At 38.5% G+C, this 57,671-nt stretch carries 54 protein-coding genes, 2 tRNA genes, 1 rRNA gene and 2 riboswitches (1 of these 59 running past the window's edge); of the genes, 42 read left to right on the forward strand and 15 right to left on the reverse strand.

The window, feature by feature from the left end; all coding sequences use genetic code 11:
* The 8 genes from rrf to tsaD all read left to right on the forward strand — a co-directional run.
* Nucleotides 1–82: ribosomal RNA gene (rrf, locus tag HWQ49_RS14940) — 5S ribosomal RNA — on the forward strand; the annotation flags it as partial.
* A gap of 15 nt (nt 83–97) precedes the next feature.
* Nucleotides 98–174: transfer RNA gene (locus HWQ49_RS08300), tRNA-Met, on the forward strand.
* Between the two features lie 34 nt (nt 175–208).
* Nucleotides 209–285, forward strand: a tRNA-Asp gene (locus tag HWQ49_RS08305).
* A gap of 231 nt (nt 286–516) precedes the next feature.
* Nucleotides 517–1,482, forward strand: coding sequence for a thiamine-phosphate kinase (gene thiL / locus HWQ49_RS08310; protein ID WP_188207150.1), 966 nt, complete (start codon nt 517–519; stop codon nt 1,480–1,482).
* A gap of 18 nt (nt 1,483–1,500) precedes the next feature.
* Nucleotides 1,501–1,950 (forward strand): tRNA (adenosine(37)-N6)-threonylcarbamoyltransferase complex ATPase subunit type 1 TsaE, encoded by a 450-nt coding sequence (gene tsaE / locus HWQ49_RS08315; RefSeq protein ID WP_188207151.1) that lies wholly within the window; start codon nt 1,501–1,503, stop codon nt 1,948–1,950.
* Nucleotides 1,947–2,645, forward strand: coding sequence for a tRNA (adenosine(37)-N6)-threonylcarbamoyltransferase complex dimerization subunit type 1 TsaB (gene tsaB, locus HWQ49_RS08320; RefSeq protein WP_188207152.1), 699 nt, complete (start codon nt 1,947–1,949; stop codon nt 2,643–2,645). Before tsaE ends, tsaB begins: the two co-directional genes overlap by 4 nt.
* 1 nt (nt 2,646) lies before the next feature.
* Nucleotides 2,647–3,090 carry a ribosomal protein S18-alanine N-acetyltransferase gene (gene rimI / locus HWQ49_RS08325; protein ID WP_188207153.1) on the forward strand — a complete coding sequence of 148 codons (444 nt, stop codon included), beginning with the start codon at nt 2,647–2,649 and terminating at the stop codon, nt 3,088–3,090.
* Nucleotides 3,087–4,103, forward strand: a complete 1,017-nt coding sequence (tsaD, locus tag HWQ49_RS08330) for a tRNA (adenosine(37)-N6)-threonylcarbamoyltransferase complex transferase subunit TsaD (protein WP_188207154.1) — start codon at nt 3,087–3,089, stop codon at nt 4,101–4,103. The genes rimI and tsaD overlap by 4 nt, the downstream gene beginning before the upstream one ends.
* 211 nt (nt 4,104–4,314) lie before the next feature.
* Here tsaD and HWQ49_RS08335 read toward each other — a convergent pair whose 3' ends face one another.
* Nucleotides 4,315–6,267 carry an ABC-F family ATP-binding cassette domain-containing protein gene (locus HWQ49_RS08335; protein WP_188207155.1) on the reverse strand — a complete coding sequence of 651 codons (1,953 nt, stop codon included), beginning with the start codon at nt 6,265–6,267 and terminating at the stop codon, nt 4,315–4,317.
* A gap of 101 nt (nt 6,268–6,368) precedes the next feature.
* On the opposite strand from HWQ49_RS08335, the gene HWQ49_RS08340 reads away from it, so the two are divergent.
* The 3 genes from HWQ49_RS08340 (at nt 6,369) to HWQ49_RS08350 (ending at nt 9,192) form a co-directional block, all read left to right on the forward strand.
* The gene (locus HWQ49_RS08340; RefSeq protein WP_188207156.1) at nt 6,369–6,992 is read left to right on the forward strand and encodes a redox-sensing transcriptional repressor Rex; all 624 of its coding nucleotides are present in this window, start codon (nt 6,369–6,371) and stop codon (nt 6,990–6,992) included.
* A gap of 117 nt (nt 6,993–7,109) precedes the next feature.
* Nucleotides 7,110–8,513, forward strand: coding sequence for a DHA2 family efflux MFS transporter permease subunit (locus HWQ49_RS08345; RefSeq protein ID WP_188207157.1), 1,404 nt, complete (start codon nt 7,110–7,112; stop codon nt 8,511–8,513).
* A 16-nt stretch (nt 8,514–8,529) separates the two neighbouring features.
* Complete coding sequence (locus HWQ49_RS08350) at nt 8,530–9,192, forward strand: SOS response-associated peptidase (RefSeq protein ID WP_188207158.1); 663 nt, start codon at nt 8,530–8,532, stop codon at nt 9,190–9,192.
* Nucleotides 9,193–9,501: 309 nt separating this feature from the next.
* On the opposite strand, the gene HWQ49_RS08355 is transcribed toward HWQ49_RS08350, so the two are convergent.
* From HWQ49_RS08355 to HWQ49_RS08365, 3 genes are all read right to left on the reverse strand, one after another.
* Complete coding sequence (locus tag HWQ49_RS08355) at nt 9,502–10,878, reverse strand: alanine/glycine:cation symporter family protein (protein WP_188207159.1); 1,377 nt, start codon at nt 10,876–10,878, stop codon at nt 9,502–9,504.
* A gap of 309 nt (nt 10,879–11,187) precedes the next feature.
* Nucleotides 11,188–11,382: a YdiK family protein gene (locus HWQ49_RS08360; protein ID WP_188207160.1), complete on the reverse strand. Its 195-nt coding sequence runs from the start codon at nt 11,380–11,382 to the stop codon at nt 11,188–11,190.
* Nucleotides 11,383–11,386: 4 nt separating this feature from the next.
* Nucleotides 11,387–12,103 carry a CPBP family intramembrane glutamic endopeptidase gene (locus tag HWQ49_RS08365; RefSeq protein ID WP_188207161.1) on the reverse strand — a complete coding sequence of 239 codons (717 nt, stop codon included), beginning with the start codon at nt 12,101–12,103 and terminating at the stop codon, nt 11,387–11,389.
* A 211-nt stretch (nt 12,104–12,314) separates the two neighbouring features.
* Here HWQ49_RS08365 and groES point away from each other — a divergent pair, with 211 nt between their 5' ends.
* A complete protein-coding gene (gene groES / locus HWQ49_RS08370) occupies nt 12,315–12,599 on the forward strand; it encodes a co-chaperone GroES (protein WP_188207162.1) in 285 nt (94 codons plus the stop codon).
* Between the two features lie 44 nt (nt 12,600–12,643).
* Entirely contained in the window at nt 12,644–14,278 is a 1,635-nt protein-coding gene (gene groL / locus HWQ49_RS08375) for a chaperonin GroEL (protein WP_188207163.1), read from the forward strand.
* 113 nt (nt 14,279–14,391) lie between these two features.
* Here groL and HWQ49_RS08380 read toward each other — a convergent pair whose 3' ends face one another.
* Both HWQ49_RS08380 and HWQ49_RS08385 read right to left on the reverse strand, forming a co-directional pair.
* A complete protein-coding gene (locus HWQ49_RS08380) occupies nt 14,392–15,138 on the reverse strand; it encodes a polyphosphate polymerase domain-containing protein (protein WP_188207164.1) in 747 nt (248 codons plus the stop codon).
* A 189-nt stretch (nt 15,139–15,327) separates the two neighbouring features.
* A complete protein-coding gene (locus HWQ49_RS08385; RefSeq protein ID WP_188207165.1) occupies nt 15,328–16,197 on the reverse strand; it encodes a DMT family transporter in 870 nt (289 codons plus the stop codon).
* 394 nt (nt 16,198–16,591) lie between these two features.
* Between HWQ49_RS08385 and HWQ49_RS08390 the strand changes: the two genes are divergently transcribed.
* From HWQ49_RS08390 to HWQ49_RS08425, 8 genes are all read left to right on the forward strand, one after another.
* Complete coding sequence (locus HWQ49_RS08390) at nt 16,592–18,241, forward strand: catalase (RefSeq protein ID WP_188207166.1); 1,650 nt, start codon at nt 16,592–16,594, stop codon at nt 18,239–18,241.
* 442 nt (nt 18,242–18,683) lie between these two features.
* Entirely contained in the window at nt 18,684–19,088 is a 405-nt protein-coding gene (locus HWQ49_RS08395) for a hypothetical protein (RefSeq protein ID WP_188207167.1), read from the forward strand.
* A 170-nt stretch (nt 19,089–19,258) separates the two neighbouring features.
* A complete protein-coding gene (locus HWQ49_RS08400; RefSeq protein WP_188207168.1) occupies nt 19,259–19,744 on the forward strand; it encodes a hypothetical protein in 486 nt (161 codons plus the stop codon).
* Between the two features lie 235 nt (nt 19,745–19,979).
* Nucleotides 19,980–20,135, forward strand: coding sequence for a hypothetical protein (locus HWQ49_RS08405; RefSeq protein WP_188207169.1), 156 nt, complete (start codon nt 19,980–19,982; stop codon nt 20,133–20,135).
* A 105-nt stretch (nt 20,136–20,240) separates the two neighbouring features.
* Nucleotides 20,241–21,197, forward strand: coding sequence for an AAA family ATPase (locus HWQ49_RS08410; RefSeq protein ID WP_188207170.1), 957 nt, complete (start codon nt 20,241–20,243; stop codon nt 21,195–21,197).
* A gap of 3 nt (nt 21,198–21,200) precedes the next feature.
* The gene (locus HWQ49_RS08415) at nt 21,201–22,466 is read left to right on the forward strand and encodes a DUF58 domain-containing protein (RefSeq protein ID WP_188207171.1); all 1,266 of its coding nucleotides are present in this window, start codon (nt 21,201–21,203) and stop codon (nt 22,464–22,466) included.
* Entirely contained in the window at nt 22,466–24,733 is a 2,268-nt protein-coding gene (locus HWQ49_RS08420) for a transglutaminaseTgpA domain-containing protein (RefSeq protein ID WP_188207172.1), read from the forward strand. The genes HWQ49_RS08415 and HWQ49_RS08420 overlap by 1 nt, the downstream gene beginning before the upstream one ends.
* 38 nt (nt 24,734–24,771) lie before the next feature.
* A riboswitch (purine riboswitch) is annotated at nt 24,772–24,874 on the forward strand.
* 451 nt (nt 24,875–25,325) lie between these two features.
* Nucleotides 25,326–26,663: an NCS2 family permease gene (locus HWQ49_RS08425; protein ID WP_188207173.1), complete on the forward strand. Its 1,338-nt coding sequence runs from the start codon at nt 25,326–25,328 to the stop codon at nt 26,661–26,663.
* 3 nt (nt 26,664–26,666) lie between these two features.
* On the opposite strand, the gene HWQ49_RS08430 is transcribed toward HWQ49_RS08425, so the two are convergent.
* Nucleotides 26,667–27,098, reverse strand: a complete 432-nt coding sequence (locus HWQ49_RS08430) for an Hsp20/alpha crystallin family protein (RefSeq protein ID WP_188207174.1) — start codon at nt 27,096–27,098, stop codon at nt 26,667–26,669.
* Nucleotides 27,099–27,198: 100 nt separating this feature from the next.
* Between HWQ49_RS08430 and HWQ49_RS08435 the strand changes: the two genes are divergently transcribed.
* Both HWQ49_RS08435 and HWQ49_RS14835 read left to right on the forward strand, forming a co-directional pair.
* Complete coding sequence (locus HWQ49_RS08435; RefSeq protein WP_188207175.1) at nt 27,199–27,765, forward strand: DUF2179 domain-containing protein; 567 nt, start codon at nt 27,199–27,201, stop codon at nt 27,763–27,765.
* On the forward strand, nt 27,737–27,919 hold the full coding sequence (locus HWQ49_RS14835) for an NETI motif-containing protein (RefSeq protein WP_188207176.1): 183 nt from the start codon (nt 27,737–27,739) through the stop codon (nt 27,917–27,919). The genes HWQ49_RS08435 and HWQ49_RS14835 overlap by 29 nt, the downstream gene beginning before the upstream one ends.
* Before the next feature lie 67 nt (nt 27,920–27,986).
* On the opposite strand, the gene HWQ49_RS08445 is transcribed toward HWQ49_RS14835, so the two are convergent.
* Nucleotides 27,987–28,337, reverse strand: coding sequence for a YgaP family membrane protein (locus tag HWQ49_RS08445; protein ID WP_188207177.1), 351 nt, complete (start codon nt 28,335–28,337; stop codon nt 27,987–27,989).
* A 114-nt stretch (nt 28,338–28,451) separates the two neighbouring features.
* Between HWQ49_RS08445 and HWQ49_RS08450 the strand changes: the two genes are divergently transcribed.
* From HWQ49_RS08450 to HWQ49_RS08470, 5 genes are all read left to right on the forward strand, one after another.
* Nucleotides 28,452–30,203: an adenine deaminase C-terminal domain-containing protein gene (locus tag HWQ49_RS08450; RefSeq protein WP_188207178.1), complete on the forward strand. Its 1,752-nt coding sequence runs from the start codon at nt 28,452–28,454 to the stop codon at nt 30,201–30,203.
* A 34-nt stretch (nt 30,204–30,237) separates the two neighbouring features.
* Nucleotides 30,238–31,317: a DUF3048 domain-containing protein gene (locus HWQ49_RS08455; protein WP_188207179.1), complete on the forward strand. Its 1,080-nt coding sequence runs from the start codon at nt 30,238–30,240 to the stop codon at nt 31,315–31,317.
* 19 nt (nt 31,318–31,336) lie between these two features.
* Nucleotides 31,337–31,636: a YerC/YecD family TrpR-related protein gene (locus HWQ49_RS08460; protein ID WP_188207330.1), complete on the forward strand. Its 300-nt coding sequence runs from the start codon at nt 31,337–31,339 to the stop codon at nt 31,634–31,636.
* Nucleotides 31,637–31,827: 191 nt separating this feature from the next.
* Nucleotides 31,828–32,340, forward strand: a complete 513-nt coding sequence (locus HWQ49_RS08465) for a sigma-70 family RNA polymerase sigma factor (protein WP_188207180.1) — start codon at nt 31,828–31,830, stop codon at nt 32,338–32,340.
* Nucleotides 32,327–33,613: a DUF4179 domain-containing protein gene (locus tag HWQ49_RS08470; RefSeq protein WP_188207181.1), complete on the forward strand. Its 1,287-nt coding sequence runs from the start codon at nt 32,327–32,329 to the stop codon at nt 33,611–33,613. The genes HWQ49_RS08465 and HWQ49_RS08470 overlap by 14 nt, the downstream gene beginning before the upstream one ends.
* Before the next feature lie 40 nt (nt 33,614–33,653).
* Here HWQ49_RS08470 and crcB read toward each other — a convergent pair whose 3' ends face one another.
* Nucleotides 33,654–34,022, reverse strand: a complete 369-nt coding sequence (gene crcB / locus HWQ49_RS08475) for a fluoride efflux transporter CrcB (RefSeq protein WP_188207182.1) — start codon at nt 34,020–34,022, stop codon at nt 33,654–33,656.
* A gap of 1 nt (nt 34,023) precedes the next feature.
* Complete coding sequence (locus tag HWQ49_RS08480; protein WP_188207183.1) at nt 34,024–34,422, reverse strand: fluoride efflux transporter FluC; 399 nt, start codon at nt 34,420–34,422, stop codon at nt 34,024–34,026.
* Between the two features lie 256 nt (nt 34,423–34,678).
* Nucleotides 34,679–34,844, forward strand: a riboswitch (M-box (ykoK) riboswitch).
* Nucleotides 34,845–35,057: 213 nt separating this feature from the next.
* Here HWQ49_RS08480 and mgtE point away from each other — a divergent pair.
* On the forward strand, nt 35,058–36,422 hold the full coding sequence (gene mgtE / locus HWQ49_RS08485) for a magnesium transporter (protein WP_188207184.1): 1,365 nt from the start codon (nt 35,058–35,060) through the stop codon (nt 36,420–36,422).
* Nucleotides 36,423–37,148: 726 nt separating this feature from the next.
* On the opposite strand, the gene HWQ49_RS08490 is transcribed toward mgtE, so the two are convergent.
* Nucleotides 37,149–38,531 carry a glycine--tRNA ligase gene (locus tag HWQ49_RS08490; protein WP_188207185.1) on the reverse strand — a complete coding sequence of 461 codons (1,383 nt, stop codon included), beginning with the start codon at nt 38,529–38,531 and terminating at the stop codon, nt 37,149–37,151.
* Nucleotides 38,532–38,919: 388 nt separating this feature from the next.
* Here HWQ49_RS08490 and HWQ49_RS08495 point away from each other — a divergent pair, with 388 nt between their 5' ends.
* The 5 genes from HWQ49_RS08495 (at nt 38,920) to pruA (ending at nt 46,837) form a co-directional block, all read left to right on the forward strand.
* Nucleotides 38,920–39,651 (forward strand): heptaprenylglyceryl phosphate synthase, encoded by a 732-nt coding sequence (locus HWQ49_RS08495; RefSeq protein WP_188207331.1) that lies wholly within the window; start codon nt 38,920–38,922, stop codon nt 39,649–39,651.
* Between the two features lie 14 nt (nt 39,652–39,665).
* The gene (pcrA, locus tag HWQ49_RS08500; protein WP_188207186.1) at nt 39,666–41,909 is read left to right on the forward strand and encodes a DNA helicase PcrA; all 2,244 of its coding nucleotides are present in this window, start codon (nt 39,666–39,668) and stop codon (nt 41,907–41,909) included.
* Between the two features lie 18 nt (nt 41,910–41,927).
* Nucleotides 41,928–43,928 (forward strand): NAD-dependent DNA ligase LigA, encoded by a 2,001-nt coding sequence (gene ligA / locus HWQ49_RS08505; protein WP_188207187.1) that lies wholly within the window; start codon nt 41,928–41,930, stop codon nt 43,926–43,928.
* 12 nt (nt 43,929–43,940) lie between these two features.
* The gene (locus HWQ49_RS08510; protein ID WP_188207188.1) at nt 43,941–45,122 is read left to right on the forward strand and encodes a CamS family sex pheromone protein; all 1,182 of its coding nucleotides are present in this window, start codon (nt 43,941–43,943) and stop codon (nt 45,120–45,122) included.
* Nucleotides 45,123–45,289: 167 nt separating this feature from the next.
* Nucleotides 45,290–46,837: an L-glutamate gamma-semialdehyde dehydrogenase gene (gene pruA, locus HWQ49_RS08515; RefSeq protein ID WP_188207189.1), complete on the forward strand. Its 1,548-nt coding sequence runs from the start codon at nt 45,290–45,292 to the stop codon at nt 46,835–46,837.
* 836 nt (nt 46,838–47,673) lie between these two features.
* On the opposite strand, the gene HWQ49_RS08520 is transcribed toward pruA, so the two are convergent.
* Nucleotides 47,674–48,024: an SLAP domain-containing protein gene (locus HWQ49_RS08520; RefSeq protein WP_188207190.1), complete on the reverse strand. Its 351-nt coding sequence runs from the start codon at nt 48,022–48,024 to the stop codon at nt 47,674–47,676.
* A 100-nt stretch (nt 48,025–48,124) separates the two neighbouring features.
* Here HWQ49_RS08520 and HWQ49_RS08525 point away from each other — a divergent pair, with 100 nt between their 5' ends.
* Both HWQ49_RS08525 and HWQ49_RS08530 read left to right on the forward strand, forming a co-directional pair.
* Nucleotides 48,125–48,577 (forward strand): DUF2269 family protein, encoded by a 453-nt coding sequence (locus HWQ49_RS08525; protein ID WP_188207191.1) that lies wholly within the window; start codon nt 48,125–48,127, stop codon nt 48,575–48,577.
* Nucleotides 48,578–48,592: 15 nt separating this feature from the next.
* Nucleotides 48,593–49,705: an NAD(P)/FAD-dependent oxidoreductase gene (locus HWQ49_RS08530; protein WP_188207192.1), complete on the forward strand. Its 1,113-nt coding sequence runs from the start codon at nt 48,593–48,595 to the stop codon at nt 49,703–49,705.
* A gap of 574 nt (nt 49,706–50,279) precedes the next feature.
* Here HWQ49_RS08530 and HWQ49_RS08535 read toward each other — a convergent pair.
* The gene (locus HWQ49_RS08535; protein ID WP_188207193.1) at nt 50,280–50,951 is read right to left on the reverse strand and encodes a Dph6-related ATP pyrophosphatase; all 672 of its coding nucleotides are present in this window, start codon (nt 50,949–50,951) and stop codon (nt 50,280–50,282) included.
* 167 nt (nt 50,952–51,118) lie between these two features.
* Between HWQ49_RS08535 and HWQ49_RS08540 the strand changes: the two genes are divergently transcribed.
* The gene (locus HWQ49_RS08540) at nt 51,119–51,451 is read left to right on the forward strand and encodes a hypothetical protein (protein ID WP_188207194.1); all 333 of its coding nucleotides are present in this window, start codon (nt 51,119–51,121) and stop codon (nt 51,449–51,451) included.
* A gap of 133 nt (nt 51,452–51,584) precedes the next feature.
* Nucleotides 51,585–52,523 carry a TraB/GumN family protein gene (locus tag HWQ49_RS08545; RefSeq protein ID WP_188207195.1) on the forward strand — a complete coding sequence of 313 codons (939 nt, stop codon included), beginning with the start codon at nt 51,585–51,587 and terminating at the stop codon, nt 52,521–52,523.
* Between the two features lie 72 nt (nt 52,524–52,595).
* Here the strand turns inward: HWQ49_RS08545 and HWQ49_RS08550 are convergent, their stop codons facing one another.
* The gene (locus HWQ49_RS08550; protein WP_188207196.1) at nt 52,596–53,477 is read right to left on the reverse strand and encodes a helix-turn-helix domain-containing protein; all 882 of its coding nucleotides are present in this window, start codon (nt 53,475–53,477) and stop codon (nt 52,596–52,598) included.
* A gap of 175 nt (nt 53,478–53,652) precedes the next feature.
* Between HWQ49_RS08550 and HWQ49_RS14770 the strand changes: the two genes are divergently transcribed.
* From HWQ49_RS14770 to HWQ49_RS08560, 3 genes are all read left to right on the forward strand, one after another.
* Complete coding sequence (locus HWQ49_RS14770; RefSeq protein ID WP_262926660.1) at nt 53,653–53,778, forward strand: hypothetical protein; 126 nt, start codon at nt 53,653–53,655, stop codon at nt 53,776–53,778.
* Nucleotides 53,779–54,041: 263 nt separating this feature from the next.
* On the forward strand, nt 54,042–54,410 hold the full coding sequence (locus HWQ49_RS08555; protein ID WP_188207197.1) for a hypothetical protein: 369 nt from the start codon (nt 54,042–54,044) through the stop codon (nt 54,408–54,410).
* A gap of 48 nt (nt 54,411–54,458) precedes the next feature.
* Nucleotides 54,459–54,758 (forward strand): hypothetical protein, encoded by a 300-nt coding sequence (locus HWQ49_RS08560; RefSeq protein ID WP_188207198.1) that lies wholly within the window; start codon nt 54,459–54,461, stop codon nt 54,756–54,758.
* Between the two features lie 95 nt (nt 54,759–54,853).
* Here HWQ49_RS08560 and pepF read toward each other — a convergent pair whose 3' ends face one another.
* Nucleotides 54,854–56,656 (reverse strand): oligoendopeptidase F, encoded by a 1,803-nt coding sequence (pepF, locus tag HWQ49_RS08565; protein WP_188207199.1) that lies wholly within the window; start codon nt 56,654–56,656, stop codon nt 54,854–54,856.
* Nucleotides 56,657–56,848: 192 nt separating this feature from the next.
* On the opposite strand from pepF, the gene HWQ49_RS08570 reads away from it, so the two are divergent.
* Nucleotides 56,849–57,671 carry the 5' portion of a TldD/PmbA family protein gene (locus HWQ49_RS08570; protein WP_188207200.1) on the forward strand. Its footprint extends 569 nt past the window's final position, so only the first 823 of its 1,392 coding nucleotides appear in the window; it begins with the start codon at nt 56,849–56,851; its stop codon lies beyond the right edge, outside the window.

Genomic DNA, 57,671 nt, shown 5'->3' on the forward strand with positions numbered 1-57,671 from the left:
CCATGCCGAACACAGCAGTTAAGCTCTCTAGCGCCGATGGTAGTTGGGGTTTTTCCCCTGCGAGAGTAGGATGCTGCCGGGCTTATGATTTTAATATCGCGGGGTGGAGCAGTCTGGTAGCTCGTCGGGCTCATAACCCGGAGGTCGTAGGTTCAAATCCTGCCCCCGCAACCAAATTATTTTAAAAATAAAGTTTCAAATATATGTTGGTCCGGTAGTTCAGTTGGTTAGAATGCCTGCCTGTCACGCAGGAGGTCGCGGGTTCGAGTCCCGTCCGGACCGCCATTTTTATTTCAGACCATTCAGTACCTTGTGAATAATATTCGCAAGGTTTTTTTAGTACTTTTAAAATGTAAATCGTAATTGAGGTGTTGAACGGAAGAATCGTAAGTATACATAAAAGGTGTATTCTGTATCAATCATCGTTTGTTATTTTCATTTTATATGATTGTTTGCTATGATAAGCTTGACCTATTATTCATCAGAACTTAAAGAAAATCTATAAGAGGTATTTGTATGGATGAGTTTGAGTTAATTAATAAAATTAAACCTACATTTTATCAACAGCCCTCAGTTATGAAGGGGATTGGTGATGATGGTGCTGTTATCAGACCTGCTGATGGCCACGAATTGGTTGTTGTTTCCGATACGATGGTTGAGGATGTTCATTTTTCGTTAGACTATATGAGTTTTGAGGATATTGGACATAGGGTATTAGCAGCTAACATTAGTGACCTCGTGGCCATGGGCAGTACTCCTTTGTATTTCCTAGTAAATATAGCTGTATCAGGGTCTATTCAAAATGAACAAATTTATGCAATTTATAATGGTATGAGTAGTTTGGCAACAACCTACCGTATGGATTTAATTGGTGGTGACACTGTCTCGGCAAAGCAGTTAATGATATCTATAACCGCTTTTGGTTCAGTTCTACCTTGGAAGAAAAGACTGCGTTCACAGGCTGAACCCAATGATGTTGTATTTGTGACGGGAAATTTGGGTGAGGCAGGTTATGGATTCTATGTGTTGAAGGAAAATAGTGTTTCTGTTAATAGTACTTATTTTGCTAATCGTCATAAACGTCCGATACCTAGAGTTGATTTTATTTCTGCGAGTAGACATATCAGACGGTTAAGTTTAAATGATCTTAGTGATGGTTTATCTAGTGAGTTGAATGAGATTGCAGAAGCTTCAAATGTTAACATTGAAGTGGACTTCTCTCATATCCCGATTCATGAACAAATGCGCTATTTGGGACGAGATAAACTAAAGAAGTTAACGCTCTCAGCCGGGGAAGATTTTGAGCTTGTGGGGACTTGTTCACCAGAAGAATGGAAAGTACTAAAGAGTGAATGTGAAAAAGTGAATATTCCTATCAAAGCTATTGGACATGTCACTTCTAAAGGTGAACAGGCTCAAGTTTGGTTAAAAGAAGATAATCTATCTTTCCCTTTGAAAAGAAATGGCTATAAGCACAGTTGAAGATACGGGTGATTATATATGTTGATTTTTAAAACCATTAATGAAAACGAGACTAAATCTTTAGCAAAACAGATTGCTGAGAAACTTCAACCTAATGATGTTGTTACTTTAGACGGTGATTTAGGTGCAGGTAAAACGACTTTTACTAAGGGTCTTGCAGAAGGTTTGGGGGTAAAACGGACGGTAAATAGCCCCACGTTTACGATCGTCAAGGAGTATAAAGGACGGTTGCCTCTATATCATATGGATGTTTACCGTTTAGAGGATAACGATGAGGATATTGGATTTGACGAGTACTTTAACGGTGAAGGAGTAACTATTATTGAGTGGTCACTTTTTATCGAAGAGTTTTTACCTAATAAGCGTTTAGCAATTAGTATTGAGAAAATTAATGATCATGAGCGTCATATTACATTAAAGCCTTATGGCGATCATTTTGAAGAAGTTTGTAAGGAGATTACATTATGAATGTGTTAGCAATTGATACATCCAATCAGCCAATGAGTGTTAGCATCATTAAGGAGTCTACACTTGCAGCTGAATTAACAGTTAATGTTAAGCGCAACCACTCGCTTCAGCTGATGCCAGCCATTGATCATTTATTTAACCAAACAGGCTTACAACCTAATCAGTTAGATAAGATTGCGATTGCAGCTGGTCCGGGCTCTTATACAGGGTTACGAATCGGCATGACGACTGCCAAAACAATGGCTTGGGGATTAAATATTCCCATCGTTAGTTTATCGAGCCTAGAATTATTAGCTTCTAATTTACTTTATGATTCTTGTTTGGTTTCTCCATTTTTTGATGCAAGGCGTGGCAATGTGTATACAGGGTTATACCGTGTTCATCATGGTGACATAGACCAAGTGGAACCAGATCAAAATATTGATATGACTAGTTGGTTGGAGTATCTAAAATCCCTAGGTGAATATGTGAAATTGATAAGCTCCACAGAACATGGATTTCAGTCTATGGTTTCAGAAAAGCTTGGAGACCAAGGTATATTAGTTGGTCATTCGCTACAGCTACCACGCGCTGGTTTGTTAGGTTCTTTGGCTATAAATAAAGAGGATGAGGATGTTCATGGCTTGAAGCCTAACTATCACCGATTGGTCGAAGCAGAGGCTAAGTGGATGGAACAGCAACAAAAGGATTCTTAAGATGAGTGAGATTAAAGTTCGTCCTATGGTTATTGGGGATATTGAAGATGTTATGGTCGTCGAGCTTACCTCTTTTAAATCACCATGGCAAAAGCAAGACTTTATATTTGATTTACTGAAAAATAAATTTTCTTATTATCTAGTGTTGGAAAACAATCAAAAGGTGGTAGGTTATTGTGGGGTTTGGATTGTTGTGGATTCAGCACAAATCACGAATATCGCAATCCATCCTGACGAACGTGGCCATAAATATGGAGAGTATTTATTTAAGGAAACTCTTAAGTTAGCTAAATTTGAAGGTGCTCAAGAATTGACTTTAGAAGTGCGTGAGTCGAACCAGGTTGCACAGAAAATGTATCAAAAGTTTGGTTTAGAAGTTGTAGGCCGAAGAGAAAAATATTATAAAGATCAAGAGGACGCGTTAGTAATGTGGGTGAAATTATGAGTAGTGAACAGAATGAAATAATATTGGCTATTGAAACAAGTTGTGATGAAACAGCAGCAGCTGTTGTAAAAGGTGGTAAAAAACTGCTTTCTAATGTGGTTGCAACTCAAATGGATATCCACAAGAAGTTCGGTGGTGTCGTTCCAGAAGTTGCCTCAAGACATCATATTGAGCAAATTACAATGGTTATTGAACAAGCGTTAGATGAAGCAGGTATGACGATTAACGAAGTGGATGCCGTCGCAGTTACTGAAGGTCCAGGCTTAGTGGGCGCCTTGCTAGTAGGCGTTAACGCTGCTAAAGCGTTAGCCTATGCACACCATAAGCCTGTAATTGGGGTTCACCATATTGCAGGACATATTTATGCCAATCGCTTAGAGAAGGATTTTGAATTCCCATTAATGTCGTTAGTTGTATCAGGTGGGCATACGGAATTAATTTACATGGAGCAACACGGTGAGTACGAAGTGATTGGAGAAACACGTGATGATGCAGCAGGTGAGGCTTATGATAAAGTTGCTAAAGCATTAGGCTTGCCATATCCAGGTGGTCCAGAAATTGATCGCTTAGCACAGATTGGTAAAGATACTTACCAATTTCCACGTTCCTATTTGGAGGAAGGGTCTTATGATTTTAGTTTTAGCGGTTTAAAGACAGCAGTAATCAACAAGCTTCATCATTTAAAACAAAAAGGAGCAGAGGTTGATACTGAGAATATAGCTACTTCATTTCAAGCCAGTGTCATTGACGTGCTTGTAGATAAAACGTATCAGGCTGCTATAGATTATGGAGTTAAACAACTGATTATTGCTGGTGGAGTATCTGCTAATCGCACATTGAGAGACCGAATGAGTGAACGTTTTAAAGACACAAATATAGATCTGATGATCCCTCCACTATATTTATGTACGGATAATGCAGCAATGATCGGCGCTGCTGCCTCGGTTGAATATCATAAACAAAATTTTGCGAGTTTAAATTTAAACGCTAATCCTGGTTTAACCATTGAGTAAAATGTTCCACAGCTTTTCCACAAAGCTGTGGAACATTTTTTTAGATAGTTGTAGTTATGGGCTTGTGTGTATGTTGATAAAAATGTGGATAAGTTATCGAAAATCTGTGGATTTTGTGAGTAAGTTAATTAAAACTTGTGAATATGGGGATTGTTGTTGTGGATAGAATGTCGAGAAATTAACCTAAAAAAAACATAACCACACATAGTGGTTATGAATCGGATTCAAGCCCTTCAATTTTTTCTTGTAATTCTGTCCATTCTTCCATTAGCTGATCTAAGGATTGTTGAGCATCTTTAATTGTTTGATTGATTTCCTGTAAGGTAGAGTAGTCACCAGTGATTTCTGGATCATTCATTTTTTCCTCTTGCTCTTCAATCAATAACTCATACTCAGATATTTGCTCTTCGATAGAACTGATCCGTCTTTCAATCTTGCGTCGTTCTCGTTTAGCCACTTTATCTTGTTGAAATTGTTGTTTTGAAGATGGATCATCCTCTTGCTTCTCTGATTGTGCTTCTTGAATCGCTAGAAGTTCTTCTTCTTCTTTAATCTTCTCTAGATAATAATCATAATTGCCGAGGAAGGTGCGAATCCCGTCTTGTTTCATTTCAAAGACTTGTGTCGCGATCCGGTTAATAAAGTAACGGTCGTGTGACACGAAGATAATCGTACCTGGAAAGTCAGCTAAAGCAGCTTCGAGAACTTCCTTACTATCTAAATCTAAGTGGTTAGTTGGCTCGTCCATGATTAGGACGTTAGCCTTTTGGAGCATTAATTTAGCAAGCAGTAATCGTGCTTTTTCGCCACCACTTAACATGCCAACTGTTTTTAGAACATCATCTCCGGTAAATAAAAAGTTGCCTAAAACCGTACGTATATCCTTTTCTGGCATTAACGGGTAGTCATCCCAGAGCTCATTTAACGCCGTTTTTGAACGTGTTAATGTTGATTGTTCTTGGTCATAGTAACCGAACTCAACATTAGTCCCTACTTGAACTTTTCCTTCCACAAAAGGCATTCTTTTAAGCAAAGCTTTTAACAAAGTAGTTTTTCCGACTCCGTTTGGACCTACTATAGCTATGCGATCTCCACGGTTGACGCTAAAAGAGACATTACGAAAAATCGGCTGATCAATCGCACCATACTTCGCTTCTAGATTTTCTACTTTTAAGACATCATTTCCACTTTTTTGTTGTATATTAAAGGAAAATTTAGCAGAGGCATCATCCAGATCAGGTCGGTCCAATCGCTCCATCTTTTCTAATTGTTTACGTCTAGCCTTTGCTCGATTACTAGTTGAATCGCGAGCAATATTTTTTTGAACAAACTCTTCAAGTTTTTTTATTTCGCTTTGTTGTTTTTCAAAACGCTTCATTTGTAATTCGTAATCTTCAGCACGCTTTTGTAAGAAGTAACTATAGTTACCGTGGTACTTTTTAGAAGATTGAAAGGCAATCTCATAGACGACATTTACAGTCTGATCGAGAAAGTACCTATCGTGTGAAACGATCACAACTGCTCCACTATAATTACTTAAATAGTTCTCTAACCAATTCAGTGTGCGAATATCTAAGTGGTTAGTGGGTTCATCCAAAATAAGAATATCGGGTTTAGCGAGAAGAAGTTTCCCTAATGCTAATCTAGTTTTTTGACCGCCACTTAAACCATTGATAGACGTATTGAAATCAAATGTACCAAAATCAAGGCCGTGAAGAACGGATTCTATTTCAGCCTCATATTGAAACCCATCCATGGCTTGGAATTGGTTCTGTTTGTGGTCGTAACTATTTAAAATTTGTTCGTAAACCTGTTCATTACTGATGACTTCAGGATCTGACATTTGTTCTTCTAGTTCTCTTAGTTCAGCTTCAAGTTTTCTCGTTTCTTTAAATACTTCAAGCATTTCATCCCAAATGGAGTTACTTGAATTAAGACCAGAATGTTGTGCTAGGTAGCCAATCGTGACATCCTTAGGCTTAAACAAATCACCTTCATCGTGTGAAAGTTGGCCAGCCATAATCTGCAATAGTGTCGATTTACCTGCACCGTTTCTACCAACTATAGCAATTCGGTCTTGGTGATGTACTTCTAATTTAATTTTCGATAAAATGGTATCAGCACCAAATGATTTACCTATATCATTTAATTGCATTACAATCATAAAATTTCACCTCAACGTGAACTAGTTTATCTTATATTAGCTAGATAAAGCAATTATTAGTGACATGATCTAAGGAAAAATATAAAGGGTGGCAAAAACACATGGAAGAAAATAAAATACCACAAGCAACAGCAAGACGATTACCACTTTACTATAGACATTTAAATAATTTACATCACCAAGGAAAACAACGAATTTCGTCAAAAGAGTTAAGTGAGGCTGTTAAAGTTGACCCGACGACGATTCGTAAAGATTTTTCTTACTTTGGTGAGTTAGGTAGAAAGGGTTACGGGTATGATATTCAGCATTTGATTCATTTCTTTCGTAAGACCCTTGATCAAGATGAATTAGCTAAAGTGGCTTTAGTAGGTGTTGGTAATTTAGGCACCGCTTTACTTCATTATAATTTTATTAAAAATAACAATACCAAAATAGAAATAGCCTTTGATACAAACAAAGGGAAAATTGGAACTAAAATTGGTGGTATACCTGTTCATGATATCAAGGAGTTAGAGACCGAACTTAAACGAACTGGAATCAATGTTGCCATTCTCACAGTCCCGGCAACTGTTGCTCAGCAAGTAGCTGAACAACTCGTCGAAGCTGGTATAGAGGGAATTCTAAACTTTACACCCGCTCGGTTAACCGTACCTGATTCAGTTCGAGTACATCATATTGATTTATCAGTAGAGTTACAGTCGTTGATATATTTTCTTAAAAATTAAAGAGAGGAGATCCTCTCTTTTTTATTATATCATCCAATCTAAATAAACCCTTCCCATCATCCTATAAAAGGAGTACAATAGTTCGTGAGACGAATTAATTTAAGGAGAAACGATAACATGAGTAACGTCGCACACAAATGGCTAGTAGTATTATCTGTTTTATTCGGTACGTTTACCGTTATTTTAAATAATAGTATGTTGAATCCTGTTTTACCTGAGTTTATGTACATATTTGATTCCGATGCTGTTGGTGTAAGTTGGATCCTCACGATCTTTATGATTGCGATGGGGATGACGATGCCACTAACAGGCTATCTTGGTGATCGTTTTGGTAAGAAGTCGGTATACATCATAGGTTTATGCCTATTTATGACGGGATCTATACTGGGAGCATTGTCACAGACTTTAAGTATGGTCATCATCGCGCGGGCGATTCAAGGTATTGCAGGTGGTTTAATGATGCCCAATGCAATGGCTTTAATATTTAACGCATTTCCTAAAAATGAACGAGGTTTTGCTGTTGGGATTTACGGGATCTCTGTGATGATTGCACCTGCAATTGGTCCAACCATTGGTGGGATCATAGCAGAAGGGTTTAATTGGGTTTTCCTATTCCTTGTTAACATCCCGTTTGCCTTATTGAGCTTGATGTTCTCTATTAAATATTTAAAACCGACTCAAGCAAACCCTGATCTTAAATTTGATTTTATAGGATTTATTATGGTGACGATTGGCGTGGGATCGGTATTGTATGTCCTAGGTCAAGGACGAGAAATTGATGCATTTATGAATTTTAATAACGCTGTAATTTTCTTAGTCGGCTTCACAATGATCTTAGTATTTATTAGATATGAGCTGAAGAAAGAGCAACCCCTATTAAATTTAAGAATCTTTAAAATCAAAACCTATCGCTATTCGATTTTAGTGACATCTGCTGCTTCTATTGGGTTATTTTCTGCATTGTTTTTGTTACCTTACCTTATTCAAGAGGCATTTGAAATGGGAATGGTAGCGACTGGATTAGTATTCCTTCCTAGTGCATTAGCTAGTGGCTTATTTATGAGTATTGGTGGTAAGTTACTAGATAAGAAGGGACCTAAAGTCGTTATTCCAACTGGGTTAGCTCTTCTATCGGCTGCTAGTTTAGCTTTTGGATTTGTGGAATTAACAACAGCTTTTTGGGTGATTATAGTGATTAATATTGTTCACGGTCTAGGGTTAGGGTTTGGTAATATGCCAGCAACAACGGCAGGTATGAATTCGATACCAGATCATTTGGTTGCTCAAGGTTCAGCTATGAACAATTTAATTAGACAATTTGCCTCATCACTAGGAATTGTCTTTTTCTCAGTTTATTATGAAATAAGAAGAGGAAATATGATGCTACTAAATGAGATGTCAACACAAGAAGCTACCCTACAAGCACTTAATGAAGCATTTATCATAGCTGCGATTATAATTGCTTTAGCCATTCCAGCTGCACTGAGGATGAAAGGGGTTCAAGATGAGCCTTCTAACTAATAGAGGTGATTAAACGATGTGTGGGCGTTTTACCTTAACGATCGGTGAATCATTTTTAAAGGAACGTTTTGCAGTAACTTCTGATGTTAATTGGGACCCAAGTTATAACATTGCTCCAACGCAAAATGTATTAGCTGTCGTAAATGATGGTGAAAATAATCGTTTAGGTCAAATGAGTTGGGGGCTGATTCCTGCTTGGGCCAAAGATACCAGTATGCGATCTAAAATGATCAATGCACGTCTAGAAACAGCAGATGAGAAACCAAGTTTTAAAAGGTTGTTATCACGAAGACGCTGTTTAATCCTAGCAGATAGCTTTTATGAATGGAAAAAGGAAGATGGTAAAAAGCAACCAGTGCGAATCTTTTCAGCAGATCAGGACTTATTTTCATTTGCAGGATTATGGGATCGTTGGCAAGGTCCAGAAGGTGAATTAGTTACTTGCACGATCTTGACGAAAGAAGCGAATCAAGATATGGCCTCGGTTCATCATAGGATGCCAGTTATTCTTCCTAAAGATTATGAACAAGAATGGATGGTTCAAGAATCTAAAGAACCTGCTGAAATAAAAAGTTGGGTACAAGGATTACCTGATCTTAAATTAAACCATTATGAGGTCAGTACGTATGTTAACAGTCCGAGAAATAATGATGAGAAGTGTATTGAAAACGTATTTTAATTAAATGCTCTGTTAAAGTCCGTTGTTGTTATGGTGCTTCGCTTTCGGTGGACGCTTCCCGCGGGCACGGCTTCAGCTAACTTGGGAAGAAAAGCACTTCCCAAGTGGATCTTCAGCTCGCGCTTTTCCCGCGACGCACAGGACGTGCTAGTGTCGGTGATGCCACAGGACGTGGCGTTTTCACCGACCTGGAGTCGCCACCTTCGCTTTTCACCATACAACAACTAAGAACTATTCCTTAGATTATCAACACTAAACTTTAACAGAGCCTAATTAAAAAGTGGCTGTCTTTAAGACAGCCACTTTTCTTTAGGACTCAGTTGGTGGAGTACCATTCGCTTCCGCTTGCTTTTCTTCCTCTCGTACTTTGAGGAATTTCCGTGTTTCATTGACAACTACACCAGAGAGTAAGAGGAGTCCGATTAAGTTTGGTACAGCCATTAAGCCGTTAAAGACATCAGCAAATGCCCAAACCATTTCTAATTCAACTACAGCACCTGTTAAGACGAACAGAAGGAATAAAACTTTGTAGTAATTTAAACCACGGTGCTTAGTTAAGTAGCCGAAACATTTCTCTCCGTAGTAAGACCAACCCAGAATAGTTGAGAAAGCAAAGAAGACTAGACCAATTGAGACGATGTATGAACCAGTTGGTCCTAAGAAGAATTCAAATGACTGAGAGGTTAAGCTAGCACCTTCCTCACCGGAAGTATACATATCAGCCATGACAATGGTAATACCCGTGATGGAACAGACGACAATTGTGTCAATAAATACTTGTGTCATCGAAACAAGCGCCTGGCGCCCAGGGTAGTCGGTACGAGCAGCAGCAGCGGCAATAGGAGCAGAACCTAAACCAGCCTCGTTCGAGAATACTCCTCGAGCGACACCCCATCGGATCACTGCACCGATCGCACCACCGGCAACTGCTTGACCAGTAAAGGCATCCGTAAAGATTAAGCCAACAGCTGCACCTACCATATCAAGGTTGGTAAGTAAAATGATTAGACCACCGACAACATAGAATAAGGCCATAAATGGTACGATGTATGCGGTAACCTTACCAATACTCTTAATCCCACCTAAAATAACTAGGCCTGCTAAGACCATTAGAATGACCCCTGTAATCCAAAAAGGAACACCAAAAGTATCATCCATAACGTCTGATACAGAGTTTGACTGAACCATGTTACCAATACCAAAGGCAGCTACAGCACCGAAGATTGCAAATAGGACCGCTAACCACTTAAGCTTTAGACCTTTCTCTATGTAGTACATCGGTCCACCAGCCATACGGCCACTAGGTTCTTGGACACGGTATTTAACAGCTAGGATCGCCTCTGCGTACTTAGTTGCCATACCGAATAATGCAGAAATCCACATCCATAACACAGCTCCAGGACCACCAAGAACAACGGCTGTTGCGACACCAGCAATGTTACCAGTACCAATCGTTGCAGCTAGGGCTGTCGTTAAAGCCTGGAAGTGTGAAATATCACCTTTTGACTTTTCATCTTGTCTTTTAGGACTAAATGATAGTTTAAGTGCATAAGGTAATGTTTTAAATTGTAAAAAGGTTAAACGAAGTGTTAAGAATATACCTGTACCAACAAGTAAGATTAAAAGCCAAGGACCCCAGACAATGTCACTGACATCCCATAGAAAATCTGTAATCTGATCTAACATTCTCATATTCCTCCTTTGTCAAAATTTGTTCAAATTCCCCACAATTTCATGATAATGCAGAATGAAGCATAACACAATATTAATTCTGAAAATTACAACTACTTTTACTAGGAAACGGTTGTATAAAATTAATATTCTTCTAGTGACTCAGATATTCTTGTACAACTAAATTTAAACCGTATTATTTTGGAAGATGGTAACTAAAGAAAATGCATTCGTCTTTTATATGAACACATTTTCATTTAAAACTAATAAAACCAACCGAGACACATATCTCAATTGGTTTTATTAAATATATAGGTCTTTAATTTATTTCGATTTTTTCATTGCTTGATGGACACCGACTAGACGAATCGCCACGCCAAAGTCAAAAGTTGCGATTAAGGCAAAGATGATCGTAGCAAAGTTCCAAATAGTTTCATCGGCACTCTGGATTGCCAAATACATGAAAAGAATGCCCATAAGAATGTAAATCCAAGCTAAAAACATAGGTGATACTTTCATAAAATTATCCTCCAAAGAAAATCGTCATTGAGTTTTCAAGATCTTGTAGTTGCCTTTCTAATTCTTCAATATCGACATTTAATTGTATTAGAACGGCAATGGTGTTAATACTCATGTGTGCAATGATTGGAACAATGATTCTTTTCGTTCTAACATATAGATAAGCAAAGACGATCCCCATTGCTGTATAAGTCAGAATAAACGTGAAATCCCAATGTAATGCAGCAAACACAAATGCAGATATAATCGCAGCCAATAAAAAGTTCATCCGTTTATAGAGTTCACCGAATATCACTTTTCGAAACACAACTTCCTCTAAAATCGGTGCAAATAAAATAGGATAGATAATAAACCAAATATTTTCATCTATAACGCCCATGATCTCAGCGGTATTTTCTGAGCCTTCCTCAATTCCGATCAGTTCAATATTAATTAAATTGACAAAGATTTGGGTAGCATAAGCAATTGGTATTCCTAAAAGCGACCATTTCACAACCTCTCCAGTTGATGGCTCGTTTCTTAGGTTAATGTTTTCAATGTCAGGCCTCAATAAAAATAAAACGATTAATGTTGCGACCCCCATACTAAAAATAATCCAATAAACAAATTGATCAATAGGTGAAAGATTAGGAAATAGAATCTGTAATATTGGAAATCCTAGAGCAGGTGATAGTTGGGCTGCAATAAATACAATCAAAATTCCCCAATATCTATTAGGCAATGCAATCGTCCTTTCTCTTTATATAGTTGATGTCTAAGTCGAAACTCCCTTAGAAGCTATTCTATACTATTTATAAGACGGAAACAAAATTTTTATGGTTAATACTTGCAAAAAAAAATGATTTTAATTATTATAATAATTGGAATTAGCACTCACCGATATTGAGTGCTAATAATTCAGCTTCAACATATATTTGAAGGAGGTTTCTATCGTGTTAAAACCACTAGGAGATCGTGTAATTGTAGAGGTTGTAGAACAAGAAGAAACAACATCAAGTGGAATTGTCCTACCTGATTCTGCAAAGGAAAAACCACAAGAAGGTCAGGTGGTCGCTGTCGGTTCAGGACGCGTGACTGAAAATGGCGAGAAGGTGACACTAGAAGTAAACGAAGGAGATCGTGTCATCTATTCTAAATTTGCAGGTACAGAGGTAGAAAAAGACGGAAAAGAATACTTAGTACTACGTGAGAACGACATTTTAGCTGTTGTTCAATAAGTTAACTGATTAAACATACGAAAATAATCGAGGAGGGTATCTAAATGGCTAAAGAAATTAAGTTTAGTGAAGACGCACGTGGGTCAATGCTAAGCGGTGTTGATGCACTAGCTGATGCAGTAAAAGTGACATTAGGACCAAAAGGAAGAAACGTTGTCCTTGATAAAAAGTTCGGTTCACCATTAATTACAAATGATGGTGTGACAATTGCTAAGGAAATTGAATTAGAAGATCATTTTGAAAATATGGGTGCACAATTAGTATCTGAGGTTGCATCAAAAACAAACGAAATCGCTGGTGATGGTACAACAACAGCGACAGTATTAGCGCAAGCGATGATTCGTGAAGGGCTTAAGAACGTTACTTCCGGTGCGAATCCAGTTGGAATCCGTCGTGGTATTGAGAAAGCAACTGAGGTAGCAACTGAAGAGTTACGTTCAATCTCAAAGCCAATCGAAGGTAGAGATTCTATTTCACAAGTAGCGGCAATCTCTTCTGCTGATGATGAAGTTGGTTCTCTAATCGCTGAGGCAATGGAGCGTGTTGGTAACGACGGTGTTATTACGATTGAAGAGTCTAAAGGCTTCAACACTGAGCTAGAAGTAGTTGAAGGTATGCAGTTTGACCGTGGATACGCTTCTCCATATATGGTGACTGACCAAGATAAAATGGAAGCAGTCTTAGAAGATCCATACATCTTAATCACGGATAAGAAGATCTCAAACATCCAAGAAGTACTACCTGTCCTAGAGCAAGTCGTTCAACAAAGTAAACCAGTTCTAATTATTGCTGATGATGTTGAAGGTGAAGCACTTGCAACATTAGTGGTGAATAAGCTTCGCGGAACATTTAACGCAGTTGCTGTTAAAGCACCTGGCTTTGGTGACCGTCGTAAAGCGATGCTTGAAGACATTGCAACACTAACGGGTGCTGAAGTCATTACTGAAGACTTAGGATTAGACCTTAAGAGTGCAACGATCGATCAATTAGGTCGCGCATCTAAAGTTGTTGTGACTAAAGAAAACACAACAGTTGTTGAAGGTGCTGGAGATGCTGACAAACTAGCAGCTCGTGTTAACCAAATCCGTGCACAATTAGAAGAAACAACGTCTGACTTTGATAAAGAAAAACTACAAGAGCGCCTAGCAAAATTAGCTGGTGGAGTTGCTGTCATCAAAGTTGGTGCAGCTACTGAAACTGAATTAAAAGAGCGTAAACTACGTATCGAAGACGCGCTAAACTCCACTCGTGCAGCAGTTGAAGAAGGTATTGTAGCTGGTGGTGGTACTGCACTAGTTAACATTTACAATAAAGTAGCGGGTCTATCACTAGAAGGTGACGAAGCCACAGGTGCAAGCATTGTCCTACGTGCACTTGAAGAGCCAGTCCGTCAAATCGCACACAACGCAGGCCTTGAAGGTTCAATTATCGTAGAACGCCTAAAAGGTGAAGAAGTTGGCACTGGATTCAATGCTGCATCTGGTGAGTGGGTGAACATGATCGATAGTGGTATCGTTGACCCAACAAAAGTAACACGCTCAGCTCTACAAAACGCAGCATCTGTAGCAGCAATGTTCCTAACTACAGAAGCGGTTGTAGCTGACCACCCAGATGAAAATGAAGGCGGTGGCGCCCCTGACATGGGCGGCATGGGCGGCGGCATGCCGGGCATGATGTAATAATCTGCTTTTTTAGCCCTTATCAACTAGAAATCAAGGAGTCTTCTCAATTGATGAGAAGACTTCTTTTTAATAGAACATAGAATATTACCTTTCTTTATTTTCCATTCATCTTACAAAATTTTATGATGATTGGAGATTCCTCTTATGACATCTACACTTGTACAATATTTTGAAACACCCTGTCTTTTGCACTTAAATTCACTTAATGATTTTGTTAACCAAAACGGAGTGGCTCCAGATACTTTCACTTCTAAAATAATTAAGTCATGATGAACCAACGGGGTGCCCTTAAGGTCGTTTTCTATTCTCAAGTCATCGTTACGACACTTAAGGTTATAATCAAAAGTTACTCTTAGGGTGGGGTTGTCAATACTTAAAAATGCTTGTCGGTCATAGCTAACAATAACGGTTGGTTTTAACCCATATACTGATTGAAAACAATGAATTTCATTTAAGACCTTTTGATCCGATGCTTCGTATTGGGAGTAGTCTAATTCCCTCCTTCCTCTCATATGGTCTACAAAATCGTAAGCTTTTGTAAGGGGAAGATTGGTTCGTCGTTTATTTATCACATTTTTGTATTTTTGCTTAAGCTCAAAAAAAGAAAGACTTTCTAACTCTCCATGGTTATAGATGCGTAAGCGAAGCTTTTGCCGACGCCGAACGTTTTGGCGTGTTTCTTGATAGAGCTTATAATCGTCAGAGTCAAAATAAAGGCTCGAGATATGATAGCGACCTAATTCATCTCCATATGGATCGTATGTCAATTTGGATTTAATCTCTTCCCGAAATTGGTGGTATTGTTCTGATGTGATTAAGTACTTGAACTCGTAACGATTAAATAATGTATGGTCCATATTCTCACCCTAATAATCAATAATTTTCTTCCAGCAAATATATTATGTGAATTTAACGAAAATCAATGTAAGAATAATGTTGCAAGGGTGATTCTTTATTACTAATTAGACCAAAGAAAAAGGAACGCGTTCTCAATAAACTGCCTCCCTTTTCTATTTGGTGTCTATATTTCATTAAGAAAATGCCGTTTAGTCGGACTGCTTCACACTAAGTACAGTAATTGTAACTAGGATGAGTACCATTCCAAGAAGTTGAGTGATGGTCAGATGATCTCCGATAAGCAGGACACCAAATAATGAAGCTGTCACCGGCTCTACCATAGCAACCATAGAAGCGGTTGTTGGGGTAGTCAACCGAATGCCAATCACATAAAATATAAATGAAATTCCTGCCCCCAAGATCCCTAATAAAAGAAACCATCCTATGTCGCTTGACATCACCACACTAGATACCTCTTTATTGTCTGTTAAAAGAAAAAGAATGAGACAAAATGAAAAAAAGGCGATCGTCAAAGTAGTCTGCGGATTACCGATAGAAGAGGCATTTTTAAACCCAAAAATAAACAATGCATAGGAAAGGCCGGCAGCAAGCCCCGTGGCAGCTCCTAGAAAACTTACTGAAATGGAATCAGTATTGTAGGCACCTGTTAGAAGGAAAATCCCCAAAAGCACACCGGAAATGCATCCCCATTTAAACCAAGTCGAACGTTCTATTCGTAATAAAAAGGAAATTAAAAGGACGAACACAGGAGCCGTGTACATTAAAGTAGCGGCAACAGCAATGCTTGATGCTTGGATACTGAGGAAATAAAAAGTGAAATTTCCGGCAACACCAACACCTGCCAATAGCGACCATATGTATAAACGTAGAGAGGAGATCCAATTTTGTCTAAGGCGAAAGAGAAACCAAGCAGAAAAACATATCAATCCGACAGCTCCTCGGTAAAGTGAAATGACAACAGGATCCCAGCCTTTGGTCATTAATATATCGGCAATTCCTCCACTAATGCCCCAACATATAGCGGCTAGCATAACTAATCCTACACCGGTGAACCTCATCGTTCCCCTCCTTAAAATAAGTACCATAAGAATTTTATATTATAGATCATAGACATCTGACGTGAACTTGTATTATTTGCTTGCTAGATTAATTCTAAAGGGTCATTACACTCGGTTCAATACGGAGCTGAGGAATTATTATGACACGACGTCAGAGAAGAACTTATTTGATAAATAAAAATAGGACAGTTTTTGGTCAATGTTATAACTATTCATAGTATGATGGTATTCGCCATCTATCAATATAGGACACTAAAAAATAATACATATTTATGCGATAACTTAATGAGCTGAAAAGCTAGTTATGAGAACCTTATTACCACCTAATTATATAGAATAAATACAAAAATTAGGTGGTAAAGTAAGGGAGACTAATCCTTAGGAGGTTTTCTAGATGGCAGATAACAAAGATAACAATGCCTCAAATGAACAAGATGTTAAACGAGATACGTTGACGACACGCCAAGGTCGACCAGTAACTGATAATCAAAATATCCGTACAATTGGTAATCGTGGTCCAGCCACCCTTGAGAATTATCATTTTATTGAAAAGATATCCCATTTCGATCGTGAAGAGGTCCCTGAGCGAGTTGTACATGCGCGAGGTGCTGGGGCGTTTGGGTATTTTGAAACTTATGGAAAAGTAGGAGATGAGCCAGTAGAGAAATATACGCGTGCTAAAGTGTTTTCAGGAGCAGGTAAGAAAACTCCACTAATGGTTCGGTTCTCTACGGTAGCAGGAGCTAAAGATGCTCCAGAGACAGATCGTGATCCTCGAGGGTTTGCGGTGAAAATGTACACTGAAGACGGAAACTGGGATTTAGTAGGGAACAATTTAAAGATTTTCTTTATTCGTGATGCGATGAAGTTTCCTGATATGATTCATGCTTTTAAAGCAGATCCTGCGTCGAATATTAAAAATCCTGAGCGGATGTTTGACTTTGTTTCTCGCACTCCAGAAGCTACCCATATGATTACCTTTCTCTTCTCGCCATGGGGTATTCCAGCTACATACCGCCATATGCAGGGGTCTGGGGTAAACACGTATAAGTGGGTCAATGACAAAGGGGAAGCAGTATTGGTTAAATACCACTGGGAACCGAAACAAGGGATCCGTAACTTAACTCAAGAAGAAGCGAACGAAATTCAAGCAAAGAATGTGAGTCATGCTACTCAGGACTTATATGAGGCGATTGAGCGTGGTGATTATCCAGAATGGGAATTGTTTGTACAAATTATGGATGACGATTATCACCCTGATCTTGATTTCGATCCACTTGATGATACAAAACTTTGGCCGGAAGATAAGTTTCCTTGGCTTCCAGTTGGACGGATGGTGCTTGACCGAAATCCTGAGGACTTCCACGCGGAGATTGAGCAAGCTGCTTTTGGAACAGGAGTGCTTGTCGATGGAATGGACTTTTCTGATGATAAAATGTTACAGGGACGTACTTTCTCCTACTCCGACACGCAGCGCTACCGTGTGGGTGCAAATTATTTAAAGTTACCTGTTAATGCTCCAAAGACGGGAATCCGGACCAATCAACAACGTGGCCAAATGGATACACGTGATCCACGAGAGTCCGGGGATAACCCACATATCAACTATGAACCTTCAATGAAGGGTGGTTTTCAGGAAGCAGATGGGTCGGAAACTCCACAACATGAACCTACTTATAACGCTGCTGCTATGAGCGCACCCATTGATCGCCCTAATAATTATGGTCAAGCAGGTGACACTTATCGTAGCTTTAAGGATTGGGAGCGAGACGAGTTAATCAAGAACCTTTCAGATGCACTTGCGATCTGTGATAAACGAATTCAAGATGCGATGGTAGAGCATTTTACTAAAGCCGATGAAGACTACGGTCGTCGAGTAAAAGAAGGAATTGAGGCGAAAATGAAAGAGATGCAAGAAATGGAAGATGACAATAAAGTCCCAGGCCGTGAAGCCGCAAAATCTAAATTTGATCAAGGGTCAACAGCTCAAAACGAAGCGACTGAAGATGCAGTGAAGAAAAGCCACGAAGCAGACCCATATTAAATTTAAAATTCATTATTCAAAGAAAGGCTGTCCAGTATTTCAGTTTTAAACTGACTGGCAGCTTTTTTTACTCTTTTTAAAAGATAGGCTCTGTTAAAGTTTAATGTTGATAAATATAAGTTTTCCTCTTAGTTGTTGTATGGTGACAAGCGAAGGTGGTGACTCCAGGTCGGTGAAAACGCCACGTCCTGTGGCATCACCGACACTAGCACGTCCTGTGCGTCGTGGGAATAGCGCGAGCTGAAGATCCACTTGGGAAACGCTTTTCTTCCCAAGTTAGCTGAAGCCGTGCCCCACGGAAAGCGTCCACCGAAAGCAGATCACCATAACAACAACGGACTTTAACAGAGCGTAAAAGATAAAGAAGAACTTGGTTTAAAATATTGAAACTTATGATAAGGTAAAGTTATGAATAACATGATGAATTCAAGGGGGGGATCCATTGAGGTTATTACTTTTGAGTTTTGTTTCAGTGATCATCTTGGCAGCATGTAATCAAACCATATCAAAAGATGAAATGATTAGTGACATGACAGCACCAGAACCACCTAAGTACTTCACTCTGTATGCAGTTTCTGAAGGTGAGAACTTTACAGATTATTATGATGTAGACGCAATTAATCGGTCATTAAGCGAAGAAAGTAGAGAGTATCTTTATGATGGAGGGATTATTTGGACTTGGGATCGACTTGCTGATAATACGACCTGGGATTATACAGGAAACTTTGGTATAGAAAGCTTTCCTACCTTTTTAGTATTTGATACGGATGAATTAATTCTTAAAACAACTGATATTAATGAAGTTGATACATTTTTAACGACAAATAAACCTGACTGGAGAGAGTGAACCAGGTGAGCTGAAGTCATTTCATAATTGTAGGTGAAAACAAAAAACACGATCATTCTACAAACTTCCAGTGGGATTGATAATATTCCTGAGTTATAATAGTAGTACCTAGTTTTCGACAACTTGATTCATAGCGTCAAGGTAAAATATCGAAAAAGGGAGATTATGAGATGACTGAAGATCAAATGAGTATCATTATGCAGGCCCTTCGCGAACTATCTGTTGGTCAAAAAGAACTCTCTTCACAGCAAAAGCAACTTGCATCAAAGCAAGAAGAGCTTGCATCAAAGCAGGAAGAGCTTGGATCAAAGCAAGAAGAGCTTGCATCAAACCAGGAAATACTTGCATCAAAGCAAGAAGAGCTTGCATCAAAGCAGGAAGAGCTTGGATCAAAGCAAGAAGAGCTTGCATCAAACCAGGAAATACTTGCATCAAAGCAAGAAGAACTTGCATCAAGGCAGGATGAGTTTGGGGCAAAGCAAAATGAGCTTGGTGCAAGACAGGATGAGTTTTCGTCACGTTTGGATGAGCTTTTCGCTAATCAGAAGGAAACGAATGAACGTTTAGAACGAGTAGAAGAGAAAATGGATTACGTCATCCACAAAGTGAACGAACATGATCAAGAGATTTATCAGTTGAAGAAAAAGGCATGGTAACAAGAATTAAATAAATTTTGATGGTGGGTTAACGTTTAGGCAGTTGCTATTAGTAAGCAATTGTCTTTTTTATATTAAAGGAAAGAGAAACCATTAGGAGGATACGGAGTCATTCACATTAAGCAGCTTTTTCTGAACCAATTGTCCTTTAACAGGTGATGACTTAAAAATTTGGAAATATACTAATAGTGTAGTATTCAGTTTAAATCTCTTATAAAATGGGAGGGGTAGGATCATGTTTAAACGGCGTTGTTTTTGTTATGAAAACTTAAGAAGTCAGCTGCCAAAGGATTTTGAGTATAAATGCAATGGAGCTGAGTGTCGTAGTTATCGTGAAAACATGCAGGTTTTAGAGAAGGAACATAAGGATTCGCCAAATATAGACGAGTAGAATCGTATTTTGTAAATAATGTATAAATTCGTTTACTTTTAGCTAGAATTTTATAGTATGATAATGTTAACGAAAATTTCCGGCAATTTAGGAGGTAATCCATTAATGACCCAACAGATCACTAATCATCAAACTAAAATCAATCTATTATTTGATAATATGGAAAAAGTAATGGTAGGAAAGCGAGAAGCGATCGAGTTAACCATCGTTGCCTTATTAGCACAAGGTCATGTCTTATTAGAAGACGTTCCTGGTGTCGGTAAGACGATGCTTGTTAGAGCACTAGCTAGATCAGTAGACTTAGACTTTAAACGTGTTCAGTTCACACCAGACTTATTGCCATCAGATGTCACAGGTGTTTCTGTATATAACCAAAAGGAAATGAACTTTGAATTTCGTCCTGGTCCAATTATGGGGAACATTGTTTTGGCTGATGAAATTAACCGTACCTCACCTAAAACGCAGTCAGCTCTTTTGGAAAGTATGGAGGAAAGCCATATAACAGTGGATGGTGTGACCATGGAACTGAAGAACCCTTTCTTTGTTATGGCCACACAGAATCCAATTGAATATGAAGGAACATATCCTTTACCAGAAGCACAATTGGACCGTTTTCTTATTAAGTTGAACATGGGATACCCAGCCAAACAAGAAGAGATGATGATGTTAGATCGAACCGTCAATGAACACCCAATTGACTCAATCACCCCTGTGATGACAAGAGAAGAATTAATTGAACAACAACAATTAACTCAAAACCTTTACGTCAGTGAATCGGTTAAAAAGTACATTGTTGAACTTGTGTCTAATACGAGAAAGAATCCGTTAATCGAATTAGGCGCTAGTCCACGTGCTTCAATTGCATTGATGAAAGCCGCTCAAGCTTATGCATTTATCCAAGAACGTGATTATGTCATTCCTGATGATGTTAAATATATGGCGCCGCATGTATTGTCACACCGTCTATTATTGACTTCAGAAGCGAAGTTCGAAGGTAAAACGCCTAAATATGTATTAGATGATTTAATTAAAAAGACGATGATACCGATTGATCGAGGTTAATCTATGTTGAAGTCATTTTTCTCTATCTTTAGGTTGATCTTTGTCATCGTTTTACTTGCGGCGTTATTTGCTTATGGGATGTTCCAAGGAGGATTTGTCAGTTGGTTCTTATTCTTTAGTTTTCTCCCTGTTTTAATGTACTCATTAATGATGATCTTATATCCGATGAAATGGGTTAGAATTGAACGTCATATAGCTAAGAGGTATTTAAAGGCTGGTCAAACACTAACGGTTACTCTTAAAGTTAAACGACACTTACCCATTCCAGTCTTTTATATGATCATAGAGGACCAACTTCCTACATTATTATCGTGGAAAGATACGAGACATTTAAAATATCAATTTCTTTCAAAACCTAGTAAGCTATTAAATCGTGAAGGGAATAAGACGATTGTTTTTCCGTGGTTAAAAAGAGAGATCACCTATCAGTATGAGCTCCCTTCTGTACCTAGAGGTAGGCATGAGTTTAATCAGGTGAAACTAGCAACGGGTGATTTTCTAGGATTGGTGAGAAAGGAACAGGAATTTAATGTTGAAACAATTATTTTTGTCGAACCAGGAGAAATTTCGCTACAGTTGGACCATGAACGTTCAACATTTGAAGAAGGTCAGCAAACTGCCTATTCAATTAAGGCTAATCATACCAATTTAGTCGCTGGTATAAGAGATTATGAACCTGGTGATCAAGTAACGAGAATTGATTGGAAAACGACGGCTAGAACTCAAAACTTGGTGACAAAAGAATTTGAAGAAGAAAAGCATAAGGACTTAACGATTATTTTAAATGGTATGAGCCAAGACCGACAGCAATGGCTTGCATTTGAAGCGTGTGTCGAGTTAACTCATGCGATTGCTAATCATTCCATTCATGATCATGGTAACGTATCCGTTGTGGCACTAGGTCATGGACGTGAAGCGATAAATTTATCTCATGGGAAGCAATCTTTTGAGCAACTGACACGTCTTTTAGGAAATATTAACTTAGTAGATGACCATTCTTTTCATTTTCAGTTGAAAAAAGAAGGATGGCAGCTATCTAAGGATCGTAATTTGGTTATTATCACTCATGAACTCAGTAGTTCGATCAATCAAACTATCTTTCATTTAAGTCAACAAAATATTGATATTGACGTTTTTTATGTGAAAAGTAAACATTTGATTTCAACTGAGGAACGAAACGGAATCAATCAATTACATCATGCTGGAATTAATGTCACATGGTTCAATGAAGATAATCTAGTAAGAAGGCATATTGAGGTGAACGCATAATGCGTTTAAAAGAACAAGATCATCATTATTTTATAAATATATTGTTGTATGTGGGTAGTATGCTGTTGTTGATGGAATGGATCTATCCTTTAGATCAGGTTACAGACACCGGTCAGACATATGCGTTTTTCACCTATGTCTTGTTGTGCTTTATGATTACAAGCATGCATAAACTTCCTACTTGGTTAGCCTCAGCGTTTAAGTTTTTAGGGTTAATGTTTTTGGTTCACTATCTATTCTATGAGACAAGATTCTTTTCATTCGAGTGGATTCAAAGTTTGTTGATAGATTTACAGATGAATTTATCAGCGATAGTCTCACAAAATTGGATGAATTTAACTCCTGTATTTAGAACGCTACTATTTTTAATCTTATTGTGGATGATGAGTTATTTGTTATATTACTGGTTTGTTGTAGCTAAACGGCCATTTGCTTTTATTCTATTTACATTTATTTATATCACTGTTTTGGATACTTTTACTGTCTATGACTCAGAAGTTGCTATCGTCCGAGTTTTTGTAATTAGTTTGGCAATCCTAGGATTAGCGAACTTAAACCGGGTGTTAAGTCGTGAGCAACTCAAACTGCCTCATGCCAGAACCATGTTTAAATGGGTAAGCCCGATCGTTTTCGTTATTTTATTTAGTGCTGTTATGGGTTATGCAGCACCTAAGCTAGAACCTCAGTGGCCAGATCCTGTACCGTTTTTACAGGGGGCTGCAGAAAATGGGTTTGGAAACGGAAATGGAAGTGGTGTTGGTGTTAACCGAGTTGGTTATGGGGAAAATGATGAGCGACTAGGTGGCGGCTTTATTATGGATAATTCGACTGTCTTCTATGCCACGACAAATACTAGCCAATACTGGAAGGTTGAGACTAAGGATATCTATACGGGACATGGATGGGTGAATTCAGACAACGACCAAATGATTAGCCAACCAAATGGTTCAATTCCTGATATGTCACAGTATGGTGACGTGGTTGAACGAGTCGACATCTCATCTGAATTGCGATTTGTCGAACCAGGGAATTTAAATAAAATCCCATATTTATATGGGACAGAAAACATTAGTGCTAACGAGGTAGTTGATGATTTGAATTATCGCTTTAATTTGGATAATGGAGTATTAGAATCATTAGTTGATCATGAAGCTACGTTGTTGGATAGTGGCTATGAAATTGCGGGAAGAAAACCAGATTTCCCGATTAATTCAATGAAAGAAGTTCCTTCAAGTAGTGAAGAGGTCCCTAAAGAAACCTATCTTCAGTTACCTGAAAGTTTGCCAGATCGGGTTGGTGAATTAGCTGAAGACATCATAGCCGATGTTGATGATAATCGGTACGATCAGGCTAAAGCGATTGAAGAGTACTTTTCAGACGAAGGTTTCGTCTATGAAACCTCAGATGTAGCTGTACCAAGTGATGATGAAGATTATGTTGACCAATTTTTATTTGATACGCAGCGTGGTTATTGTGATAACTTCTCAACAGCGATGGTTGTCATGCTTCGTTCATTGGATATTCCAGCGCGCTGGGCGAAAGGTTTCACAGGTGGTGACCGAGCTTACAATCAGGATGTATTTCCGGATGCTGGTGCTAATGTGTATGAAATCCAAAATAATAACGCTCACTCATGGGTAGAGGTTTATTTTGACGATATTGGCTGGGTGCCGTTTGAGCCGACCGTCGGGTTCCAAAACCAGGCGGACTTTGCGACCGGTGAATCGATTGAAGATATTTTAGACCGTAACGAAGAGGATTATCTTGAAGCACCTGATGCTAATGTACCTGATGAAGAGTCAAATGATTCTCAAAGCAATGATGAAGAGACCGAAGATGATGAAGTTGCAGGTACTGGCTCCAATTTTTGGACCAACTTAAGTAATCAGATGACGTGGTTTAATTGGTTGATTGTAACAGTGATTGTCGGTTTATCTATTTGGTTAATAAATAGTTATCGTGATCAAATCATTGCTCATTTGAAGAAGCAAAAGTTAAAAAGGAAACATGACGCCGATACGATTTCGGGTTCCTATCAATATATCCTTAAACTATTAGCTAAGGAAGGATATGTCTTACAAGAAGGTCAGACTTTACGAGAGTTCGCTGATGATATTGATCGTTTCTTAGGTAGTCGCGAGATGAGTAAACTAACCAATATTTATGAGAGGTTTGTTTACCGGGGAGAGGATCTTGAAACTAAGCATGATGAAGTGTATGGATTGTGGAATCAATTAATTCAGCGATTATTGTCGAATCGTACTTGACTAATAGATTCATAGTGTGTAAAGTTATTGTATAAAATAAAAATATAATATGAAACACTTCGTATAATGTTGGGGATATGGCCCAAGAGTTTCTACCGGACTACCGTAAATAGTCTGACTACGAGTGATTGCATGATTAATATATATAGAGGACCTAACTATCTGCTTAGTTAGGTGTCCTTTATGTTTTGCAATTGTCCTCGTATGCACTCTTGGTTAAAGCCAAGGGTGCTTTTTTAGTTTTATGATGTTGTTTTTATCGCAAAGGATAGGATGTGCAGTACCTTTTGATGTTGGTCAGTGTGCTTCTAATTGACGGTAAAAGCTTCGAGAGGTGGTTAAACGTGAATTAGACTGCTTCTAATTGACGGTAAAAGCTTCGAGAGGTGGTGGAACGTGAATTAGACTACTTCTAATTGACGGTAAAAGCTTCGAGAGGTGGTTAAACGTGAATTAGACTGCTTCTAATTAACAGAAAAATCCTCATGGAGCGATTAAATGTTAATTATAGTGTCATCCATCAACCGCAAAGTACAAAAACAACATTAACAGCGAAAAACTAGTGTTTCATTTAAAAAGGGGAGGACAAATCATGAAGAACTTCTTTCAGTTTGAAGAACTCGGAACTAATTACCGCCGTGAAATTATTGGTGGTGTGACGACGTTCTTAGCAATGGCTTATATTTTATTTGTAAACCCGTCTGTACTATCTTTAGAAAGTGTAGAGCAGTTACCTGATGGTGTAACGAGAATGGATGCGGATGCAATCTTCGTAGCCACTGCATTAGCTGCTGCTGTTGGTACTTTAATAATGGGGCTGGTTGCTAGATATCCGATCGCATTAGCTCCGGGAATGGGCTTAAATGCTTTCTTTGCTTATACGGTTGTTTTACAATGGGGAATCCCTTGGGAAACTGCTCTTGCAGGGGTTTTAGCTTCAGGTTTAATTTTTATTGTTCTAACTTTAACAGGAGTCAGAGAGAAAGTTATTAATGCGATTCCGAATAACTTAAAGTTAGCGGTTGGTGCAGGTATTGGTTTGTTTATTGCATTTATTGGTTTTACGAATGTTGGAATCATTGAATCTGACCCTGATACATTTTTAACGCTAGGTGATGTATCTAATCCATATACGTTATTAGCTATTTTTGGTGTTGTGGCAACAGTTATCTTATTAACGCTTGGTTTAAGAGGTGGCGTCTTTTACGGTATGATCGTCACAGCTGTTGCGGGTATGTTAGTTGGTTTAATCGACCCACCAACTGGAATGGGGGATGTGGTCAGCTCTGTACCAAGTATGGAACCGACTTTTGGTGCAGCATTCCAAGACTTCGGTGAAATCTTTACCTTACAGATGTTAATTGTTATTATGACATTCTTGTTTGTCGACTTCTTTGATACAGGAGGTACGCTAGTTGCTGTTGCAACACAGGGTGGAATGATGAAGGATGGTAAGTTACCACGTGCGAATCGCGCATTGTTCTCTGACTCAGCTGCAACGGTTGCTGGTTCAGTGTTTGGTACTTCCACAACAACATCATTTATTGAATCTACAACAGGGGTAAGTGCTGGTGCGAGAACAGGTTTTGCTTCAATTATTACGGCAATCTTATTCCTATTAGCCTTATTCTTCTCACCATTATTAGGGATTGTTACAGCAGAAGTGACGGCACCAGCATTAATTATAGTTGGTATTTTAATGGCTGCTAATTTAAGACATGTTGAATGGGATAAATTTGAAATCGCAGTTCCAGCATTCATGACCTTAATCTCTATGCCATTAACATATAGTATTGCAACAGGTATTGCAGTTGGCTTTATTTTCTATCCAATTACGATGCTGGTTAAAGGGCGAGGAAAAGAAATTCACCCAGTGATGTATGTTCTATTTGTGATCTTTATTTTATATTTCATTTTTATTCCTGAATAAGGTTTACTTCTCACCTTGTTGGATATCGATTGCGTGACCTTGTTCATCATGTTGAACATCTTTATACAATTTAACCCAAACAAGTCCATGTTCGTAGCGAGCACTGACTTTATCTTTTCTAACCTTACAGGGGAGCTCAATGACACGATCAAAGCTCCCTTGTGCTATTTCCTCTTGTATGGTTTCATAGCCCTTCACACCTAAATTTATATTTCCTTTTATGACAAGCGAATAATCTTTAACTTGCAGGTCAATCTGTTTAATATTACTGATTCCGGGAATATTGATGACGCATAGAATATCATATTCTTTGCGAAAGATATTCACTTGAGGTATGTTCGGTTTTAAAACACCTTCAAATTCATCCCAAAAAGATTGACCAAAAAAACGATCCATATTTTCTTTCCAATCATGCATGTGAGTAAATGGGTTCATAGACAACACCTTTCTTTTCACGTTAAGATATGCATAATTGCGTTAAAATGTGCCTATTATGGTGAGGATAAGTAGTGTGTGTGATTAAGGGGGCTAAATGATGTTAGAGTCAGGAATCGTCATGTTACTAATTATTTTATGTGTTAATATTGTTTACGTTTCATTACTAACTGTTCGTATGATCTTTACATTAAAAGGTAAACGGTATATTGCAGCGTCAGTTGGTGTTTTTGAAATTACGGTATATACGCTTGGTTTAGGGCTAGTATTAGATAACCTTGAGCAGATTCAAAACTTAATTGCTTATGCATTAGGCTTTGGAATAGGGGTTATAAGTGGGATGAAGATTGAAGAGAAGTTAGCGATCGGCTACATTACCGTTAATGTTATTTCTTCAGACCCAAGTATTCCTTTTACTGAGAGGTTAAGGGAGAAAGGTTATGGTGTCACAAGCTGGTATGCATATGGGATGGAAGGTGATCGCCTGGCAATTCAAGTATTAACACCTCGAAAATATGAATTACTATTATATGAAACGATTAAGGAGATTGATCCGAAAGCCTTTATCATTGCTTACGAACCTAGACAAATATTTGGTGGCTTTTGGGTTAAAAAGGTTAAAGGGAGTCGGTTAAGACGTGAAGAAAAGAAAGTACAGAGTCAGTGATTACGCTTCTATAAGTGAATGTTTAGACCAAATTGACCAAGATGGTTTTAAACCGGTCAAACGTTTTGAGAAACCTATTTTTCAAGAATCAGAAGATCATCAAGAACCGGTACCCATTAAGCAAGAAATTATCTTTGAAGCAGTAGAAAAATAATGATAAACAAGATCAACCCCGTCTGATGGCGGGGTTGATTGTCATCTGCATAAAGTTATTTATTAAGTTATTGTTCATTACCACGAGTGGCTTCTTCAAGGAAGTCAGCTGTTGTTGTTTGTTTTGAATCTGAATTTGAACTTGAACTTGTTTTTGAATTGGAGTTTGATCCCGAATTTGTATTGGTATCAAACAAGTTAAATGGGATGCGTGCATCAATCTGTTGTTTAACCATATCGGTTACAGGGCAGTAACGTACAATTCCCTCAGCAATTTTCATAGCAGAAGCCATGATGATGAGCCAATATCTTTGACTCCATGGTCTTCTAGTCGCGCGTACAGATCCATAAGCTAAAAAGAAAAAGCCTAAAGTGATTCTTACGAGAGCATTTATGGTACCAATGTTTTGTTTTCCCATTTTACCCTTCCCTTCAGAAATTTAATGTATTAAAATTTAGATTAAAGCAATTTTTCTAGAATAGAGGCGAATTAATCTGATGAGCCTATTTCTTTCAAAATGGAGGCAATTTTAATGAAAGAGCATTTGTATAGATGGCGTAACAAACAGTTAAGAGAGCACACGGCTGTAATTGACGGTGAAGTGAGCCCTACTATGGTTTTAACAAATGCCACATATTTGAACGTTTTTCTAAAAAGGTGGATGACAGCTAATATTTGGATTTATGATGACCGTATTGTCTATGTGGGACAAGATTTACCAAATATGAGTGGTCAAGCAGAAATAATTGATTGTAAAAATCAATATTTAGTACCAGGTTATATTGAGCCACATGCACATCCATTTCAGTTATATAATCCCCACTCATTAGCTGAATATTCATCGAAAAAAGGGACGACAACATTTATTAATGATAATTTAATGTTGTTATTATTATTAAATAAAAAGAAAGCGTTTTCTTTATTGGATGACATGCAAAGGTTACCTGTCTCTATGTTTTGGTGGGCCCGTTTTGATCTGCAGTCTGAAATCCGTGATGAAGATGATTTGTTGACTGATGATGACGTGATGGAGTGGCTAAATCATGAAGCGGTTATTCAAGGTGGCGAGTTAACAAACTGGCCAGATATCTTAGATGATGATGACCGTGCGCTTTATTGGATTCAAGAGGCCAAACGATTAAGGAAAATTGTGGAGGGTCATTTCCCAGGCGCGTCCGAGCGCACTTTAATTAAAATGAAATTACTTGGCACAGATGGAGATCATGAGTCAATATCAGGTGAAGAATTATATAATCGTGTAAAGCTAGGTTACTACGCGGGAATGCGTTATTCGTCAATTCGCCCTGACTTGCCAAACATTCTTAAAGATTTGCATGATTACGACGGGGAATTTTGGGATTACCTATTTTATACAACAGATGGTTCAACACCTTCTTTTTATGAACAAGGGGTAATAGACCGTTGTATTAAGATAGCCATTGAGCAAGGAGTTCCACTAGAAGATGCTTATGCGATGGCTACCATTAATGCAGCAAGGTACTTTTCATTAGATCACCGTTTAGGGAGTATTTCTCCGGGACGGACAGCACACATTAACTTTTTAAAGGCTAAAGACGATCCGACCCCTACAGCAGTTTTAGGAAGAGGGGAATGGATAGAAACCGGGTCTGAAGGCTACTCATTCAAAAATAGAGATCGTAATATCAAATGGGAGAAGTATGGCTTCGGATCATTAAATTTATCTTGGGATCTTAAACAAGAAGATTTATTATTCTCGTCTCCAATTGGAATAGGAATGGTTAATGATGTCATCATGAAACCATATCCTGTGAAATTAGATTCACAGTCAGATCAATTATCAAAGGATCATAATGAGTCTTATCTTGTATTAGTTGACCGAGAAGGAAAATGGAAAATCTCCTCTTTTCTAAAAGGATTCACTTCTTCCTTAGGTGGATTAGTTAGTTCTTATTCCAATACAGGTGACATTGTCTTGATTGGGAAGAACAAAGAAGATATTCGAAAGGCTTTTGATCGGATGAAAGAGTTAGGAGGAGGGATTGTCCTTGTCAATGATGGTGAAATCATTTTTGAACTACCATTACCGTTAAATGGTGTCATGACGAACTTACCCATGCACAAATTAATTGACAAGGAGAAGCAGCTGAAGGATATATTAATGTCACATGGTTATCAGTTTAATGATCCGATTTATACTTTACTTTTCTTGTCATCAACACATTTACCTTATATAAGGATTACACCACAAGGAATTATTGATATAAAGAAAAAAGAGATACTCTTTCCTTCTGTTATGCGATAAAATATAAATAATATAAAATAAAAGGGTGTTGAGGATGCAAAAATGGTTCGTAGCAATCGTTGCCTCGTCCTTATTATTTTTAGGGGCTTGTAACGAGGAAGAAGGCCAATTAGATCCGGATGAACCGGAAGAGGTTGATGAAGAAGAAATTGAATCTGTTTTTGAGGAAACTGAAGATACTGAGGATGAAGAAGAGGAGATCACGGAATCGGAATTCACTTATCCTTTAACAGGTGAAGACGCAGATCAAGAGTATGATCGTCGCACATTAGCTGTACAAATTAATAATCATCCAAGTGCAAGACCACAAACTGGCCTTGTTCATGCGGATTATGTTTACGAGTTTTTAGCAGAAGGAGATATTACTCGTTTGGTTGCTTTATATCACAGTAACATTCCAGAAGTTGTAGGCCCTGTAAGAAGTGCACGCTCTTATTATATTGAAACGGCTAAATCACACGGAGCGATTTATATTTATCATGGCGCAGCTTCATTTATCGAAGAAGAGTTGAGAGCGGGTTGGGTGACTAATTTAAACGGCGCCTATTATGATGATGATCAGTTTTTGTTTAAACGTGAATCATTTAGAAGCGCACCACATAACTCTTATGTTATGCTAGAGAATGCTTATGATGTTGCTAATCGAAATGGGATTGAAATTGAGCAAGATCATAAACCACTGTCTTTTATGTCTAAGTCAGATGTTGAAAAAGTAACAGGTGATCAAGCGAAAAAAATTGATATTGAATACTATAGCCATCGAAATGTATCTTATGACTATGATGAAGAGCTAGGTGGATATTACCGTTATAGTGATGGGGAACAAACAGTTGATTTAGATACAGAAGAACCAATGGTTGTGGAAAATATTTTAGTTTTCGAGGCACCTCATGATGTGGTTGATGAAGTGGGTCGTCGCGATATTGATATTGAGTCAGGTGGCAGTGGATACTTAATTCAACAAGGGAATTTAAAAGAAGTTGATTGGCAGACAGTCAATGGGATTATGACACCTCATATTGATGGTGAAGTGGTTGATTTAGTTCCTGGACAAACTTGGGTTAATGTCGTTCCAACTTCACCAGGTTTGGAACAAACTGTTACATACCAGTGATAAGGAGGAATGAATGGAAATGCAAATTGATAAATTAAGAGGAAAAGAGTTAGATCAGCTTTTCGAGGCGATCTTGTCCTTAAAAGATGTAGAAGAATGTTATCGATTTTTTGATGATGTGGCGACAGTTAATGAGACGCAAGCACTTGCACAACGTTTAGATGTGGCTCGTATGCTTCGCGAAGGTCACACATATCAGCGTATAGAAGAAGAAACAAGTGCATCAACCGCAACGATCTCACGAGTAAAACGCGCTCTAAATTATGGAAGTGACGCCTATGACTTGGTGCTAGATCGGATCAAAGAAAAAGAGAAGTAAACTTATTTGAGAAACTAGGCAGTTTTTGCCTAGTTTTTTTATTGAATTGATTTGTTATGGTAAGTTCAAGCAGTTCTAGAAACGATCACTAACCTAATTTACTTAATATATAAAAAATCACTATTTACTCCAAACGATTTTTCGTTATTTGCGTCTAATGGGTGATGATGTTTTTGAGAGGAGGTACGATCTTGTGGCTAAGGAAGAAGCAAGAAGATGACGCATTCGTTGAACAAATCCAATCTTATCAAGCGGATCTGTACCGGACAGCTTATGCTTTTCTAAAGAATAAAGATGAGGCTTTGGATGCTGTTCAGGAAGTAATATACCGTGCTTATAGAAAGAGAAAGCAACTGAAACAGCAAAAATACACGAAGACCTGGGTTATTCGCATTATGATTAATTATTGCCAAGATTTACTTCGTAAACAAAAAAGAGTCATTTACATGGAAAATGTTGACTCTACAAGTAATCAGGCAAACATCATTCAGCACTTATCATTAGAAATGGCGATTGAAAAATTATCAAATAGCGAGCAGGAACTTATTTTTCTAAAATATTTTCATGGTTTAACTTACCCAGAGTTATCGGAGTATTTTCAAGTTCCACAAGGTACGTTAAAGACGCGTGTTCATACCACGTTAAAAAAACTTAGATATGAGCTCATGGAAGATGAAAGGGGTGAATCCAATGGGGCAAAATGAAGAAGGTAAACTTGAGAAGTGGAGAGAGGACTATCAAGATTTACCGATCCCTGATCAGGACTTAAGTGATTCAGTTAGAAAAGCGACTCACCAAGTTGAACTACGGCAGAGAAGACAAAGAAAAAGCCTCTTAAGTGTTGCTGTAGTGGCGATCGTTTGCATGATATTTGTAACAACCATCAATGTTTCACCTACATTCGCCCAGCAAATCGGTAAAATTCCAGGGATGAGCCATTTAGTCGAATTGGTTAAGTTTAATAAAGGTCACCAATTGGCGATTGAGCATGATTATTTTGAAGAGATAAATGAAACAGTATCTCAAGGTGACGTTTCATTTACTATTGATGGTGTGATTCGTGATCAATATGGAATGGCTATTTTTTACACGGTAGAATTGGAGGAGGATGATCTGTTTCGCACACCAACTCTAAATGAAGCTAAAATTTTCAAGAGTGATCAGTCAGAATTACAATATACCAGTTATTCATTCGGTGGATTGAATGAAAGTAGTAATGGAAGTTACAGTGGAACGGCTGAGATTTTTACTGACGAACCGATTGAGGAGACGGAATTTGTATTTGAGACGGAGATTAGAGATGAAAAGTTCGAAGTTCCATTCGTAGCAGAGAATCAAGCGGAACCGGTCACTTATCATTTGCAAGAGAGTATTTCAATTAATGATGATGAGATGATCATTGAAGAAATTGCGATTACACCACTTCGAACAGAAATTATTATTGATTATGCTACCGATAATGATTGGGAGTATTTAAATATTGAGGATCTTAGGTTAGTTAATGAACACGGAGAAACATGGGCAAGCATTACCAATGGCATCTCCGGTAGTGGAACGACGGATGGCAAGGACATTCATTATTTGCAAAGTCATTACTTCGATGAACCCGAATCGTTAACGTTAGAGTTTTCTAAATTTCAAGCAGTCCCTAAAGGTCTGGATTACCTGGAATTAGATTTAGAAAATGATGAAATCCTACACGATCCTTTAGATAAATTTTCAGATTTCACTTTTAGAAATGGTGGGATTGAAATTTATTTAGACACAGAAGATTTTCATTATTATCCGTTGGGTAGAGCTTATGATTCAGAAGGAGAAGAGATTGATGACCATTATTCATCTAGTATGAGTCCAGAAAATGGAAGGTCGCGTCTGTATTACTCATTGAATGCTGAAAGTTCTGATTTGCCTATAACAGTTGAATTGAATGCTTACCCACATTGGATCGATGACTTTAATCAAGTTACCATAGAATAATCAAGCAATCCCTTCGCTTGATTGAAAACGAGGGGATTGCTTATTTTATGAAGATTAAACTTGCCGAAAATAGTAGGATCGATCCCAGGACGGTAACTAAGACATAAGTCCAAAAGTACTTCCACTGCCTTTTTTGCATTAACTCCATTGCTTCTATGCTAAAAGTCGAAAACGTGGTGAAGGCACCGAAGAATCCTAGACTGACCATCAAGTACAGAGAATCAGTGATTGCCTCTTTAGGTGTGTAGAAACTGAGGAAAGTCCCCAATCCAAGTGCGCCTAATAAATTTACTACAAGCATTGCAATAGGTAAATTGTGTTGAGAGCGAAATTGCATGATTAACTGACCAATTAAATATCTAGATACAGCCCCAACTGCTCCACCAATCGCGACTAAAATAGTATTCATATTACTCACTTCTTTCCTGATTTGACTGCCATCTCCATACCCTCTGATAGCCTAATGAAGTCAATCCAATTCCACCAATAACAGAGACTAAGATATAACATAAGAATAAAAAATAGTCTTCATTCATTATCAACATCGTTGCATCATTGGCTAACGTCGACATGGTGGTAAATCCACCACATACCCCGATACCAAGCCCGGCTGTTAACCATTCTGAGGGCTTTTTAAAAGTAAAATAGGCTGTTATCATGCCTAAAACTAGACTACCTATTAAATTAACCAAAATTGTATTTACAGGAAAATAAATATCAAAAAAGGATAGGTCAACAGAATACCTTAATAGGGTGCCAATGACAGCCCCCATTGCGATAGAGATGATCACATTTATATTTGGTTTCATTAACATTCCCTCAATCTTTATTGACATGGTTCAACTGAATTTACAATACATGAAAATAAATCATTTTTTTATAGGAGCGAATCAATGGAATCGATTACGACTTTACTTTATTCATTATATCATTTCATAAATTAGTCAAGGGAGTTCTTTAAATAGTATTTTTATTATTGCTTTTATATATCCATTATTCTATTAATCTTTGCAAAAATGGTTTGACGGTGACAGTCTTATCATGTATTCTAAAAAAGGAAAATTTGATATTCCTCGTTAGGTGAGGCTCCTGTTCGGAGATACGCTACTGCCCAAAAACGTCCAAAGACGCCAATGGGTCAACAGGAACTATCGACATAAGGTAGTTCTTAATGTAGCTGGACATTTCCTATGCCGTACAGTGCTAAAGCTCAGACGAATGGAGGAAAGGTCAATTCAATCTGATATGTTGACGTTTTCATTAAGCTTTCTTTTCTCCATTTTGAGAAAAGGAAGCTTTTTTTGAAAGACCTTTTCTGTAAGACCCTACGAGATTCAGGAGGTGATGGGGGATATGGATCCCGATTCGAGTTTACGTTTAGTAGAAAATATAATCACCCCCTATCACTGCGTTAGGATAGGGGCTTAAAAGGGAGGTCTCTAGGATGATGATGCGTCGAATCAACAAGAATGCATTATTTCAACAATTGAATGATTATCTAAAGAATGAAAAAAGAGAACTGTTCCAGCAAACTTTAATGACCTTACACATCCAAGATCAAGTAGACTGGTTTCAGAAATTAGAAGAAAAACCTTTACATCAAAAGGTCTATAAATATTTAACTGCTGAGCAATTAGCTGATATATTCCAAGGGTTAGATGTTGAAGATCAGCACGAGATGATGGAAGAGATGAATCGTGTACAGTGGATTGCGACGTTAAATGAAATGGCATCAGATGATGTGGTTGATTATTTAACTGAATTAGATGAAGAACAAGTAGCACCAGTACTTGATGAGATGGATCAAGAAGTGGCTTCAAGAGTTCAGCAAATTTTAGAGTACCAGGATGAAACAGCTGGTGCGATTATGGCAACGGAATACATCTCGATTAAGACGACTGATACGGTCAAACAGGTGATGAATCGATTGCGTAACGAAGCACCTGATGCCGAGACGATTTACTATATCTATGTAGTAGATACTAATAATGAGTTAGTAGGAGTGTTATCTTTACGAGATTTAATTACCAGTGACCCGGATGTACTCATTAAGGAAGTGATGAGTACACGAGTTGTTTCGGTGAAAACGAGTCAGGACCAAGAAGAAGTTGCTAGATTAATGCAAAAATACGATTTCTTGGCCGTACCAGTTATAACTGAAGCTCATAAACTGGTTGGTATTATTACAGTCGATGATATATTAGATATTATTGAGGAAGAAGCTACAGAAGATATCGGAGAAATTTCAGCGGTAAGGGGCGCCACAGGAACTGATGTGACGGCATTTGAGGCGGCTAAAAAACGTGCGCCGTGGATTATTATGTTAATGTTTTTAGGTTTAATAACGGCAGAAGTGATTGGCCAATTTGAGGAGACATTAGAAGCTATAGTTATTCTTGCTGCATTTATCCCTCTGATCATGGACTCAGCTGGTAACACTGGAACTCAATCATTAGCTGTTATGGTACGTAACCTCGCGATTGGTACATTTGATAAAAAGAATGTATGGCGAGTGATTAGACGTGAGTTGATGACAGGGATGATGATTGGATTGGGAAGTGCCATGACACTAGCAATCTTAATTATGATCTTCTATGACCAAGATTTAGTACTTGCAGGTGTTGTAGGCTTATCGATTTTAATTACATTGAGTATTTCCACCGTAACGGGGACAACTATTCCGTTATTAATCAATAAGTTAAAAATTGACCCAGCAGTAGCATCTGGGCCATTTATTACAACATTAAATGATATCTTCGGTTTATTAATCTACTTTTCAATTGCGACGTCCATGTTGCATCATTTTTAAGTCAAAAAAACCCTTCAGCTTCAGCTGGAGGGTTTCTTTTAGTCTTGTGATAAGCGATAGATCTCAATATCAATAGACAATATTTTTATTTATCAAGCTAGAGAGCGTCTCTTTTCCCGGAGCGAGTCAAACAAGCATGTGACCGGTCAAAGAGAGAGCGTCTCTCTTCCCGGAGCGAGCCAAATAAGCATGTGACCGGTCAAAGAGAGGGCGTCTCTCTTCCCGGAGTGAGTCAAACAAGCGTGCGACCGGTCAAAGAGAGGGCGTCTCAATTCCCGGAGCGAGTCAAATAAGCATACGACCGGTCAAAGAGAGAACGTCTCTCTTCCCGGAGTGAGTCAAACAAGCATGCGACCGGTCAAAGAGAGGGTCTCTCTTCCCGGAGCGAGCCAAATAAGCATGCGACCGGTCAAGAGAGAGCGTCTCTTTTCCCGGAGCGAGCCAAATAAGCATGTGACCGGTCAAAGAAAGAACGTCTCTCTTCCCGGATCCAGTCAAACAAGCATGTGACCGGTCAAAGAGAGGGCGTCTCTTTTCCCGGAGCGAGTCAAACAAGCATGTGACCGGTCAAAGAGAGAGCGTCTCTCTTTCCGGAGCGAGCCAAATAAGCATGCGACCGGTCAAAGAGAGAGCGTCTCTTTTCCAAAAAGGTCTTTGCCAACTGACCGACCTGGAGAATAGGTCGCCTATACTCCAAAAGGAATCCTTATAACCGAATAGTCGCCATTAATAGCTCATTTTTTCTTGTAAGAATGATTTTAGTTCAGAGATTGGCATGCGGTGTTGTTCCATAGTATCACGATCACGAACGGTTACTTGTTCGTCTTCTTTTGAGTCAAAATCGTATGTGATGCAGAATGGTGTACCAATTTCATCATGACGACGGTACCTTTTACCAATTGAACCTGATTCATCGTAGTCAACCATAAAGTCATTAGCTAAGTCTTGGAAGACCGCTTGAGCTTCTTCAGACAATTTCTTTGATAATGGGAAAACAGCTGCTTTAAAAGGTGCTACAGCTGGATGGAAGCGCATGACGGTACGTGTTGAGCCATCTTCAAGTTCTTCTTCCTCATAAGCATCAGTTAAAAAGGACAATGCAAGACGGTCTGCTCCTAATGCAGGCTCGATGACATATGGGATATAACGTTCATTTGTTTGTTGATCAATATATTGAAAGTCTTCACCAGAATGTTCAGCATGCTGTTTTAAGTCATAGTCTGTACGGGATGCGATACCCCAAAGCTCACCCCAGCCAAATGGGAATTGATATTCTAAGTCAGTTGTTGCATTACTGTAGTGTGATAGTTCATCCTCATCGTGATCACGACGACGGACTTTAGTCGAATCAAGTCCTAAATTCGTCAACCAGTTATGACAGAAGTCTAACCAGTAATCAAACCACTCTTTCTCTTCACCAGGCTTACAGAAAAATTCCATCTCCATTTGTTCAAATTCACGCGTACGGAAAATAAAGTTACCAGGTGTAATCTCGTTACGAAAGCTCTTACCGATTTGTGCAATACCGAATGGTAGCTTTTTGCGCATAGAACGCTGAACATTTTTAAAGTTAACGAAGATTCCTTGAGCGGTCTCTGGACGCATATAAATTTCATCAGAAGAATCTTCAGTTACGCCTTGATAGGTTTTAAACATTAAGTTGAACTGACGAATCTCTGTGAAATTATTTGACTCACAGTTTGGACAGACAATGCTTTCTTCTTCAATAATCTTGGCTAATTCGTCGAATGGTAAGCCGTCAACGACACGCTCTTCCCCTTTTGCTTCAAAATGATTTTCGATTAAATGGTCTGCACGATGACGTGATTTACAGTCTTTGCAGTCAATCATTGGGTCATTAAAGTTGCCTAAGTGACCACTTGCTTCCCATGTTTTTGGGTTCATTAAGATCGCTGCATCTAAACCGACGTTATAAGGAGATTCTTGGACGAATTTTTTCCACCATGCATCTTTTAAATTTTTCTTTAGTTCGACACCTAAAGGGCCGTAATCCCATGTGTTGGCTAAGCCACCGTAAATTTCCGATCCTTGGAAGACAAAACCTCTGTGTTTACAATGGTTAACAATGTGCTCCATGTCTTTTGCCATGATATTGGCCTCCTTTTTCATGATCATTTCTAGTTTTAGTTATCTCTAAATCTCAATAAAAAACTCCCGTCCTTGGGCTAATGGTTATCATAGCCCAGGGACGAGAGTGTATTTCCCGCGGTTCCACCCTGATTGAAGTGCTTAAAAATTTAGCACAACCACTTTCAGCATGAATTACTCCAGATTGCCGTTTCACTTAACCTTACTTCAGGCTTGCACCATCCCTGAATCGCTGCAAAGTAGAGGGTTCAGCTACTATAGATCCTTCATTGTAATCTTGTTTAGATTTTCCTATTTATCTTAGCATACCACAATTTGATTCTCAACTTCCAACTATAAGAGGAATCGTGTGGATTAACGGTGAAAGTTGTCCTCTATTTTTGATATAATGGATAACGTTAGAACAATAAACGGAGGAATCATTGTGATAGAAGACTATCGTCAGTGGCGACATATATTTAAGCTAGATCCAAATAAGGAAATCAATGACGAGGAACTAGGTCAGCTTTGTGAATCGGGTACAGATGCGATCATTGTTGGGGGAACGGATGGTGTCACATTAGATGATGTGCTAAACCTTTTAGCTCGCGTTAGACGCTATTCGGTACCAGTTGTATTAGAGGTGTCTAATATTCCATCGGTTACACCAGGTTTTGATTTTTACTTTATTCCGACTGTATTAAATAGTCAGGATAAGAAGTGGATGATCGATCTTCACCACGAAGCTATTAAGGAATATGGTGACTTGATCGAATGGGAAGAGTTAATGATGGAAGGTTATATCATGCTAAATCCTGATTCTAAAGCATTTCAATATACGAATTCAAAAGAAGTAACTAATGAAGATGTCGTTGCTTACGCTCAACTTGTCGAGAATTTAATGCACTTACCACTGATCTATTTAGAATACAGTGGCACTTATGGTGATATCGAACTCGTTAAACAGGTTAAACAAGAGTTAAAACGTACAGTCCTCATTTATGGTGGTGGAATACGGAGTAAGCAACAAGCCAGCGAAATGGCTACATATGCCGATATTGTTGTCGTAGGTGATGTAATTTATGAAGATTTCAAGGCGGCATTAAGAACGGTACATGCTGTGAAAAAGGTAGAAAAATAAGAAGGTGGTATATCATGAGTTTGACGATGGATGAAATAATCAACACGATGAATGACCAGCAGAAGAAAGCTGTTAAACATACAGAAGGCCCACTATTAGTCATGGCAGGCGCAGGCAGTGGGAAAACACGCGTATTAACACACCGTATTGCTTATCTACTAGCCGAAAAAGGGGTCAGGCCTTATAATATTTTGGCGATTACTTTTACCAATAAGGCTGCGCGTGAGATGAAAGAGCGTGTTGAGAAGTTAGTTGGTGAAGACGCTAAAGATATTATTATGTCGACATTCCACTCATTGTGTGTAAGAATCTTGCGTCGTGATGGAGACCGAATTGGAATTGATCGGAATTTTGCTATTTATGATGCAACAGATCAGAAAACAGCTATTAAAGAAGCACTTCGAATTCAAGATATCGACCCGAAGCAATTTGATCCACGCTCTGTTCAATTTGCAATTAGCCAAGCGAAGAACCAACTCATTACCCCAAAAGTTATGAAACAACAAGCGAATAACTACTATGAGGAACAAATTGCGTCGCTTTATGAAAGCTATGAAACGATTTTAAGAAAAAATGGTGCACTGGATTTCGATAGCTTGATTATGGAAACTTACTTTCTATTTGAGCGTGTCCCAGAGGTATTACATTTTTACCAAAATCGCTTTCAATATATTCATGTTGATGAGTATCAGGATACGAACAAAGCACAGTATCAGCTCGTTCAAAAATTAGCCGAGCGTTTCCAAAATCTTTGTGTTGTCGGAGACTCAGATCAATCTATTTACAAATGGCGTGGTGCTGACATATATAACATTCTTTCATTTGAAAATGATTATCCGAATGCTAAAACGATTTTACTTGAGCAAAATTATCGTTCAACGAAGACAATTTTACAAGCAGCTAACGATGTAATAGAAAATAATATTTCGAGAAAGCCCAAGGAGTTATGGACCGATAATGATCCAGGAGCAAAAGTCAGGTTATTTGAAGCACGTGATGAACGACAAGAAGCACGTTATGTGATTGATCAGATTCAAGAGTTGAAGGAAGAAAATAGCTGTAATTATGAAGATATTGCCATCTTATATCGGACGAATGCGCAATCACGTGCGATGGAGGATGTCTTTGTTAAGTCGAATATTCCATATCAAATTGTTGGTGGGACCAAGTTCTACGATCGAAAAGAGATTAAAGACTTACTTGCCTATCTTCGTTTGATTACCAATCCGAATGATGACATTAGCTTCATGCGAGTTGTGAATGTACCGAAACGAGGAATTGGTAAGACGTCGATCGAAAAACTCCAATTACATGCTGAGATGCATGATTTATCATTATTTGAGGCAGTTCAGGATATAGCTTTAATTGGGGTTAGTAAGAAGGCTGGACAACAGTTGCAGACATTTAGGAGTATGATTGAAAACTGGCAGAAACAACAAGAGTTTCTATCAGTTACTGAGATTGTCGGAGAGGTTTTGACACACTCAGGTTATGAGGAAATGTTGAAAAAAGACAAATCACTAGAATCACAAAGTCGACTCGAAAACTTAGATGAGTTTAAGACGGTAACTAAGCAATTTGAAGAATCAAGTGAGGACACCTCTTTACTTGCTTTTTTAACAGACTTGGCATTAGTTTCGGATTTAGATGACACAGACGAGGAATCTAATGATAAAGTGACGCTGATGACTCTACACGCTGCTAAAGGTTTGGAATTTCCAGTAGTCTTTCTAATCGGACTAGAGGAAAACATCTTCCCACACAGTCGCTCGCTCTTTGATGAAGAGGAAATGGAAGAAGAACGCCGACTGGCTTATGTGGGAATAACTAGAGCAGAACAACAGCTATATTTGACTTATGCTTCGATGCGCACAATTTTTGGGCGGTCTCAGTTCAATGAGAAGAGTCGTTTTATTGATGAGATTCCAAGTGAGCTAATAGAGAGAGAAGGAGACCTTTCTATAGGAACATCTAATGAAAGTTTTGAAGATGCAATTAGCCATTTATCAAATCAGGCTAAATCTAGTTCAGTTAATACAACCCAAGAGCCAAAGCGTAAAGCCCAAACGATCCGTAAGCAACCCCCTACTCCACAAAGTTTCCAAGTTGGAGATAAGGTCAAGCATAAGAAGTGGGGAGAAGGCACCGTTGTTAAAGTAGAAGGAAGTGGTGATGATATGGAAGTGGATATCGCTTTTCCATCACCAACTGGAATCAAACGTTTACTTGCTCAATTTGCACCAGTTGAAAAAATATAGTTGAAGAGGTGGCTTGACATGAATCGTGAGGAAGCCAAAAACAAGATCGTTGAATTAAAAGAAGAACTAAATCAATATAATTACGAATATTACGTTCTAGACCAACCTACTGTTTCAGACGCCTACTATGACCAAAAGCTTCATGAACTGATCGCCTTAGAAGAAGAGTTTCCTGAGTATCAAACGAGTGATTCTCCAACGCAACGTGTGGGTGGCGAGCCTTTAGATAAATTTGAAAAGGTTGATCATCGTGTCCCAATGCTTAGTTTAGGTAATGCGTTTAACGAACAAGATTTGCGTGATTTTGATCGTCGAATACGAGAACAAGTGGGTGATGAGGTTCGTTACGTTTGTGAACTGAAGATTGATGGATTAGCTGTATCCTTACGTTATGAGAATGGTCAGTTTGTTCAAGGGGCCACACGTGGAGATGGGAAGACTGGTGAGAACATCACCCAGAATTTAAGAACCATTAAAAGTATTCCACTTAAAATTCGTGAAGAAGAAACGATTGAAGTGCGAGGAGAAGCTTTTATGCCACAAAAGTCATTCCTAGCATTGAATGAACAACGCAAAAAAGCGGGTGAAGATCAATTTGCCAATCCACGTAATGCAGCAGCAGGCTCTTTAAGGCAGTTAGATCCTAGAATTGCTGCCAATCGGAATTTAGATATATTTTTGTATAGTGTTGGAGAGTGGGAAGCGGCGACAACATCCTCTCATAGTGAACAGTTACAATATTTGAAGGAATTAGGCTTTAAAACCAACCCAGAAACGAAGACGTTTGATTCTATTGATGAGGTTATTCAATATACTGAGGAGTGGACGATTAAACGTAGTGAATTAGACTATGAGATCGACGGGATCGTCATTAAAGTCGATTCCATCGATTTGCAAAAGGAGTTAGGATTTACAGCGAAAAGTCCACGTTGGGCGATTGCTTTTAAATTCCCAGCCGAAGAAGCCGTAACTAAACTTCATGATATCGAATTAAGTGTGGGGCGAACAGGGGCTATTACACCTACAGCGATTTTAGAACCTGTTCAAGTTGCTGGGACAACCGTCCAAAGAGCATCATTGCATAACGAAGATTTAATTATTGAAAAAGATATCCGAATTAATGATACCGTAGTGATTAAAAAAGCAGGCGATATTATCCCGGAAGTTGTTCGCGTTGTAACCGACGAACGTACAGGTGACGAACAAGTTTTCCGAATGCCTAAAACATGCCCTGCCTGTGATCAACCAATTGAAAAAATTGATGGTGAAGTCGCGTGGCGTTGTGTCAATCCGAATTGTCCGGCACAATTAAAAGAAGGTTTGATTCATTTTGTTTCTAGGAATGCGATGAATATTGATGGTCTTGGAGAGAAGGTTATTGAACAGCTTTTTGACCATCAGCTGATTCATTCGATTGCTGACTTATATAAGTTACAAAAAGGTGATTTACTAGCGCTTGAACGTATGGGAGAAAAATCAGTCAGTAATCTACTAGAAGCTATTGAAGCCTCAAAAGAAAATTCCCTGGAACGACTTTTATTTGGATTAGGTATTCGGTTTGTAGGAAGCAAGGCTGCTGATACATTAGCGGCTCATTTTAAAAAGATGGACAACCTGATCAATGCAAGCCAAGAAGACATACAAGATATTCCTGAAATTGGTGAAAAAATGGCACAATCTATTGCTGCTTATTTTGATCAAGAAGAGGCACGGGAGCTAATTAATGAATTAAGTGAACTTGGTCTTAATATGGAATACTTAGGTGCTGAGGTTGAAGCAGATACTGATTCTGTATTTTTTGATAAAACGATTGTTTTAACAGGGAAACTTGAGAAGTTATCTCGTAATGAAGCTAAACAACAAATTGAAGCACTAGGTGGTAAAGTAACCGGGAGTGTTAGCAGTAAAACGGATTTACTTATTGCCGGAGAAGATGCTGGTTCAAAGCTTGATAAGGCAAAAAGTTTAGATATTGAAATTTGGAATGAAGCTCAAATGCTTGAGGCATTAGAAGCTTAGGGAGTGGGATTGATGAAGAAATTAATAAGCATCGCCGTCATGATGATCGTCATTATGACCGGCTGCGCACCAACCTATAACACTGAAGAGGAAGTTGTTCAGGAAACGACTGAGGAAACTGAGGAAGAACAGCGTTTTATTGTACCTTCTAATAGTCTTTCAAGCGATTTATATCAAACAATCTTACCTTTTCAACCCAGTGCTGCTAGAGGAGTTATCTCACGGCAAGTAGCAAACCGAAATGACATTGATGAGTTAGAGGAAGGTTTAACAAGGTTGGCTACTCAAGTGTTTGACCCTGAAGAGTATTTATTTCAAGAGGGGCAACATTTAACTAGTAGTATGGTTGATCGATGGATTGATGAATTTAATCCTCCAAAACCGACAGACATTGAGGGTGAGTTAAGAGATGCAGATGAAGAAGGCGAAGATGAAGTCGTTGAGGAGTTAGAGGAGGAGTTAGAAGAATATCAGAGCGAGAATCCAAGGGTGTTATCTCATATACTAGAGCAAAACTTTTTAATCAGGGAAGATGAAAATCGAGTGGAATTAGGAGGAGTAGCCATTGGGCTAGCCTTAAAATCAGAGTATACATTTAGCGTAAACTATGGTCCTACACAAGAAGAAGCGATTGATGAGGATGTTATGTATGAAGAAGGTCAAGAAGTAGCTAATTCCCTCTTAGAAAAATTAAGAAATATTGAAGATTTACAAGACGTGCCGATATTAATAGCTTTATATCGGGAAAATGACCGGAATGCTATTATTCCTGGGAATTATGTGGCAATGACTGTGTCTGAGCCGAATGATATGCTCATTGATAGTTGGGAATCCATTAATGAGGAATATGTTTTATTTCCATCCAACTATGCCGAAGAAACATACTACGAAGATACAGAGATGATGACACAGTTCAGACGAGATGTTGCTGAGTACTTCCCAAATTATATTGGAGTCATTGGTCAGGGCTTTTATGAGGATGAGGAACTTCGTGAGCTCTCAATAAATATCCAAATAGAGTTTCAAGGTAAACAAGAAATTATCGGTTTTACCCAACACGTCTCAGGGTTAATGATGGAACACTTTCCTCCCTTCTTTGATTTAGAAGTAACCGTAGAATCGCCATCTCAACAAGAAAGCCTATTGTTTAGAAAATCTGGGGAAGAAGAAATTACTCATCATATTTATCAGTAAGTATTAAGCGTTCTCCTATCATTCAGGAGTGCGCTTTTTGATATTGTGATCAACCATTTCTCAGAATTGAATGAGATTTATATTTGATAAGGTCGTCATGTTCGTTTAAAATATAAAATGGAAGCGCTATAGTAGCGTTAAAATCGTATTAGAGGAGGCTTTTATTCATGGTACAACCGTATCGTCATGAACCATTTACGGATTTTTCAATTGAGGAAAATGCCAAAGACCTAGAAGCAGCACTTCGCCAGGTGGAAAAAGAACTTGGTCAAGAATATCCACTTATTATTGGTGGGGAGAGAATTTACACAGATAAAAAGATCACTTCAATTAATCCAGCCAAGAAAGATGAAGTGGTTGGTTATGTATCAAAAGCTGATCAAGAGCTAGCTGAAAAAGCAATGCAAGTAGCTGATGAGACTTTTGAATGGTGGAGAAAGTCAACTCCTGAAATGCGAGCAGACATTCTTTTCCGTGCAGCGGCTATCGTACGTCGTCGTAAACATGAATTTAATGCATGGATCATAAAAGAAGGCGGTAAGCCATGGAAAGAAGCAGACGCAGATATTGCAGAAGGTATTGACTTCTTAGAATATTATGGTCGTCAAATGCTAGAGATTGCAGAAGGCAAAGAGATTAATAGCCGTCCGGTTGAAAATAACCGTTTCACTTATATCCCATTAGGTGTAGGTTTAGTTGTTTCTCCTTGGAACTTCTTATTTGCCATTATGTGTGGTACTGCTGTATCGCCAATGGTGACTGGTAACACGGTTCTTCTAAAACCAGCTTCAGCAACTCCAGTTATTGCATATAAACTTATGGAAGTGCTTGAAGAAGCAGGTATGCCAGCAGGTGTTATTAACTACATACCTGGTAGTGGTGGTGAAATTGGTGACTACTTAGTAGAACACCCAAGAACACGTTTTGTTAGCTTCACAGGCTCACGTGAAGTCGGTACGAATATTTATGAAAAAGCGGCAAAAATTCAAGATGGCCAAAAGTGGCTTAAGCGCGTTGTTGCAGAAATGGGTGGTAAAGACACCATTGTAGTTGATAACGAGGCTGACTTAGAGTTAGCAGCTGAATCAATTGTACAATCAGCATTTGGATTCCAAGGCCAGAAATGTTCTGCATGTTCTCGTGCCGTTATCCATGAAGATGTGTATGATCAGGTTCTTGAGCGTGCGGTTGAACTTACGAAAGAGCTTGATATTGGTAACACTTCAGAGAAGAACTATTATAACGGACCAGTTGTTGACCAAGGTGCTTATGACAAGATCATGGGCTATATCGAGACTGGTAAAAAAGAAGGTAAGCTAATGGTTGGTGGTGAAGGAGACGATTCTGAAGGCTACTTCATTAAACCAACAATCTTTGCTGATTTAGATCCTGAAGCAACTATTATGCAAGAAGAAATCTTCGGCCCAGTTGTGGCGTTCACAAAAGCGAAGAACTTTGATGAAGCAATTGATATTGCTAATAACACCGACTATGGTTTAACAGGTGCTGTTATTTCTAATAACCGTAACCATTTAGAAATTGCTCGTGAAGACTTCCACGTTGGTAACCTATACTTTAACCGTGGTTGTACAGCAGCAATCGTTGGCTATCATCCATTTGGTGGCTTCAACATGTCAGGAACAGACTCCAAAGCAGGTGGCCCAGACTACCTATACAACTTCCTACAAGGTAAAACAGTTTCTGAAATGCTATAAATTGAATTATAAAACCTCCGGGCTATTGGCTCGGAGGTTTTTTAAAAAGGTAAGAATTGAATCACCAAACGGCTGAACAAAATGGATCTAGCTAACTAAACCCGGTCGTCGCGGGGGCGAACCGTCAATTAGAGTTGTTCTCATTAACGAAATCCACTCGTCGTGGGGGTGAACTGTCAATTAGGGTTGTTCTAATTAACGGAAACGCCTCATCACGAGGGTGAATTGTGAATTAGGGTTGTTCTAATTAACGGAAACGCCTCATCACGAGGGTGAATTGTGAATTAGGGTTGTTCTAATTAACGGAAACGCCTCATCACGAGGGTGAACCGTCAATTAGAGTTGTTCTAATTAACGGAAACGCCTCGTCACGAGGGTGAACCGTCAATTAGGGTTGTTCTAATTAACGGAAACGCCTCATCACGAGGGTGAACTGTCAATTAGAGTTGTTCTAATTAACGGAAACGCCTCATCACGAGGGTGAACCGTCAATTAGAGTTGCTCTAATTAACGAAATCCCACTCGTCGCGAGTGAACCGTCAATTAGCCACGTTCTAATTAACAAAATCCCTCTCACCATGATCCGAAATCGTCCAATACAATCGCAATCAAATTTGTTATCCCCGTCTCTCCCATCTATTCCAACAAAAAAGTTGAATTGCGTCCAGCAATTCAGCCTCCTTCTTTGATGTTTTACAAAACCGTTTAGTGTTTTAGTAATTGGCTGTACCACGTATTTACTAGCTTTGTTTTCGGCATCTGAGTTATAATTTGTGTTGGTATTAACATCATAAGTGAAAAGAGTACCGGCTTATAAAAAGAGCAATTAATCGGCTTTACTCGACGATTTTTAGCTGGCCCAATTTTTCTGGCATAGGGTGTTCAGGGAAAATAAACGTCCAGGGCATGCTTGTCTGTGGATCAATAGATATTGGTAATGTGAACAATGCCTCAACACGATTATCATATTGAACTTTCGTGTTGTTAAAGCTTAACGATTGATTAGTTGAGTTATGAATTAATGTTGTCACTAATAATTCTCCTTTATGATTAACTGCTTGCCAGAGTGGGGTGAGACGGACTTGATGATTGGGTATGTTGATTTTATTAAATGTACTCTCGATTTTTTGACGGTCTTGCTCCGAAATCGTTTGCTCCCATTTCGATTCAAAAACAAGTTTTTGCATGGTAATCACCTCATTATCTTTAATTGTACGAGTTCGTGCCAAAAATGTCACAGCTTGCGATTTAAAATCACGTTATAATGACATAAAAGGTGGGATTAAGATGACGCTATATTCATGGTTAGTCGTTGTTCATATATTCTCTGCAATAATCGGGATGGGACCCGGATTCATTTTAACGCGTGTGACGAAATCAGCTAAAACAATGGAAGAGCTACGTCATGGATTTGAGATTAAAAGACAATTACATATATTTGTCATGGTTGGAGGAACCCTCTTACTCATAACAGGTCTTTGGATGGGCTTTATTAATCCTAGCTTGTTTAATCAAGGCTGGTATCTAATCAGTCTAATCCTGTTTGTCTTAGCATTAGGTATGGGGCCAACCTTCTTAAAATGGAGTTCTAATCCAATCAAAGAACTACTAAAGACGTATGAGGGCGAGGTCATTCCCAACTCCTATTACCCAATGGCTCAAAAACTATATCGTGTAGAGTATTTTGAGAATACGATTTTTATTATTATTATTGCCCTAATGATTATTAAACCGTTTTAGAAAGTGGTGAAAGAGATGACATATATTATTATAGGTGGAGGAATCCTAGGTGCCTCAACCGCATATCACTTAGCAAAAAGGAACGAAAAAGTGACTATAATCGATCGCTTTGATGAAGGACAAGCAACCGAGGCAGCAGCAGGTATTGTTTGTCCATGGCTATCACAACGACGGAATAAAGATTGGTACCAGCTAGTCAAACATGGTGCTCGCTATTATCCTGATTTAGTAGAACAGCTTGAAGCAGACGGAGAAACGGAAACAGGGTATCGAAAAGTGGGTACGATCAGTTTGAATACCGATTTAAGTAAATTAGAAAAAATGGTGGAAAGAGTTAAGAAAAGACGTGAAGATGCACCGGAAATAGGTGAAATAAAACTACTTAACCCTGAGGAAACCAAATCAATGTTTCCACCGCTATCTGAAGAATATCATTCCGTTTATGTGAGTGGTGGTGCTAGAGTAGATGGTCGCGCCATTCGTGATGCGATGATCCGAGCGTCACAAAAGCATGGGGCAACCTTTATTAAAGGCAGTGCTGAACTAGTCAAAAAAGATAAACGAGTAATTGGTGTTCAAGTAGATGGGCAGTTTTTACAAGCTGATCAAGTAATTGACACAGCTGGAGCCTGGTCAAAACAACTACAAGAACCAATAGGTATTGACTATGATGTGTCAAACCAACGCGCTCAAATCATTCATTTAGATATGCAGGGTGAAAATACAGATGACTGGCCTGTGGTGATGCCACCTAATAATTCGTACTTGTTATCCTTCTCAGGTGGAAAGGTGGTTGTCGGAGCAACTCGAACTGACCCTGCTGAATTTGATTCCCGACCAACAGCAGGTGGAGTAAGTGAGATCTTAGGGAAGGCTATAGTAGTGGCTCCGGGGTTAGAGGATGCCACATTTCAAGAAGTTCGTGTGGGCTTCAGACCCTATACACCAGGGTTCCTGCCAATTATCGGACCGATGCCCGGTTATAAAGGTCTCTTAGTTTCAAATGGATTAGGTGCAACAGGACTAACAGCGGGGCCATATTTAGGAACAGTTTTAGCCGACCTCGCGACGGGTCAAGATATCGATCTTGATTTAAGTGCATATGATGTTAGTTTAGCCGTTAAATAATCAGCAATCGCTATGTCTACGCCTGGAGCCAGCTTGTAAGTGGTGTGCGTGGTCAAAGAGACGAGCCCTCTACGCCCGGAACTGGCTTGTAAGTGGTGTGCGCGGTCAAAGAGACGAGTCCTCTACGCCCGGAGCCGGCTTGAAAGTGGTGTGCGCGGTCAAAGAGGTGGGTCCTCTACACCCGGAGCTGGCTTGTAAGTGGTGTGCGCGGTCAAAGAGACGAGCTATCTACGCCCGAAGCTGGCTTGTAAGTGGTGTGCGTGGTCAAAGAGACGAGCTCTCTACGCCCGGAACTGGCTTGTAAGTGGTGTGTCCGGTCAAAGAGACGAGCCCTCTACGCCCAGAACTGGCTTGTAAGTGGTGTGTCCGGTCAAAGAGACGAGCTCTCTACGCCCGAAGCTGGTATAAAGGAGCACACCCGGTCAAAGAGAGACAGTCTCTTTTCCTAGATTAAGCACTTAACTATGCAATTCGGGAAAAGACCCCCTTCCCAATACAAAAAAATGAATCCACCTATCCCAAAGGTAGGTGGATTATATTATCTTAATGCAACAAGCACCCCAGAGACTTCCAATTATTCCTTAACTCTCACCACATCTTGATACTTGTAAAACTCTTCTTCGACGACTTTTGTACCGAATTTCACGGGTAAACGTTTGTTGAAAAGAGGCCCATTCACAACAAATGTATGAAATTCTCCATTTTCCCCACATGGATCCACTTCTTCTGGTAATTTTTTATACATATTGTGATCTAGATTAGCTCCCAAAAACTCATCAGGAACTCGTTTTGGGTCAATGGTTGTGATCAAAGTTTCGTAACCCAACTCAATAAACTCATGGATTAACTCATGGGTTGGTTCATTCCACAACGGAAAAATAGCCTCTAAATTAATTCCTTCTAACTGTTTTTCACGAAATTCTCGAACATCTAATAAATTAATATCACCAAAGACAATATGCGAAATACCGTCTTGCTCAATTTCTCTAAATGCATCACTCATCAACCGTTCATACTCTTCATTAGTAGTAATTTTAGGAAGATAGACCTTCTGCAATGGAATACCTATGTACTCTGCTTGTAGTTCAAGGAGTTCTTCTCGAATCCCATGAATACTTGATCTTTGAAAATTTTCGTTCACAGTTGTCAAAATTCGAACGACTTCAACATCGTCTTGTTCTATCATTCTATGTAACGCTAACATAGAATCTTTACCACCACTATGTGAGACAACGACTTTTTTCATATTTAGGTCACCCTTTGAATAATAATTCATAATTTTATCATAAATCATATAGGAAGAAAATAAAATATCATCACCACAGATAATCTCTTGTCTGTTTTCAAAGATTTATGTAGAAGTGTAGAGACATAAGTTGTAAAGGTTATATTTTGGGGGAAGGAGGATGTATGATGGATTTTTGGTCAGTCCTCATCGTTGTCTGTTTAGCAGTTATTGTTAGTTTATCCGTTAGAGAGCATATGAAATGGAAATCTTTTTATGAATCAGCTGGTCATAAACCAAAGGATGTAACCATTCGCTATTTATTTTTAAGATCTAATGGTGTTCGTTGTCGATTGAAAAGTATTAATCATCGAATAGGCTTAGGTGTAAGTGGAGGATCAGATTTAGACACAACCGTTAAATTACTCGTTCATAAACACGATCTTCATAAAGCACATGATGCTATGACAGAATTTAATAAAGAAGAAGCACGCCCCTATTATATTAATTTAATCAAGTGAATTAAAAAGACTTGCTTCTTACTGGGTGCCCCCTCTTAATCGGTGGGCTCTTTTTTTGGTCAAATGTGCTAAAATATGTAGGAAGATTTGTAGTATTTTGATAAATAGATGAACACAGTAAAGGGTGGTCATAATGTTACTGAAAAAAAGTTGGAGTTTAGGGATCGCACTTATCTTAATATTTATAGTAACAGGATGTGAAGAGGAAGCTATAAGTCTTGAAAATGTAGAAATTCCGGAGAAAAGTGAAGGGTTTTTTTGGGAAGCAGAGCATAATAATAAAACCATTTATTTCTTAGGGACTGTGCACATTGGAAGCGAAGATATGTATCCTATGCGCGATGAAATTGAAGAAGCTATGGCTGAAACAGAGCTGTTGTTAAGTGAGTACGATGAATCTAATGAAACCATTCAAAATGAATATGAAGACATTAGAATGGAGTACACGTATTTGCCTAGTGGTGAGCAATTATCAGATTACTTGTCTGATGATCATATGGATTTGGTTAGAAATATAGAGGAAGAATTAAATATTCCTTACTATATATTAAATTCATTTAAACCTTGGAGAGTTCAATCACTCTATGAATCTATGATCCTTTCAAATTATGACTACTCATATGAACAAGGGGTCGAGGCGTATTTGTATAGTCAAGTTCTAGAACATGCTGAAGGTATGGCGTTGGAAGACTTGGAAACGAATATACAATCGGTGCGCGATCGGGATCTGGACTATCAGCTCTATTTACTCGAAGAGGTATTGGAAGCTTCAGAGGAAGAAGTTGAAGAGGAAATAGAGAGTACAGTCGTTGCTTGGCGTACAGGTAAAGAATCGTTGGTTGATCTTTCAAGGGCCGTTGGTGACGAGGAACAAATACCAGAAATCAAAGAAACGCATATTGAGGAATTGTTATTTAATCGTGATCGACAAATGGCGGAAAAGATAGACGAAGTCGTTCATAGTCACGAGGCTGAAACGATCATGATCGCTGCTGGCTATGCCCATTTCTTCGGTCCTGATAATATGATCGTATTATTAGAAGACGAAGGATATGAGATTGAAAGGAAGTAGCATACATAAAGAACCTTCCATTCCAAATTTGAGATGGAAGGTTTTACTTAATTAAAATAGCTAAGCGTAAGGTTATAGCGTTGTCGACTCTTGGAAGGTTTCGATATCATATTTGATGATTTGTGCCAGTTGTTCTTTACCTTCAAGCTCAAAAAGGAACTGGGATTTTTTCCAATAATCAATTCCCTTTTCTTTATGTCCCTGTTTTAATAAGTTTCGCCCGATTTGGTAATGGAAGTCTGCGAATAAAAATAAATCTTCATATTCCCGGCAATAGGAAAGTCCTTGGTAGCATACTTTTAGTGATTGTTCAGTTTTACCTAAATCGGTATAAACTTTTGCTAAATTATACCGTACTTTGGCAATGATACGCTTGTCTTCTAGATTTGTGATGTCGTTGATTAAGTCATAAGCCTGTTCATGATAGTTTTGGGCTTCTAGTAACATACCTTCGTCTCTAAACATTATACCTAGGCTATTTAATATATGAATGTTAATTTCTGCAGAAAAACGATCAAATGAAGACAAACGTAAACATTCTTTTAATTTACTGATAGCCGTTTTAAAATCATCGTGATGATAATATTGTGCTAATGCACTATGCCACAACAGAAAACGATGTTCTTGTTGTGTTTGAAATAAAGGATTGCTTTTTTCAGCACTAACAATTTCATCGATAGTTTCGTAATCTCTATTTCTTCTTGCTTTTTCTAATTGTGACCAAACCTCATTTAAATAATCTTCTCGTTCACTTTCAGAATCGGAAAGGAAATATGTAATATTGACACCTAATTTATCGGATATGCCTTTAAGTGTCATATAGGATGGTTGATGTTGATCGCGTTCAATACGACTTAACTCAGATTGTGAACAAATCCCATTCGCTAGGCCTTCTTGTGAGATGTTCAGGCGTTTTCGTAAATCTTTAATCTTCTCTCCGACAGATAAATTCATTTTTCATCTCCCTTTTATGCATAAACGCATAAATTTCATAAAAAAGTGTGGAAATATACTAAATTATTGTTAAAATCGCTCTAAATCAATTATACGCAACAATTCTGAACTTTTACAACTCTATTACATCCATAGATAATAGATTTAGATTAATTAAGAGGGAGGTGTAGCAATTATGAAAAAGTTACTAGTCTTAACTATCCTACTAGGAGCAATTTTAGGTTTTGCACCAACTCAAACAGCGGTTCAGGATTTAGATGACCGTACTGTAACGGTACTTGATCTACCGGGTCAGCACTAATCGGGCATTTAAAGGATGACTTCAGCCCTCATCCTAAAATGCCTAGCCCAAACGATTTCGATTTTCAATTTTTTGATCAGTACAGCAAGAAGTTTATATCTATTCAAGTAATGATAAACTCAATCACGCTCACAAAATGGTTTCACCTCAGCCACATCCTCCTTAATCTCACACATTAGGGAGGGTGACCCCTTATTTTTTCAATTCATACATATGAGAATTTCACCTTGGTTTTGATCAATCCTATCTATTAGGAGGAGGAAATGAAAGCAACGAAGTATTATTTTTTTCTATTATTAATAGGTATATTAATTGGATGTAATACACAATCAAAAGCTGAAATAATCGAGGATAGCAAACCAAGTGTCCCATTTTTTGATTATAATATTACGATAGTTGTTGAGGATGAGGAACAAATAAGTGAATTAAATGAAGAAATTGTTTCTGAATTTGAGTCCATTCAATTAAAGAGTGTGATGACAACCACATACGCATGGGATGATCAAAGTTATGACTATACAACTATGTTTGGCATAACTGAATATCCAACGTTTATTGTCATTGGCCATGACGGGTTAATACTAAGTACGTCAGATCTTGAAGAATTAAAGAACTTTTTTGAAAACGTCTAACAACTGTTAAGTATTAAAGCACCATTTTCAAGACATAGGGGTGATCTAATGGGAAAAACCATAACTTTATTAACTGTTATCTTAGTATCGTTGATTTTTATCAAGGTAAGAGACTTGCGTTTTTGGGAAACATTCTATGAAATTGAAGGCAGTAAAAGCAACGAGGCAAGTCATCGTTATACATATTTAAAGAGCAGAGGCATTCGTTGCCGTCTGCAACATGTTAATTCGAAAATTGGTGCATTTGTACATAGTGGGAATGAATTTGATACAACTGTCAGACTGCTAGTTCATAAGGAAGATTATAATCAGGCAGAGCATGTCATGGAGAATTTCGGACAATTTTAAGAAAATCCTTGGTCACCCAATAAACCGTTAATACCCCCCAAAATAATAGATTAGAAAAAGGACTTTCCGATGTGTTGGAAAGTCCTTTTTGAATCCTATTGATAACTTTTTTCTAATTCATCTACTAGTGAACCAACGTAAGCTACTGCTTTTTTAATTGGGTCAGGTGTCGACATGTCTACACCGGCATATTTCAGTAGTTCTTGTGGTGTTTTCGTACCACCCATCTTCAGAACTTCTAACCAACGATCAATTGTTGGTTGACCTTCTTCTTTAAATAACTGAGAAACAGCTGTTGAAGCGGTTAGGCCAGCAGAGTATGTGTACGGGTATAAGCCCATGTAATAGTGTGGTTGTCGCATCCAGGTTAGTTTAGCTCCTTCGTCGATTTCAACAGCGTCACCCCAGAAGTTTTTCAGGGCTTCACCTTTCTGTTCTGATAGTGTGTTTGCTGTTAGTGGCACACCTTTTTCAGCTAGATCATATACCCGGCGCTGATATTCACCTTCTAGTAAGTGCGTAACAAAATTGTGATAGTAAGTTCCTAATAGCTGTAAAATAACCCAACGGCGCATCCGAGGATCGTCAGTCGTTTCAAGTAAATGGTCAGCTAAAAGCATCTCATTCATGGTCGATGGTGCTTCAATAAAGTAAGTCGATGGTCGTGTATTAAACACGTGTTGGTTCTGGTTAGCTAAATGTAAGTGACCAGCATGACCTAATTCGTGAGCTAGAATAAAAGCACCTCGCATCTTACCTGTATAAGTTAACAAGATATAAGGGTGTGCTCCGTACGGGCTAGCGCAGAATGCTCCGGTAGATTTTCCAATATTATCAGCATAATCTACCCAGCGATTAGAAAGCCCCTCTTCCATAATTTTCGTATATTCAGGTCCCATGACTTGAAGAGCCTCTAAAATCGTTTTAGATATATCTTCATAAGAAGACTCAGGGTCAAATTCTGGGTCTAATGGAGCCTTTAAGTCAACAAACTGAAGTTTGTCCAAGCCATAAACCTTCTGCTTAAGTTTAGCAAAACGACGCATATGTGGTGCTAGTTCTTTTTGAATAACATCTAATTGGTTATGATACATCTCTTCTGTTACTTTTTGTGATTGCAACAGCATTTGGGTCACATTGTCATAACCACGTGCACGGGATAAAGCGACTTCTTTCTTTACCTGTGTTGCATAAGCAGCAGCATATGTGTTCTGATATTGTTTTAATGTTTTAACAAATGAGTCATAGGCCTTCCTGCGAACTTCTGTATTAGAGGAAAGCTCATGCTCATCTTCAAATAACGCAAATGAGTTGGCATATTCTGTGCCATCACTTGTAGTAAACGAATCGAATTCCATATCTGATGACTTACTACGCTGATAAATCATATATGGAGCCGAATGAACTTCGCTTAATGAAGCTAGTACTTCTTCTGTTTCAGGTGATAGAGTGTATGGCTTTCTTTCTAATAGATCTTCTAATTCGTTACGGTAGACTTCTAAATCTTGATTTTCCTTTAGATATTTTTCAATCGTACCGTCTGGAAGGGCAAGTACTTCAGAGTCGAAGAAAGATAATTCGGCACTGACTTTTGCAAACGTAGAGGCCACTTTCGCAGAATTGGCTTGGTTATCAGGGTTTGTCCCATCTTCTGATGAACGAAGGTTAGCGTATGTACCCACGAGAATTAATTTTTTATGAAGCTCAGCTTGTGCTTCTAAGCAAGCTTGTAAAACATCTGAACCTTCATGTAAGCGACCTTTGTATTGGGTAACAGATGGTGTTAACGCTTCTAATTCATTTAATGCTTGTTCCCATTCTTCATTTGAATCAAATAAATCCTTCAAGTTCCATGTTTGTTCCTGGGGGACATCTTGTCGTTTTAGTCTTTGTGTCATAATTTTCAAAAAACCTCCTAAAATATATTTCGAATTCCTAAGTTTTATTATAAAATAAACATATGCTTATGTCACATAAATCTGAATTTTTTTATTTCAGCCTCTAGACGGATTTAACTTCCGACTCACTTAGGGTTCGGGTTGATGTGAATTTAGTTAGTCTATAGTAAAGGGTGAAAGAGGAGGAGTTAGATGTTAAACCAATCAATAGTGCAAGATGTCATTAGTCAAGCACTGTCTACTGGTGGCGACTTTGCAGAAGTCTTTGTCGAAGATCGCTTAAAGAACAGCATTACGCTTCAAAGTGGAATCATTGATAACAGTTTGTCGGGGCGTGATTTCGGTGTAGGTATTCGTGTTTACCATGGCTTTCGAAGTGCCTATACATACACGACAGACTTTTCAAAAGAGGGGTTATTAAAGACCGCACAAAATGCAGCAAATGCTATCCAAGGTGAAAATAGACTTGAACCACAATCATTCAAATCGCAAACAATACAACCTATCCATCCGGTTACACAAATGCCTCAGTCAGTCGAAAAAACACGTAAAGCCAACGTCTTAAAAAACGCATATGATATTGCCAAAAGACATCACCAAAGTATCTCGCAAGTTAAAGTGAATTATTTGGATGAAGAACAGAACGTATTAATTGCTAATTCCAATGGTAAGTTTGTTGAGGATAAACGGGTTCATAGTCGTTTAGCTATTGCCGCCATTGCTTCAAATGAACACGATATGGAGACCGGTTTTTATGGACCTGGAGCCGTACAAGGATTTGAATTTATGGAGAACCTTGATTTAGGTCATTATGCCACTGAAGCAGCACGCATCGCCGTTACCAACTTAGGTGCAGACCCATGTCCGAGTGGCAAGTTCCCGGTCATTATCGATAATGAATTCGGAGGCGTTATTTTCCATGAAGCTTGTGGTCATGGACTAGAAGCGACTTCTGTAGCCAAAGGAAAATCGGCTTTTGCTAATAAGGTTGGAGAACGTGTTGCTCCAGATATCG

Origin of the sequence: Alkalibacillus aidingensis, from assembly GCF_014595945.1 — a bacterium.
GTDB lineage: Bacteria > Bacillota > Bacilli > Bacillales > Alkalibacillaceae > Alkalibacillus > Alkalibacillus aidingensis.

Bases quoted from the DNA above. Each gene is read 5' to 3' on its own strand.
- thiL (WP_188207150.1), top strand. From the start codon at position 517: ATGGATGAGTTTGAGTTAATTAATAAAATTAAACCTACATTTTATCAA.
- tsaE (WP_188207151.1), top strand. From the start codon at position 1,501: ATGTTGATTTTTAAAACCATTAATGAAAACGAGACTAAATCTTTAGCA.
- tsaB (WP_188207152.1), top strand. From the start codon at position 1,947: ATGAATGTGTTAGCAATTGATACATCCAATCAGCCAATGAGTGTTAGC.
- rimI (WP_188207153.1), top strand. From the start codon at position 2,647: ATGAGTGAGATTAAAGTTCGTCCTATGGTTATTGGGGATATTGAAGAT.
- tsaD (WP_188207154.1), top strand. From the start codon at position 3,087: ATGAGTAGTGAACAGAATGAAATAATATTGGCTATTGAAACAAGTTGT.
- HWQ49_RS08335 (WP_188207155.1), bottom strand. From the start codon at position 6,267: ATGATTGTAATGCAATTAAATGATATAGGTAAATCATTTGGTGCTGAT.
- HWQ49_RS08340 (WP_188207156.1), top strand. From the start codon at position 6,369: ATGGAAGAAAATAAAATACCACAAGCAACAGCAAGACGATTACCACTT.
- HWQ49_RS08345 (WP_188207157.1), top strand. From the start codon at position 7,110: ATGAGTAACGTCGCACACAAATGGCTAGTAGTATTATCTGTTTTATTC.
- HWQ49_RS08350 (WP_188207158.1), top strand. From the start codon at position 8,530: ATGTGTGGGCGTTTTACCTTAACGATCGGTGAATCATTTTTAAAGGAA.
- HWQ49_RS08355 (WP_188207159.1), bottom strand. From the start codon at position 10,878: ATGTTAGATCAGATTACAGATTTTCTATGGGATGTCAGTGACATTGTC.
- HWQ49_RS08360 (WP_188207160.1), bottom strand. From the start codon at position 11,382: ATGAAAGTATCACCTATGTTTTTAGCTTGGATTTACATTCTTATGGGC.
- groL (WP_188207163.1), top strand. From the start codon at position 12,644: ATGGCTAAAGAAATTAAGTTTAGTGAAGACGCACGTGGGTCAATGCTA.
- HWQ49_RS08380 (WP_188207164.1), bottom strand. From the start codon at position 15,138: ATGGACCATACATTATTTAATCGTTACGAGTTCAAGTACTTAATCACA.
- HWQ49_RS08385 (WP_188207165.1), bottom strand. From the start codon at position 16,197: ATGAGGTTCACCGGTGTAGGATTAGTTATGCTAGCCGCTATATGTTGG.
- HWQ49_RS08390 (WP_188207166.1), top strand. From the start codon at position 16,592: ATGGCAGATAACAAAGATAACAATGCCTCAAATGAACAAGATGTTAAA.
- HWQ49_RS08400 (WP_188207168.1), top strand. From the start codon at position 19,259: ATGACTGAAGATCAAATGAGTATCATTATGCAGGCCCTTCGCGAACTA.
- HWQ49_RS08405 (WP_188207169.1), top strand. From the start codon at position 19,980: ATGTTTAAACGGCGTTGTTTTTGTTATGAAAACTTAAGAAGTCAGCTG.
- HWQ49_RS08410 (WP_188207170.1), top strand. From the start codon at position 20,241: ATGACCCAACAGATCACTAATCATCAAACTAAAATCAATCTATTATTT.
- HWQ49_RS08415 (WP_188207171.1), top strand. From the start codon at position 21,201: ATGTTGAAGTCATTTTTCTCTATCTTTAGGTTGATCTTTGTCATCGTT.
- HWQ49_RS08420 (WP_188207172.1), top strand. From the start codon at position 22,466: ATGCGTTTAAAAGAACAAGATCATCATTATTTTATAAATATATTGTTG.
- HWQ49_RS08425 (WP_188207173.1), top strand. From the start codon at position 25,326: ATGAAGAACTTCTTTCAGTTTGAAGAACTCGGAACTAATTACCGCCGT.
- HWQ49_RS08430 (WP_188207174.1), bottom strand. From the start codon at position 27,098: ATGAACCCATTTACTCACATGCATGATTGGAAAGAAAATATGGATCGT.
- HWQ49_RS08435 (WP_188207175.1), top strand. From the start codon at position 27,199: ATGTTAGAGTCAGGAATCGTCATGTTACTAATTATTTTATGTGTTAAT.
- HWQ49_RS08445 (WP_188207177.1), bottom strand. From the start codon at position 28,337: ATGGGAAAACAAAACATTGGTACCATAAATGCTCTCGTAAGAATCACT.
- HWQ49_RS08450 (WP_188207178.1), top strand. From the start codon at position 28,452: ATGAAAGAGCATTTGTATAGATGGCGTAACAAACAGTTAAGAGAGCAC.
- HWQ49_RS08455 (WP_188207179.1), top strand. From the start codon at position 30,238: ATGCAAAAATGGTTCGTAGCAATCGTTGCCTCGTCCTTATTATTTTTA.
- HWQ49_RS08460 (WP_188207330.1), top strand. From the start codon at position 31,337: ATGCAAATTGATAAATTAAGAGGAAAAGAGTTAGATCAGCTTTTCGAG.
- HWQ49_RS08470 (WP_188207181.1), top strand. From the start codon at position 32,327: ATGGGGCAAAATGAAGAAGGTAAACTTGAGAAGTGGAGAGAGGACTAT.
- crcB (WP_188207182.1), bottom strand. From the start codon at position 34,022: ATGAATACTATTTTAGTCGCGATTGGTGGAGCAGTTGGGGCTGTATCT.
- HWQ49_RS08480 (WP_188207183.1), bottom strand. From the start codon at position 34,422: ATGAAACCAAATATAAATGTGATCATCTCTATCGCAATGGGGGCTGTC.
- mgtE (WP_188207184.1), top strand. From the start codon at position 35,058: ATGATGATGCGTCGAATCAACAAGAATGCATTATTTCAACAATTGAAT.
- HWQ49_RS08490 (WP_188207185.1), bottom strand. From the start codon at position 38,531: ATGGCAAAAGACATGGAGCACATTGTTAACCATTGTAAACACAGAGGT.
- HWQ49_RS08495 (WP_188207331.1), top strand. From the start codon at position 38,920: ATGGATAACGTTAGAACAATAAACGGAGGAATCATTGTGATAGAAGAC.
- pcrA (WP_188207186.1), top strand. From the start codon at position 39,666: ATGAGTTTGACGATGGATGAAATAATCAACACGATGAATGACCAGCAG.
- ligA (WP_188207187.1), top strand. From the start codon at position 41,928: ATGAATCGTGAGGAAGCCAAAAACAAGATCGTTGAATTAAAAGAAGAA.
- HWQ49_RS08510 (WP_188207188.1), top strand. From the start codon at position 43,941: ATGAAGAAATTAATAAGCATCGCCGTCATGATGATCGTCATTATGACC.
- pruA (WP_188207189.1), top strand. From the start codon at position 45,290: ATGGTACAACCGTATCGTCATGAACCATTTACGGATTTTTCAATTGAG.
- HWQ49_RS08520 (WP_188207190.1), bottom strand. From the start codon at position 48,024: ATGCAAAAACTTGTTTTTGAATCGAAATGGGAGCAAACGATTTCGGAG.
- HWQ49_RS08525 (WP_188207191.1), top strand. From the start codon at position 48,125: ATGACGCTATATTCATGGTTAGTCGTTGTTCATATATTCTCTGCAATA.
- HWQ49_RS08530 (WP_188207192.1), top strand. From the start codon at position 48,593: ATGACATATATTATTATAGGTGGAGGAATCCTAGGTGCCTCAACCGCA.
- HWQ49_RS08535 (WP_188207193.1), bottom strand. From the start codon at position 50,951: ATGAAAAAAGTCGTTGTCTCACATAGTGGTGGTAAAGATTCTATGTTA.
- HWQ49_RS08540 (WP_188207194.1), top strand. From the start codon at position 51,119: ATGGATTTTTGGTCAGTCCTCATCGTTGTCTGTTTAGCAGTTATTGTT.
- HWQ49_RS08545 (WP_188207195.1), top strand. From the start codon at position 51,585: ATGTTACTGAAAAAAAGTTGGAGTTTAGGGATCGCACTTATCTTAATA.
- HWQ49_RS08550 (WP_188207196.1), bottom strand. From the start codon at position 53,477: ATGAATTTATCTGTCGGAGAGAAGATTAAAGATTTACGAAAACGCCTG.
- HWQ49_RS14770 (WP_262926660.1), top strand. From the start codon at position 53,653: ATGAAAAAGTTACTAGTCTTAACTATCCTACTAGGAGCAATTTTAGGT.
- HWQ49_RS08555 (WP_188207197.1), top strand. From the start codon at position 54,042: ATGAAAGCAACGAAGTATTATTTTTTTCTATTATTAATAGGTATATTA.
- HWQ49_RS08560 (WP_188207198.1), top strand. From the start codon at position 54,459: ATGGGAAAAACCATAACTTTATTAACTGTTATCTTAGTATCGTTGATT.
- pepF (WP_188207199.1), bottom strand. From the start codon at position 56,656: ATGACACAAAGACTAAAACGACAAGATGTCCCCCAGGAACAAACATGG.